We start from the raw sequence: 48211 nt of genomic DNA on the forward strand, positions 1-48211 counted from the left end.
GGGCTCCACGGCCATGATGTCGGGCGCGGGATCGCCATGCCCTGCGGACCAGTCGTCGACCTTGGGCAATCCCCGCCCGTCGATGGCACGCAGGATCTGGGTGGCGATGGCTGGCGCTACCCAATCCCGCGCGGCGAGCGCATGACGCGGACCGATGGCGAGCCGCTGCATCAATATGCGGCCCGCGGCTTTGGTGGCGTCCTCCAATATCTCCAGATGCGGCCAGGGCGCCTCCGGGTTTACATGGTCCGGCGTCACGGGCGACACCCCGCCCCAATCATTGACGCCGGCCCGGATCAGCGGCGCCAGATCGACGCGATCGTGGAGATTGGGCGGTGCCTGGATCGTCATCTCAGGCCCCAGGATGATCCGCGCGGCGGCGATGCCCCAAAGATGATCGTCAAGCGACGGTTCGGCATGATCCGCCATCCGCGTTCCCGGCTTTGCGCGGAAATTCTGGATGATGACTTCCTGAACATGGCCGTAGCGGCGATGCAGATCGCGAATGGCGACCAGCGCTTCCACCTGCTCATCGCGGGTTTCGCCTATGCCGATCAGCAGGCCGGTCGTGAACGGCACGCGCGCGCGGCCAGCTTCCTCGATGGCTGCCAATCGCTGGACCGGTTCCTTGTCGGGCGAACCGAAATGCGGGCCGCCGCGCGCGCACAGCCGATCGGAACTGCTTTCCAGCATGATGCCCATGGAAGCGGAATGCGGCCTCAACAGCGCATAATCGGCGCTGTCCATCAGACCGGGATTGAGATGAGGCAGCAAGCCCGTCTCGCGGAACACCAGTTCCGCCATTTCGGTAAGATAGGACAATGTCGAGTCATGCCCCAATCGCGCGAGAGCCTCGCGTGCGGCGGCATAGCGGGCTTCCGGCCGATCGCCGAGCGTGAAAAGGGCTTCCCGGCATCCGGCCGCCGCGCCCGCGCGGGCAATGGCCAGAACCTCATCTCTGCTGAGATAGGCATCACCGGCGCGGGTCGGCGTGGTGGCGAAGGTGCAATAATGGCAGACGTCGCGGCACAATTTGGTGAGGGGGATGAAGACCTTGCGCGAATAGGTCACGCGACGGCCATGCGCCGCGACCGTCATCGCCTCCGCTGCCTCCATCATGTCCGCAAGGGACGGGGATCGCAGCACCGCCGCAATCCCGGCCGCTTCGTCTTCGCTCAGATGCAGTAGATCCAGTGTCACATCGCACTCCTCGCCTGGGCAAGCCCGCGAATGGTTTCCAGCGGCGCCGCATGTCCGGGCAAGGCCGCGATGAAGGTCGAGACGCCCATCGCCTCAAGTTGCCGCAGCATGTCCGTGGCCGCGTCGACGGGTCCTGCCAACGTATCGAAATCCGCCAGAAACCCGGTCAGTCCCAATTCTTCCATCAAGGCCACATTCCTGCCGCCAACGACCACATGTTCGGTCGGGTCATAGCGCGCGTGCAATTGATCGATCTTGCCGCGAAACTGCGTCGGGACCCGCGCCAGGGTTTCGGGCGTGCGGAAGGCCATGCCGTTGACGACGATGAACGCCTTGAGATCGTCAATGGCTTGGTCGCGGCTGGGACGGATCGAGGCGAAGGAAACGACCCAGATATCGATCGACAGGGGATCGCGGCCCGCCGCCTGCGCCGCTGCCCGGACCGTATCGATCCGGTCCTTCAGCGCGTCGAGATGGCGTTCCCCCGCGAACAAGATGACGCCATTGGCTTGCTCGCCCGCCAGAGCCAGCGCTTTGGGACCGAAGGCGGAATAATAGATCGGAATCGGCCGGGCAAAACGGAGCGGCTTGATCTCCGCCCCGTTCAGCTCCGCCGGCCGTCCGGCAAACAGGTCCCGAAGCGCCGCCAGTTCCGCCCGGATTTCCTTTTGCGTGGCGGGCGGCCGCCCGATGGCCAGAACCGTGCTGCCGCCCGTCGCCAGGCCCAGTGCCACGCGCCCGCCGGAAAGATCGTCGATCGTGCTGAGCGCGGAAGCCGTTACCAGCGGATGCCGCATGAAGGGCGATGTGACAAGCGGCGCCAAAGTCGCTTTCGGGGCGTCCAGTGCAGCGAGGGTAAGCGACACATAGAGTTCGTGCCAACCCGCCGGCGAATCGCCCACGGTGATCAGATCGAAACCCAGATCGGCGGCAAGACGGACTTCTTCGCGAAATCTGTCCAGCCTGTCCCCCCACATGCTGCATATGCCGAGCTTCATGGCCATCCTCTCGGGAACTTCCTACGCCCTGCCGCCTCGGCGCAAACCTGTCCTTGTAGAGGGGGGAGGCGGACGGATCGCTCACCCTCCCCCCTCATAGGCGTTTCAGAACGTATATTTGGCCGTGACGCCCCAGGTCCGCGGATCGCCCGCATAGACCGAACTGGTGGGAAAGGACGGCAGAAGAACGCTGGAGGCCGAGAAATATTTCTCGTTGAAGAGGTTCTTCACATAGACGCCCAGATCAAGGCCCGTGCCCCCGATCCCGCGCCAGTCCAGCCGTGCATTGGCCAACTGGTAACCCGGCAGCTTTTCGCCGTTCTGACCGCCGAAATCGTCGGTCATGAACAGGTCGGCGTTGAGCACGACATCGCCGTCAGCCGGACGGATCGGCAGGGTCCAACTGACGCTGGCCGTGCCGGAAAAGCTGGGCGAATATTTGTTGATCTGGCCCTCGCCCAGCACGATCGTCGAAGGCAGCCCCGCTGGAACGGTCAGGCTTTCCACCTTCACATTGGTATAGGCGGCGTTGAAACCGACGGTGAGGCTCCGCACGGGGCTGATCGATGCTTCCAGTTCCACGCCCCAAATCCGCAGATCCGCGACATTGGCGGCCAATGACCCGTTGGTCGGCGAATCCGGGGTGCCATTCGGAACGGTCGTCTGCGTGTTCAGGAACTGAAGGGCATTTTTATATTTGCTGTAATAGGCGGCGATATTGAGCCGCCCGCGTGCCGATCCGACATGATAATCATATTTGGAACCGATCTCGACGTCGGTGATCTTTTCCTCTCCCGTTTTCTGGAAAGGACGAAGATCCGCGCACACGCCTCCGGTCGCGACGCAGGCCGGGTTTGTGCCGCCCGTGGTAAAGGGCGTTTCGAACAGCGGCGTGTTCACATTGGCGCCCCGATAGCCGCGCCGCGACACGATATAGAGCAGCCAGTCCGGCGTCGCCTTGTAATCGAGCCCGATGGTCCAGCTCGGCTCCTGCCCCTTGTTGGATACCGTGCCGACGCCGTCGGCCAGACCTAGGGCGGCGGTGTTGAGGCAAGTGGCTTCATCGACATAATTCGTGCTGATGGTGCCACCGCAGGCCGATACCTTGTCCCAGCTGTAACGCGCGCCCAGATTGAGCTTCAGCTTGTCGGTAAATTCATAACCGATCTGGCCATAGACCGCCCAGTTCTTGTTGCGAACATGCGCCGTCACCGCCGGAGCAGGGACGCCACCAACGGAAAATGCCGTGAACTGCGACCCGCTGGGACCGTCCGGCTTGTCATTATTGTAAAATGCGCCAACGATGAAATTGAACGAACCAAAGTCGCCCAGCAACTGGGTTTCATTCGTCAGATACTGCCGATCCAGCACGGATGACGCTGTGAACAGGGTGAACGGCACGGCCGAAGGCGCGGGAGACGGTAGACCCGTGGGTATCTGCAGCAGCGGCAGGCCGCCGGTGTTGATCAGCTGATAACTGTAATTCTTGCGATAGCCGAAAATGTTGCGCAGCGTCAGATCGCCAAAGCTGAAAGACGTATCATTGGTGATAGACGTGGTCTTGCGATAGGCCGCACCGCCGTTGATGCCGCCATCGAACGATCCGCGACGATTGGCCTTCTGCGCCTGCAGCGCCGCCTGCACCTGCGGCTCGACTACCCCCAGCCCCAGCGCGGCGAAGGGGTAATTCTCACGCAGCAGATAAAGGCCGCCGGCCAGTTCATCGCCCTTGAAATATTCATAGATGGTCGTGCTCTTGAGGCCCTCGACCGGCTCGACCAGCAGCGACAGGCGGAAGGCGTCCTGATGGATATTGTCGAAGCCCGGGCCACCGTCGAAGGCGATCGTGCGCGGGTCCTGCCGGCGGATCTGGCCCGCCGCGCGGAAGGCGATCTTATCCTCGATGATCGGGATATTCACCGCGCCTTCCAGCTCGCGATAATCGAAGCGGCCGTAAGTGCCCTCCACATAGCCTTCGAACGCGTAACTCGGCTTCTGACTGCCGATCACGACCGCCCCGCCCAACGTGTTACGGCCGAACAGCGTCCCCTGCGGCCCCTTGAGCACCTGAATGCTGCCGATATCATAGGTCGGCACGTTCGACCCGACGGACGGCAAGGGGGTGTCGTTGAGATAGATGACGACGCCCGGCGTCACTTCGCCCAGCGGCAACTGGCCAATGCCCCGCAGGGTCAGGGCGACGTTATCTTTGCCCCCTTCGGATGAGAAGGTGAAACCCGGCGCGATCGTCTTCACGTCGCTGACCGTCTGAACGGTGCTGCGTTCCAGCGCCTCCGAAGAGAAGGCGGAAATGGAGACGGACACATCTTGCAGCCGCTCTTCCCGGCGACGGGCTGTGACAACTATGTCACCCGCATTCGCGCTTTCCGCCTGCGGTTCGGCCGAGGTTACGGGCTGAGCCCATGAGGGGAAAACAACAGCCGCGGCGCTCGCAACCAATGCCAATTTCAGAGCAGCCAATCGCATAAAAATCCTCTCCTTGAACCAGTTATCGCTGCCACCTGCGCGCGGCGCAAGCGTGATGACCTGCGGCAAATTCAGCGTTCAGCCTCATTAACCACCTATCGCCGGATAGGATTTGCGCCAATCCAGAACAAACGGCTCAGATGTTGTATTTGCGCCGCACCGATGCGCTATGCATGGCTGCGATGGCAGATCAGGACCAGGCTGCGATCAGGTCGGCGACCGGCACGGCCGAAGGCTCGCAGATGCCGCCCGCATTGAGAGACAATCTCGGCGCGGGCGCTGGCTGGGCCATGCCGTTGCGCCGGACAAAAGTCCCACGCGCCGCATTATGCGCATGCCGGGGCGCTTCCTCCATCGACAGGACGGGCGTGACGCAGGCATCGCCGGCCGCAAACAGGGCAGCCCATTCGTCGCGGCTTTTCGTCAGGAACACCGTGGCAAAGTCCGCCTGCATCGCGGGCCAGCCTTCCCGATCATTCTGGTCATAGTGCCGATCGGAAAGACCCAGTCCTTCCACCATCTGGGCAAAGAATTTCGGTTCCAGACATCCCACCGCGACATGCCGCCCATCGGCACATTCATAACAGCGATAAAAGGGTGCCGCGCCGTCCAGCAGATTGGAGCCGGGCGCATCTTCCCACAAACCCTTGGGCTGCCACGCATAGAAAAGGCTCATCAACGACGCGACGCCGTCGGTGATGCAGGCATCGACGACCTGCCCCTGCCCCGTCCGTTGCGCCGCAAGCAGCGCGCTCAACAGGCCGAAGATCAGGAACATCGCACCGCCGCCATAATCGCCCACCAGATTGAGCGGCACCGGCGGCGTCCCCTGCCGCTCACCCATGGCGTGGAGAGCGCCGGTGATCGACAGATAATTGATGTCATGGCCCGCCCGCAGCGCGAGCGGCCCGGATTGCCCCCAACCCGTCATCCGTCCGAACACGAACCGCGGATTGCGCGCCAGGCAGACATCGGGACCGACCCCAAGGCGTTCCATGACGCCGGGCCTGTATCCCTCGATCAACCCGTCCGCCCGCTCGATCAATGCCAGCAGCTGTTCGCGATCCGCGGCCCGCTTGAGATCGAGATAGGCCACCGCCCGGCTGCGATGCAGGATATCGCCCCCCACATCGTCCCAATCCCCCACCCCCGCCGATGGCGGCCGGGCTATGCGGACGATCTCGGCGCCCATATCGGCCAACAGCATCGCCGCGAGCGGCACGGGGCCGATCGCGTCGATCTCCAGCAGGCGAATACCGGCCAGCGGCCCGCTTTTTTCCGCCATCAGATATTCGTCCGGTCCGCGCCCTTGAGGTCGAGCATGGCGCGCGCCTCATCAGGCGTGGCGATTTCAAGACCCATGCCTTCGACGATCTGCCGTGCGGTCTTCACCTGCTCCGCGTTGGTTTCAGCGAGCCGGCCCGGACCGCCCCACAGCGAATCCTCCAGACCGATGCGAACATTGCCGCCCATGGATGCCGCCATGGCGATAATGCTCATCTGGCGCGCGCCAGCCCCCAGCACGGACCATTCATATTGGTCGCCGAACAGCCGGTCGGCCGTCCGCTTCATGTGCATGATATCGTCGGGATGGCTGCCGATGCCGCCCAATATGCCGAAGCAGGTCTGGATGAACAGCGGCGCCTTTACGAGACCGCGGTCGAGAAAATATTTCAGATTGTAAAGATGACTGGTGTCATAGCATTCGAATTCGAAACGCGTACCTAGCGGCGACAAAGTTTCCAGCAAATGTTCGATGTCTGCATAGGTGTTCTTGAACACCAGATCGCGCGACGCTTCGAGCGCTGCCGGTTCCCAGTCATGCTTGAACGATTTGTAGCGATCCAGCATCGGGAACAGACCAAAGCCCATCGTGCCCATATTGAGGCTGGCAACTTCAGGAGCGAAAGTCTGGGCGGGACGAATACGTTCCTGCACCGTCATGGAGGGGTGCCCCCCCGTGGTCAGGTTCAGCACCGCGTCCGTGCGCTGCTTGATGACCTTGAGGAAAGGTTCGAACAGATCGGGATTCTGGTCCGGCCGCCCATCGACAGGATTGCGCGCATGCAAATGGATGATGGCCGCGCCCGCCTCCGCCGCGCCGACCGCCGATTCCGCAATCTCCTCCGCAGTCACGGGCAAATAGGGCGACATGGAGGGCGTGTGGATTGCGCCTGTAATCGCGCAGCTGATGATGACCTTGCGTTTTGCCATGATATTTCCTTTCGCGCAGATTGCGCGGTTCGCAGGTTGCGCGAACGGCGCAATCTATCCTTCGATAGGAAGCCGCGCGCGCTTCAGGGCAAAATACCCAGTTGCCGCGCCCTCAGAACCGCCTGCGGCCGGCGCCGCACGCCCAGCTTGTCATATATTTGCTGCATATACCATTTGACCGTGCCTTCGGTCAGACCCAGGCGGTCGCCGATTTCCCGGTTCCGCAAACCTCCGCTCACCATCGTCAAAATGTCAACCTCGCGGTTGGCGAGGCGCCCGGTCAGACCGAAATCATCATCCTCGTCCTCATCCGCTTCGATCTGCGGTCCTCTGCGCAATAGCGACACGAGGCGAACGGCGAAGCGATCGGCGGGCGTTTCCAGTTCCGGACCCTGCGAATAGGCTTCGATGATGAGAGACGCGATCACCTCGCCCTCATCGATGAAGACCCGCACCCATCCGGCAGGTTCGGCCATTTCGACGGCGGCGCGAACAGCCCTTCGCGCTTCGGACCGATTGCCCTGAAGCACGGCGATTTCCGCCAACAGCAATTCGAAGATCACGGCCGAGCGCACCGCCCCCGCGCGCTTGACGAATTCCAGCCAGCGATGGGCGACCTTGCGCGCCCGTCCAAGCCGGTGACGTTGCATCTCGATCCGGAGCCAGGCGATCGCGATGCTTTCGTTGCGCCGCGTCGGGTGCAAGGTCGGAATGGGTTCGCCGTCCAGCTGCGGATCGCCCGCCAGAAAATGCTGCTCGGCCTCCTCAATCTGCCCAGCCTTGATCAGCAGCCGCACTTCCTCTGCCACGATGAAGGAGCGCAGGCGATCAAGTCCACATTCGATCGCCACGAGATGGGCGTCGTTGAGCGTCGAAAGCGCTCCGGGCAAATCGCCCCGTGCCGCCCACAAACGCGCGCTGACCAGATAGCCGGACGCCATCTGATCGGAAAATCCCCATTGCCGTACGACCGGCAGATACTGCTCCGCCAGATCCGCCGCCAGTTCAAGATCGCCTGCATCGTAAAGCAACTCGGCCAACGGCAAGGCAGGAAGCGCAGCCAGGCCGGAACCCGGACCGTGGATCTCAACGGCTAGCGCAAAGGCTTCTTCCAGAAACCGTTGGGCAAAGGGGGTCTTGCCCTGCGCCATCATGGTGGGCGCGACCGAGGCCTTCAGCGCGATGGACGCAAAAGCCGATCCGGGGCGCGAGAGGGCGCGGCTGGTTTCCGCCTCCAGCTTGAGCATGTCCTGAAAATGATAAAGTTCCCGCCGCGCCGACATGAGCTGCGCCAGCAAGGTGCAGCTGAGGTAGGCGTGACTGTCGGCCAGTTCGGCGAGCAGCGGCTCGGAGTCCGCCTCGACCCTGACCATGTCGTCGCGCGCCGCCGCCAGCATCACGAAGCGATGGCGGATCAGCAGGTCAAGCTGCTCGATTTCATGTGCGGGCAGGGACTGCGCCTCGCGCCGGGCTTCACAGGCCTGCCTCGCGGCGGAAATCAGTCTGTCCGCCGAAGAAAATGCCAGTTGTCGGATACGTCTCCACGCCAGCGCCAGCAGCAGGTTGGGACGTTCGGCCAGGATCGGCCAGGGCAGTTCCGCGCCCAGTTCGTCGATGCGATACAGATATCCCGAATAAGTCAGTCCTTCGGCCAGACGATCCAGCTGGTCGGCGAGAAACGCCTTATCGCCGCTCAGCCGCGCATGTTCGATCGCCGTGATAAGCTGTCCATTTTCCGCGAAATGGTCGCTCGCCCGTCGATGCATGACGGCGGCACGGCCAGGCGCGCGTTCCATCAGCCTGCCGAGGACCATTTCACGAAACAGCCGGTGATAGGAATAGCGGCTATGTTCCTGATCGATGGCATGCAGAAACAGACCTTCGCGGAAGACATGATCCAGCATCGCGCGGGCATTTTCATCCTCCGTTACCGCCGCGCAGGCCGACGGGGTCAGTTCGTCGAGTATCGAAGTGTCGACCAGAAAGCGGCGGACATCGTCCGGCTGCAAGCTCAACACCTCATCATGAAAATATTCGGCGAATTCCGGCCGAAGGCCAGTCAATCGAAGATTTCCAGCGCCTTCGCCGGCACGGCGATAGAGGTCGCATGCGATGACGATGCCGGAAACCCAGCCCTGCGTATCCCCCACTATGTCCTGTAGATCGCGCGAATCCACCGGCGTTCCGATCGACCGGGTGACCAGCTCGGTCGCCTCGGTCAAAGTGAAGGACAGGTCAGCGACCCCCACTTCGACCAGAAATCCGAGCGCGCGCATGCGCGCCAGCGACAGTCCGACCGTCCCACGCGCGGCAATGATGATGGTGAGCGCATCCCGCGCGCTGGACGACAATTGCGCCACAAATTCAAGGATCGGTTTGGCCAGCAACTGCGCGTCATCAATGATGATGACGGGTCGCACATCCCCCATCATCGCGATGATGGACAGCCAGCTTTCATCGGATGCGTTACTTTTCAGGTCTTCCCACGGCAGGCCCGCGACGATCCCGGCGGCCTTCAATGCCTGGAGAAACGACTGCTTGCTTCCTAATCCCGCCCGCGCCGCCAGCCAGAGAACGGGACGCCCCCGGGCCTTGAGTTCATCCGCCCAGAACAGCATGGCCGTTGTCTTCCCGCTTCCGGCGGGGGCGGACACCGCCGTCATGCGCGACTGAGCCACTTTGTCGGTCAACGCCACCAGCGCGGCGCGCCGGATTGGGCTATGCGTCGACCGGGGCGGCAAGATGGTTGTCGGCACAACGGTCATGCTGTTCTCTCCTGAGCACGCGCCTTCGCACGATTCGTTTTATTGTGTGAAATATATTCTGAGCGATGAATCTATAAACGCAATCCCTTTTTCCTATCCACAGATAGGTTCCCAATCAGCCGGAAAAATGTCCAGCTTCGGAACGGAAAAGCCGGGGCCGTCACGCAAGGGTTGTTACCACGCAGCTTGCGGCGCCAGGCAGGATATTAGGAAAGGTTGACCATGAAGGCCCTTTATCTCGAACGGACCGACGGCCCTGAATCCGTTGCGGTGGCGGAAGTCGAAACGCCGGTGCCCGGTCCGGGAGAGGTGCGCGTCGCACTGCGGGCGGCGTCGATCAACCATCGCGAACTGTTCATCACGCACGGCCAATATCCCGGCATGACCGTGCCGATCACGCTGGGCTGCGATGGCGCGGGCGTCGTCGACATGATCGGTGAGGGCGTGACCGGCGTCAGCGAAGGCGATGAGGTCGTTCTGTATCCCGCGCGCAACTGGGGGCCGAACCGCCATGCCCCGGCCGCCGATTTCGGCCTGCTCGGCATGCCCTTTGCCGGCACGATCGCGGAATATATCTGCGTGCCGGTCGACAATCTGGCGCCCAAGCCCGCCTTCATGAGCTTCGAGGAAGCCGGGGCCATGCCCTTGACGGCGCTGACCTCCTGGCGCGCGCTGATGTTCAAGGGCCGGCTGGAGGCAGGGGAAACCCTGCTCATCAGCGGCGTGGGCGGCGGCGTTGCGACATTCGGCCTTGCCTTCGCCGTCGCCAAGGGCGCCAATGTCTATGTCACCGGCGAAAATCAGGACGTGATCGATCGGGCCGTTGCGATGGGGGCCAAGGGCGGCCTGCTCTACACCGATCCCGACTGGCGCAAGCAGGTCGGCAAGCTGACCGGCGGCATTGATGTGGTGCTGGACGGCGCGCCCTCGCCCAGCTTCGCCAATTATGTCCGCGCCATCAATCCGGGCGCGCGCATCGTCATCTATGGTTCGACCGCCGGCAATGAGATCAAGTTCAACGCCACCGACATCTTCCTGAAAAGCGCCAGCATCGTCGGCAGTCAGGTCGGCGACCCGCAGGACTTCAAGGACATGCTGGCCTTTGCCGGGAGCCATGAAATCAAGCCGGTGATCGAGGCGACCTATCCGCTCGCGCAGGCGAAGGAAGCGCTTTTGCACCTGCGCGACCAGCATAAGTTCGGCAAAGTCGTGGTGACGATGTGAGCGATCTGTTCAGCCTGAGCGGCAAGAAAGCGCTGGTCACCGGCGGCGCGCAGGGGCTGGGCCGCATGATCGCCGAAGGTCTGCTGCGGGCCGGGGCGACGGTCGCGATCACATCGCGCAAGGCCGACATTTGCGAAGAGGCCGCCCGGGAAATGGCGGCGCTGGGACCGTGCATCCCCCTCCCCGCCGACCTGTCGACACCCGAGGCGGCGGTCGATCTCGTCGCCCGTTATCGCGATGCGGTCGGCGCGTGCCACATATTAGTCAATAATGCGGGCAAGACCTGGGGCGGGCCGATCGACAGCTTCCCCGACAAGGCCTGGCCCGGCGTGATGGCCGTGAATGTCCAGACGCCCTTCACCATGATCCGGGAACTGCTGCCGGAACTCGGCGCTGCCGGGGCGCCGGGCGATCCGGCGCGGGTGATCAACATCGGTTCGGTCGCAGGCATGAAGCCCGAGCGGCTCAGCGCGTACAGCTATGCCGCGAGCAAGGCCGCGGTCCATATGATGACACGCGATCTGGCCGGCGATCTGGCGGAACGCAACATCACCGTCAATGCGGTCATTCCCGGCTTCTTCCCGACCAAGATGACGGCGCATCTGCGGGATGAGGACCATGTCGACCCTGCCCTGCTGGCGCATATTCCGCTCAAACGTCTGGGTTCGCCGGACGATATTGCCGGCATCGTCATTTTCCTGTGTTCGCGCGCGGGCGCCTATGTCACCGGCGCCCAGATTCCGGTCGACGGCGGGGTGGTCGGCTGCGGTTGAAAGGAACCAAAGATCACGACCACCCTCGCGGTCGGTAAAGAAGGGTATTTGCCATGACGATCGACCTCCCCGTGCTGGCGGATCGCCTCGCGATCGAGGAATGCATCTACCGCTACGCCCATCTGGTCGATTCGATGCAATATCATCGCATCGCGGAAGAAATATTCACGCAGGACGGCTCGATCGACTTCGGCAGCGCGCGATCCGTGGGGCGAGAAGCCATCCATGCCCAGTGCATGGGCTATCAGGGCGCACTGATGGGCTGTTCGCATAATATCACCAATCTGGTGATCGAACTGCAGGGCGACCAAGCGCGCGCGGCCAGCCGCGTCATGGCCTGGCAGTGGTTCGCGATCCCCGGCGCCGATCCCCTGCGCCCGACAGACCTTCTGGCGGTGGGCGGCTATGAGGACAGGCTGCGGCGCACGGCCGAGGGATGGCGGATATATGAGCGACGGGGCATCAATTTTGGCACCGGCATCGGGGCGGGATCAGTGCCCGATCCGATGCGTCCCATCTTCGAAGGCATGCAGGGCCGAACGCCGAGTTGGCCCGCCTGAACAAGGGCGGGCGCAAGGGCCCGCCCCGCTTCCACTCAGAGTTTCCAGCCCCCGCCCGCGACAATCACCTCGCCCGTGATATAATCCGCTTCGGGCAGGCACAGCAGGTAAACGGCCCCGGCCGCTTCTTCCGGTGTTCCGGCACGGCCCAGCGGGATGCCCTTTTCCATGGCTTCCAATATTTCGTCGCTGACGCCGGCCTTGATGTCCCGGCCCTTGACGTTGATGGTCGAGCTGCCCGCCTCGCCGGCGGTCATGCGGGTCATGATGGCGCCGAAAGCCACGGCATTGACGGTGACATTGTACCGCCCCCATTCCTTCATCACCGTCTTGGTGAGGCCGACAATCCCCGCCTTGCCCGCCGCATAGCCCGACTGCCCGGCATTGCCGCCAAGCCCGGCGACAGAGGATATATTGATGACCGTCCGGCGCTTGGCCCGGCCGTGCTCCGCAATCTCGTTCTTCGCCGCGGCGGCGATCACCGGCTGCGCGGCGCGCAAAATGCGGAATGGGGCATTGAGATGCACGTCGAGCATGGCCATCCACTGCTCGTCGCTCGTCTTCTGAAGCACGGAATCCCACGCATATCCCGCATTGTTCACGATGATGTCGATCGTTCCGAAATGCGCGATCGCCGTTCCAACAAATTTGTCGCCGAAATCGGCTTCCGTCACATCGCCCACGCACACCACGGTGCGGACCCCCAGGCTTTCGATTTCGCTTGCCGTTGCCTTCGCCACATCCTCGTCCAGGTCGTTCACCACGACATGAGCCCCGGCGCTTGCAAGTTTCAGCGCAATGGCCTTGCCAATGCCACGCCCAGAGCCGGAAACCAGTGCAATCTTACCGTCCAATATCTTCACTTCAATGCGTCCCGTTCTTCCTTGAAACCACCGATGCGCGCATGTCCGCCATCGATCACAATCCTGTTCCTGTCGGGCACGCTCGCCCGGAACGATATTTCGTCGCCGTGGCGCCAGACCTCCGTCCGGACCGTTTCCCCCGGCCAGACCGGCGCGGTAAACCGGACCCGCATTTCGGTCAATGAAGCCGGATCGCCGTCACAGCACAGATGGGTCAATGCGCGGCCGACCAGCCCCATGGTGGCAAGCCCATGCAATATCGGCCGATCGAAACCGGCCGCCTGCGCCGTGCCCTGATCAATATGCAGAGGATTGCGATCGCCGGTCAGGCGATACAGCATTGCCTGATTGGACGCCGTCGGCAGGTCGAGGAACGCGTCCGCTGGCCGCTCCGGCATGATGACCGGCTCCGACCCGTCAAGATCGCGCGCGCCGCCAAAACCACCTGCATCCCGCAAGACCCACACTTCCTCCATTTCGGCGATCAGCCGGTCGGTGGGCGTGGTGAGCACGCGTTTCGCCCGCACAAGCGCGGGCTTGCCCACCCCCTTGTCTGCGAGACCGATAATCTCGATCCGGCCATTGACCAGTTGCCCCAGTTCGAGTGGACGAAACAGTTTCAGCGTCTGCTCGCCATGCAGAATGCGCGGCCAGTCCCAGCCAAGTTCCGGCGCCATGGGCCAGAATCCGGGTGTCCCCAGAACCAGCGCCATGGTCGGCAACACGGCCAGATCACGCTCGAAGATCAGATGCTGCTCGGCTATGGCTCCGAGCCCCGCGCCGACCCCCAGCGCATAGAGGATCGCCCCGCGCGGATCGCAGACATCCTGTGCTTCGGGCACCCGGAAACGGCGCAATTGTTCGACGTTCAGCATCCGACTTATCCCCGGTTCAGCCGTCAGGACAGCTTGCGCTCGTCAAGCCCCAGCCCACGACCGATGATTTCGCGCATGATTTCCGAAGTGCCGGCAAAAATGCGACTGATGCGTGCGTCGGTATACATGCGGGAAATGCGATATTCCTCCATATAGCCCGCGCCGCCGTGCAGCTGAACACACTCGTCCATCACCCGGCCTTCCAGTTCGCTCGCCAGCAGCTTGGCCGAAGATGCGTCCTCCGCCGTCAGCTCCCCGGCATTGAGCAGCAGCACACACTGGTCGACATAGGTCTGGATTGCGTCCAGTTCGGCCCGCATCGTCGCCATCTTGAACCGGTTGTTCTGGAAGGCGCCGATCGGCTTTCCGAACGCCTTGCGCTCCTTTATATAGTCGAGCGTGATGTCGAAGGCGGTCTGCGCTGTCGCCATGAATCCGATCGCGGCGACCAGCCGTTCCTGCGCAAGGAAGCGCGCCAGATATTTGAAGCCCTGCGTCGGATCGCCCAGCACATTCTCCTTGGGCACCTTGACGTCGTTGAAGAAAAGCTCCGCGGTGTCCTGCGCCTTCATGCCCATTTTGGCGAGCTTGCGGCCGCGCTCGAACCCTTCCATGCCGCGCTCGACGACGAAGAGGCCGAGGCCGTGACGGCTGTTCGGGTCGGTCCGCGCGGCCACAATCACCAGATCGCTGAGGATGCCGTTGGAGATATAGGTCTTCGCGCCATTGAGCAGCCAATGATGGCCCTTGTCGATCGCGCTCGAACGCATGCCGGCAAGATCGCTGCCGGTCGAAGGCTCGGTCATCGCGACGGCGAGGATCTTCTCGCCGCTGACGATGCCGGGCATCCAGCGGTCCTTCTGCTCCTCGGTACCGAGCTTGGCGATATAGGGCGCGACCAGATCATTATGGAGATTGATGTAGAAGCCTATGTCGCCATGGCGCATATTCTCCTCGATGATGATCTGTTCGAAGCGGAAATCGTCGATCCCCGCCCCGCCATATTTTTCATCCGCCCAGGTGCAGAGCAGGCCCTGCTCGCCGGCCTTCAGGAACAGTTCCCGGTCGACCATGCCCTGTTCACGGAAGCGTTCGGCATGGGCGCCGACTTCGGCGCTCATGAACTTGATGACGCTGTCACGGAACTGCTCATGTTCCGGCTCGAAAATCAGGCGTCTCATGCCGGGATCGGCTCCTTGGCCGTCGCGCCCTTGGCGGACGCATAAAAGGGTTCGGCTTTCGCCGCCTTGTCGCGCAGCCATGCCGACGGCAGGAAGCGGGGGCCATAAAGCTGGGCGAGACGGTCGGCTTCCTTGACGAAGGCTTCGATCCCCACCGTGTCGATGTAGCTGATCGTGCCGCCGGTCCAGCTCGGGAAACCCCAACCATAAATGGCGCCCAGATCAGCGTCCTGCGGCGTCTCCAGTACATTTTCCTCAAGACAGCGCGCCGTTTCCATTGCCTGGGCATAGAGATAGCGTGTCTTGAGTTCCTCGATATCCCAGCCGTCCTTGGCCGGGAAATGTTCGGCCAGCCCCTTCCAGAGATGCTTCTTGCCGCCCTCGGGATAGTCGTAGAAGGCACCGCCGGTCTTGCGCCCCGACCGACCGATTTCGTCCTTCATACGGCGCATCACGGGGACGCCCGCCGGCGGCGTATATTTGTCGCCTTCCTCGGCAATGGCCTGATCCACGATCTTGAGCGGCAGATCGAGCGTGAGTTCGTCCAGCAGCGCCAGCGGGCCGACCGGCATTCCGACCGCCTTGGCGGCATTCTCGATCACCGCCGGCGGCACGCCCTCCGCCAGCATGGCAGCGCCTTCGTGGATCAGCATCTGGAAGACGCGGCTCGTGTAGAAGCCGCGGCTGTCATTAACGACGATCGGCGTCTTGCGCAGCTGCGCGATGAAGTCGAGGCCCTTGGCCAGCGTTTCCTTGCTGGTCTGCTTGCCCATGATGACCTCGACCAGACCCATGCGGTCGACCGGCGAGAAGAAGTGCAGACCGATGAACTGGTCCGGGCTGCGCGACGCCTGGGCGAGCTGCGAGATCGGCAGGGTCGAGGTGTTCGAGGCGAAAATAGCCTGCGTCGGCAGCACCGCTTCAGCCTTCTTCGTGGTTTCGGCCTTGATCGCCGTATCCTCGAACACGGCTTCGACCACCATGTCACAGCCATCGAGCAGCGCGAAGTCGTCGGTCGGGGTGATGCGGGCGAGAACGGCGTCCGCCTTGTCCTGCGTCAGCTTGCCCTTTTCGACCAGCTTGCCCAGCACCTTGGCCGAATAATCCTTGCCCTTCTGCGCCGTCGGGACGTCGCGGTCGATCAGCACAACCTCGATGCCCGCATTGGCAGACACGAACGCGATGCCCGCCCCCATCATGCCCGCGCCCAGCACGCCAATCTTCCTGGCTTCGAACTTGGGGAAGCCTTCAGGGCGACGCGCGCCCTTTTCGGCCGCCTGCTTCGAAATGAAAGTGGTGCGGATGATGTTGCGTGCGACCGGATCGGTCAGCAGCTTGGCGAAATATTTGCCTTCGACCGCGAGCGCCTTGTCGAAGGGCAGTTGCATGCCGTGGAACACCGAGTTCAGGATCGCGGCGGGCGCAGGCTGGTTGTAGCCGACCTTAGCGAGACCTCCCGTGTACATCATGTAGGCGGCCGAATCCTCGGGCACAGTTAGGCCCTTTTTCTGCGGCGGCGTCCAACCCTTTACGTCCCAGGGCTTGACCGGATCCGGGCTGGTGGCGAGCCAGCTCTTGGCCGTGTCGATCAGCCTGTCGGCGGGGACAATCTCATCCACGATCTTGAGCTTGAGCGCTTCCTGCGGACCGACCGAGCGCCCCGACAGCAGCAGGTCGAGCGCGGTCTTCATGCCCGCGATGATGCCGAGCCGCACCGTACCGCCCGATCCGGGCAGCAGGCCGACATTGACTTCGGGCAGGCCGACCTGCGCCTTGGCATCATCCACCAGGATGCGGCGGTGGCAAGCCAACGCCAGCTCGAACCCACCGCCCAGCGCCAGGCCGTTGATCGCCGCCACCCAGGGCTTGCCTGATTGCTCGATGGCGCGGTGCATGTCGGTCGCGCGCTTTGAAAAGGCATAGGCTTCCTGCGGCGTCAGCGTGCCGAACCCGTTCACCAGTTGCTTGAGGTCCGCACCGGCCATGAACGTCTTCTTGCCGGACGTCAGGATGACGCCCTTGATGCTGTCGTCCTCGGCAATCTGCTTGGTCGCCGCTTCCATGTCGGCGATGAAAGCATCGTTGACGACGTTCATCGAGCCTTCGGCGTCGAGGGTCAGGATCGCAAAGCCGTCCTCGGCCTTTTCCAGTCGCATAGTCTTCATGGGATGTCCCGCTCTATAGTTTGGTGTGCGCGCTCAGACGCGCTCGATGATGGCAGCCGTGCCGAGGCCGTTGGCCGCGCACAGGGTGATGAGGCCGGTTTCCGCGTTCCGCCGCTCCAGCTCGTCCAGCACGGTGCCCAGAATCATGGCGCCGGTCGCGCCCAGCGGATGGCCCATCGCGATTGCACCGCCATTGACGTTGATCTTGTCGTCGGGGACGTTCAGTTCCCGCTGGAAGCGCATGACGACACTGGCGAAGGCTTCATTCAGCTCCCACAGGTCGATGTCCTTCTCGGTCATGCCGGCCGCCTTGAGCGCCTTGCGCGACACCGCCCCCGGCGCCGTCAGCATGATCGTCGGCTCCGACCCGATATTGGCGTAGGAACGGATGCGACCACGCGGCTTGAGCCCAGCCTTTTCCCCAAATTCCTTCGACCCGACGAGAACCAGGCCCGCGCCGTCGACGATGCCCGAGCTGTTGCCGCCATGGTGGACATAGTTCAGATCTTCGATTTCGGGATATTTGGCCTTCGCCACCGCCTCGAACCCGGCCTTGCCGAACCCTTCGAAGGCGGGCTTGAGCTTGGCAAGGCTTTCCACCGTGGTGCCGGGGCGCATATGCTCGTCATGGTCGAGCACGACTTCGCCCAGCACATCCTTGACCGGCACGATCGAGTTTTTGAAAAAGCCGTTTTCCCACGCATGGGCGGCCTTGCGCTGGCTCTCGACGGCGAAATTGTCGACATCCTCGCGCGTGTAGCCATCGAGCGTCGCGATCAGGTCCGCGCCGATGCCCTGGGGCGCATAATAATTGCTGAAGGCAACCGACGGATCGGACGTCCACGCTCCCGAGTCATAGCCCATGACAGTGCGGCTCATCGACTCGACGCCGCCGCCGATACCCGCCTGGATCATGCCGGAATGCACCTGCGCCGCGATCAGGCTGACCGCATCGAGACCGGTTGCACAGAAGCGATGGATCTGCTGCCCCGCGACGGTCTGGGCATAGCCTGCCTGCAACACCGCCGCGCGGGCCAGCACCCCGCCCTGCTCGCCGACCGGCTGGGCCATGCCGATGATCACATCGTCGAGCAGCCCGGTGTCGAGATCGTTGCGGCTCTGAAGCGCCTTCAACAGCTGCGTCGCCATTTCGACCGAGGTGATCTCATGCAGCGCGCCATCAGGGCGGCCCTTGCCGCGGGGCGTCCGTACATGATCGTAGACATAGGCTTCCATCGTGAATTCCCGACCAGTGATGCAAAAATCTCTGCACCTGCTCTTGGAGCCGGAAGACAAAGCTGCACCTATCCAACGAAAGGCGCAGACAGGAGCGATGGCTGCAATCTGATCGTCATCGACAGCTGACCGGCATTTTTAGGAGCGGACATCCGTGGTCACACAAGGCGAAGATTGCGCCCCATTCCGTATCTCTGCAACCACCCTGGGCGATCTGCTTCTCAAAGGATGGGACAAGGCGCCCGACAAGGAAGCATTGGTTTTTCCGGGGGAACGCAAGACATATGACGATGTCGTACAAAGCGTCCTAAGACGCGCGCGCGGGCTGAAGGCGCTCGGCATCCAGCGCGGCGACCATGTCGGCATCCTGCTGCCGTCGAGCATCGAATTTGTCGAAACGCTGTTCGCCAATGCGATGTGCGGCGCCGTCTCCGTGCTGATGAACGCGCGCTACAAGGCGCCCGAAATGGCCTATGTCGCGGAAAATGCCGATCTGGCCGCGATCATCACCAATGACATGGTCAGCGAGCATATCGATTTCGGCCACCGGCTGGTGGAGGCCTTCCCCGACCTGCCCGATGCCACCGACCCTGCCGCCCTGACGCTCGCCGGCGCGCCTCTGCTCAGGCGGATCGTCATGCTGGGCGGGCGTTCGGTCCCCGGCTTCATCGATCAGGCAACCTTCGACGCGGCGGTGCAACAGGTGGACGAGGCCGATATCCACGCCTCCCGCCTGACCGTCAGAGTCCGCGATACCGCGATGATCCTTTATACGTCGGGCACCTCGGCCAATCCCAAGGGGTGCCTGCTCAGCCACGAGGCCGTCACCCGGGAGGCATCGAATCTCGCCCGCTATCGCTGGTCCTTCCAGCCCGACGAGCGCGCCTGGTCGCCGCTGCCGCTGTTCCATATCGCCGCGATGCTGTGCATGCTCGGCGCGATCGACGTGGGGGGCACGTTCATCGGCCAGCCGCATTTCGATGCCGGAGAGAGTCTCAGGCAGATCGAGGAAGAAGGCGTGACGATGATGTTCCTGCCCTTCGTCACCTTCCATCAGGCCATGATCACCCATCCCGATTGGACCAGGACCGACATGTCGTCGGTGCGCCTGCAAAACAGCTGCTTCGCCTTCATGCCGGATCGCGTGGGTCAGGCCTATCGGGAGAAGGCGCCCAACATGCTTCAGGTCGGGACCATGGGCATGACCGAGGCGGCCGGCATCGTCACCACCGGCGGCTATACGATGGACCCGGAAATGGGCTTCAGGAAGCTCGGCTTCCCCCTGGCCGGTATAGAGATGAAGATCGTCGATCCCGAGACCGGCGAGGAAAAGGGCGTGGACGAGCGCGGCGAAATTCTCATTCGCGGCTACAATCTGTTCGACGGCTATTACAAGGATCCTGAAAAGACGGCGCAGGCGCTGGACGCCGACGGCTGGTATCACAGCGCCGACATCGGCTCGATCGACGAACATGGCCATGTCATGTTCCACGGCCGGTTCAAGGATATGTTGAAAGTGGGCGGGGAAAATGTTGCCGCGGCCGAAGTCGAGGCGGTGCTGGCGACCCATCCGGCGGTCCGTCTGGCGCAGGTGGTCGGGCTGCCGGACGAGCGGCTGGCGGAAATCCCCGCCGCCTATGTCGAACGCGAAGGCGATGTCGAAGTCGAGGCGGAGGAACTCATCACCTATACCCGCCAGCGCCTCGCTTCCTTCAAGGTCCCGCGCCATATACGTTTCATCGACGAATGGCCGATGTCGGCATCGAAGATCCAAAAGTTCAAACTGCGCGGTGCGTTGATGGACGAACTGGGCCTGAAGGACTGAAACACTGCGCATCGACGCCATGGATCTATGTAGGGAGAGTGACATGCGGGTGATCATTACGGGTGCTGCAAGCGGCATCGGCAGGGCCTGCGCCGAACTGCTGGCGGCCGGGTCCGTGATACCGGGCGAACATCAGATGCTGCTCGCGGATCGCGATGCGGCCAATCTGCAGGTCGTGGCCGATGCGGTCGGCCCCGCCGCTGCGACCTGCGTGGTCGATCTCGCCGAACCGGATTGCGGCGACAGGATCGTGGCTGCCGCGCTCACCCATATGGACGGGATCGACGCCGTCATCAGCAATGCTGGCGTCATCATGGGCGGCGCACTGGCCGAACTGCCGATCAGCGATTTCGACCGCATCTTCGCCATCAACACCCGCTCGTCCTGGCTGCTGGGAAAGGCTGCCCATCCGCATCTCAAAGAAAGCAGGGGCGCCTTCGTCGCGACTGCATCCATGTCGGCCACCCAGCCCACGCCCGCGCTCGGCTTCTATTCCTCCAGCAAAGCCGCGCTGCTGATGATGATCCGTCAGCTCAGCATCGAATGGGGTCCGGACGGCATCCGGTGCAATACGGTGTCGCCCGGCCCCACTTACACGCCGATGACCGCTGCGGGATATAAGGACCAGTCGCGGCGCGACCAGCGGGAAGCCAATATCCCCCTGCGCAAATTAGGCGTGGCCGAGGATGTCGCTCAGGCGATCCTGTTTCTGATCGGCCCTCATGCTGGCCATATCAGCGGCGTCGACCTGCTGGTCGATGGCGGCATGAGCAATATGCTGATGCCTGCCAGCGGCGGTGGGACCGGTCAGAACAGGCAGAGCTGAAATGGGATCAAAGGGCCTGATCCGCGACGACAGCCAGTTCGGCATGGGTTCCGCTCTGGCCATTTTGCGGGTCGATAAGCATCCGCGCGGTAGCCATCAGATGGTCCGTCAGCAGCGCCACGGCGCGGTCGGCGTCCCGCGCAAGCGCCGCGTCGACGATCTGCGCATGTTCGTGAACCAGGTCCCGGTCACGATGGGCCAGAGGCACGGTGAGATAGCGGTAACGTTCCGACTGGGCATAGAGCCAGTCGCGCATTTTGAGCAGCCATGGACTGTCGCACGCAGCGACCAGGGCGTGGTGAAAGGCCGCATGCGCGTCGGCATAATCTTCGTTCAGACGGGCCGCCTCCTGCGGGTCGCGCGTCGGGGTCTTGCTCAGCCTATGGGCCGCGCTGACGATGGAAGTTTCCCAGTCCAGGCCACCTTTCTCGATGGCGCGCCTGAGGCATTGTCCCTCAATGTCGCTGCGGACCCTGACCAGATCGGTCAGATCGCTGATCGATATCGGCGTCACCCGGAATCCCCGGGCATCGTCCTGCGTCACAAAGCCTTCGGACGTCAGCCGGGACAGGGCTTCACGAACAGCCCCAAGGCTGAAGCCCTGGGTTTCGGTGATATCCTTGATGTTGATCTTCGCGCCGGGCACCAGCCGGCAGGTCAGAAGATCGTCGCGCAACTGCCGGTAGGCGCGTTCGGTCAGGCTCAGCTTCTTCGTCATCGAATGAACTATATCAGCTTCGCTACCTGTGGCAATTCGATTGAATGTATTTTGTAACTTGAAATATATTTCACCATGACCCATGCCATCGGCTCAGCGGTTTGAAAAAGATTCTCAGGAGGTTTGAATATGCGGTTGGCCAAGGTGACAAGGAATGGCGCGGTGGGTCTGGCAGTGGACACGGGCGCGGGCGTCAAGGCGCTGTTCGGTGACGCTGCGCTCTATGATCTGGACGCGCTGATCGCCAGCGGCGGCAGTGCCCTGACGGACGCTGGCGCCAAAGTCAGCGGCGAGGGCGAAGATGTGAAGGTGGAAGACCTCATCTTCCTACCGCCGCTGGTCAAGGCGCCGAAAATTCTCTGCCTGGGTCTCAATTACAAGGATCACGCGGCCGAAGGCGGCTTTGACGTGCCGGAATTTCCGACCGTGTTTGGCCGATTCAATTCGAGCCTCATCGGACATGGCGCGCCGATCATCAAGCCGGCCTGCTCCGATCAGCTCGATTATGAAGCGGAAATGGTCGCGGTCGTCGGCAAGGGCGGGAAGAATATCAGCAAGGACGACGCGCTGTCGCATATCGTCGCCTATTCGGTGTTCAACGACGGTTCTGTCCGCGACTATCAGCTCAAGACGCCGCAGTGGACGGTCGGCAAGAATTTCGACGATACCGGCGCCTTCGGCCCCTGGCTGGTCACGGCCGATGAACTGCCGGCGGGCGGCGCCGGTCTCAAGATCGAAACCCGCCTGAACGGTCAGGTGGTGCAGAGCGCGAACACCTCCGACATGGTGTTCGACGTGGTCGACACGGTCGCCCTGCTCTCCACCTGCTTCACGCTGGAGGCGGGCGACGTTCTGGTGATGGGAACGCCGTCGGGCATCGGTCTTGCCCGCAATCCTCCGCTGTTCATGAAGGATGGCGATGTGTGCGAAGTGGAAATCGAGAAGATCGGCCTGCTTGTGAACCCCATCAAAGCAGCCTGAACGAAAGGCCGGGTGCCGTCCCATGTCGGCGCCCGGCCAGCCAAGGAGGGAAGGATGAACCAGAAAAGCCCGTCGGGACGCCGCGCCAATGTTTTGGGCGTCCATTCCATCGATCATTTCGCGGTCGAAGTGCCCGATCTGGAGGCAGCGCGGACATTCTACACGCTCTTCGGGCTTGAAGTCCGGGACAGAAATGGCACGCTGGAATTATATGCAGCCGGCAATCCGCATCGTTGGGGCGTGCTGAGCCAGAGCGGCGACACCAAGCGCCTGCGCTATCTGAGCTTCGGCATCTATCCCGATGAGATGGAAGCGTTCGCCGCCCATCTCGACAGTTGCGGCGTCACCCGCATCGACGCGCCCAAAGGCGCCGAAACCGGCGGCATCTGGTTCGCGGGCTTTGATGGCCTGCCCACCAATGTCCGCGCCGCCGACAAGGCGACGCCATCGGAAAAAAGCCATTTCACCTTCACCAGCGCGGCGCCCGGCCAATCCGGCGCCATTCCCAACAGCAAGGCGCCGAAGGTCCACCCCCGCCGCCTTTCGCATTTCGCGATCTTCACGACCGACGTGAATGCCGCGATCGATTTCTATGAAAAAACGCTGGGCCTGCGCCTGTCGGACAAGAGCGAACCGGCCGTCGCCTTCCTGCATGGCGTCCATGGCAGCGACCATCACCTGCTTGCCCTCGTCCTTTCCGATCGGCGGGGCATGCATCACAATAGCTGGGACGTCGGGTCTGTGATGGAAGTGGGGTTGGGCGGCGCGACCATGGCGCGGGCGGGCTATGGTCCCAATTGGGGCGTCGGCCAGCATGTGCTGGGCGCCAATTATTTCTATTATGTGCGCGATCCGTGGGGCAGTTTCAGCGAATATTCGGCCGATATCGATTTCATCCCGCATGATGTCGACTGGCCGGCCGCCAATCATGCGCCGGAGGATAGCATGTTCCTGTGGGGGCCGGACCCATTCCCCGAATTCATCCAGAACACAGAACCGGCGGAGGCCTGATCGTCATGACCACATTCCTACTTCTCCATGGCGGCGGCATGGGCGGCTGGACATGGAAATATGTCCGCGAACTGCTGGAGGCCAGGGGACACAAGGTCTACACCCCGACATTCACCGGCTTTGGCGAGCGCGAACATCTGATCGGCCGCGATGTCGGCAATGCGACCCATGTGCGCGACATCGTCAATGTCTTCAAATATGAGGATCTGCGCGACGTTGTGCTGGTGGCGCACAGCTATGCCGGAACCGTCGCGCCCGGCGTCATTGCCGAGGTGGGCGACCGCATCGCCAGGATCATCTATCTCGACGCCATCGTGCCCCGGTCGGGGGAACGGATCGCGTCCCTCATGGGCTATGTTCCCGAAGATCAGCTCGCCGCGCTGGATGCGATGCTCGAAGCGGGCGAAGGCCCGATCGGTTCGGGCGTGCATGACATGCAGCGCGCGGCCGCCAAGGACCATCCGCATCTCATGGACCCGGCGCGGGAGAAATGGCTGCTCGACAATCTGTCGGACCAGCCGATGAAGGCAACCGCCTGTGTCATCCCCGTGGGTGCCGAGACGATCACCCAGCCCGTCGACTATATCGCGGCGGCCGTCACGGTGATGACCGCCATGCACGACCGGGCGCGCGAACTGGGCTGGACCATCCATGACCATCCAGGCGATCACGCCCTGCTGGTGGGCGATCCGGAGGGTACGACCGACCTCATTCTGAAGATTGCCGCCGCGGGAGCAAAAGCATGAATGCGGCCGAACTGTTCTCGGTAAAGGACCGCGTCGCCATCGTCACGGGCGGGTCGACCGGCATCGGCCGCCATATCGCAACCGGCTTTGCCGCTGCGGGCGCCAAGGTCTATATCTGCGCCCGGACGGAGGCCAAGGTGATGGCGGCCGCGGCGGAGATTGCGGCCACGACGGGCGGCCACTGCACCGGCCTCGTCGCCGACCTGTCGACGCTCGTCGGGATAGAGGCTCTGGTCGCGGCGGTGTCCGCGCGGGAGCAGGCCGTACACGCCCTCGTGAACAATGCAGGGACCATGGCGGACGCGCCCATCGACGAATATGGCGAGGGCGAATGGGACCCGGTCATCGACCTGAACCTGAAGGCACCCTTCTTCACCCTCCAGAAATTCCTGCCCCTGCTCCGCGCGGGCGGCACGGCGGACCGCCCCGCATCGATCATCAACATCGGGTCGGTCGGCGCGCTCAAGGTGGGGCCCAAGGAAAATTACGCCTATCAGGCCTCGAAAAGTGCCATCCACTGGATGGCCAAGAGCCTCGCCAAGCGGCTTGGCCGCGACAATATCACCGCCAATGTGATCGCGCCCGGATTCTTCGAATCCGAGATGACGGTCATCACCTCCGACGAGATGCGCAGGATGGTGGAATCGATGGTCCCCCGCGGCCGCGTCGGCACGCCGGAGGATCTGGCGGGGGCAGCCATCTATCTCGCCTCGCGCGCGGGCGCCTATGTCACCGGATCGGTCATTCCGGTCGAGGGAGGATTGTCGATCTGATATGACCCAGCTTCATGTCGTCGCCATTGGCGGCACCATGCGCGCCTATTCCTCCACCGAGCGGGCGCTTCGCAAGGCGCTTGCCATCGCAGAGGAACGCGGCGCGCGCACGACGCTGCTGGCCGGGGAGGATATCGACTTCCCGTCTTACGCGCCTGAAAATCCGGACCGTTCGGATGCGGCGCGACGCTATGTCGACGTCCTGCGGTCGGCGGATGCCGTCATCATCGGCTCACCGGGTTATCATGGCGCGATCTCCGGCTTCGTGAAGAATGCGCTCGATTATGTCGAGGATATGAGCCGCGACGAGCGCTGCTATTTCGACGGCCTTCCCGTAGGCTGCGTGGCAACGGCGGCCGGCTGGCAGGCAGCGGTCGCCACGCTCCAGCAACTGCGGGTGATCACCCACGCGCTTAGGGGCTGGCCGACGCCGCTGGGCATCGCCATCAATACCATCGGCGGTGAAGGCGACCCGATCGAAAACGCGCCTATCCCCGATCAGTTGGGGATGATGGTGGGCCAGCTGTTCAGTTTCTGCCGACGGCCCGCCCTATAGTTGGATAGGTTCGCAACGCGTCCGACAGGCGCTTAGTCGTAGGGCCACTAACGGGAACGACGATGGATTTTTCACTCACCGAGGAACAGCAGGCGTTCAGGGACATTGTCCGCCGCTGGGTCGATGCGGAAGCGCCCAAGGACTGGATGCGCGCGCTGGAAGCCGACGAAGAAAATTATCCCTACGCGCTGTGGGACAAGATCGCCGAGCAGGGATTTTTCGGGATAGGCATTCCGGAGGAATATGACGGGCTGGGCGGCGACGTCATGATGCAGATGATCTTCGCCCGCGAATTTGCGCGAACGGCCGGTGGCCTGCTGTGGGTCTGGGGCCTCACCTCCTTCGGCGGCGCGAAGACGATCGGCGCGGTCGGCACGGAGGAGCAGAAAAATCGCTGGCTGCGTCCCATGGCACAGGGCAAGCTGCGCGTCTCGCTGTCGATGACCGAGCCCGATGGCGGCACCGATGTTCTGGGCGCGATGAAAACCCATGCCGAAAAGGTCGAGGGCGGCTGGAAGCTGAACGGCGCCAAGATGTGGACGACCGGCGCCAAGGCCGCCGACAGGCTGCTCGTCCTCGCCCGCACCGACAAAAATGTCGAGAAGAAGCATCATGGCCTTACCATGTTCTTCGTCGACGCCAAATCGCCCGGCATCACCGCCTCGCTCCTGCCCAAGCTCGGCATGCGCGCCATGGGCTCGTGCGAGGTCCATTATGAGGATGTCTTCGTCCCCGACGAGGACGTGCTGGGTGAACCCGGGCAGGCCTGGTACGCGATGCTGCCCACGCTCAACAATGAGCGGATCATGGTCGGCGCGCAGTGTCTGGGCGCGATCGACGGGGTACTGGAAGACGCGCTGGAATATATGCTGCAACGCAAGGCGTTCGGCGGCATTATCGGCCGCTTCCAGATTTTGCAGCATTATGTCGCGGACATCGCGACCTGGCAGAAGCTCACCGAATTGCTGCTCTACAATGTCGCCTGGATGCAGAGCAACGGCATGCCATGCGGAACCGAGGCGAACATGCTCAAGATGGTCGCCACGGAAAATGCCGTGAAGGCTGCGGACCTCGGCATCCAGATATTGGGCGGCATGGGTTATTCGGCGGAAACCGACATGCAGCGTTACTGGCGCGATCACCGCATCCTGCGGATGACCCCGATCAGCAACGAAATGGTGCGCAACACGATTGCCGAAAGCCTCGGCCTGCCGCGTTCTTTCTAAGGGACCCGCCATGAGCGATCTTGACGATCTTCCACCCGCACCCGACGCCGCCGGCACATCGCTGGACGGCACCAGGGTCTTTACCATCACGGCTGAGGAAAATGCCGCCCTGTGCCGCTCGACCGGGATCGAGCCGGCCGGGGACGGAAGCGCGCATCCGATCTATTATTATATCGCCACCCAGGTCGCGATGGGCAAGACGGTGGCCGGCGTGTGCGAAGCGTGCGAATTCGATGTCGAGGATGGCCCGATGATGGGCAGCAGCGGCGTGCGGTTCTATGCGCCGCTGAAGGTCGGCGAAAGCTACAGAGTGACGGGAGAGATTCTCAGCCTCGTCCGTAAGCGCAGCCGCAAGCTCGGCGTCATGGATGTGATGACCTATCGCCTGCGCCTGCACCTGCTCGATGGAACGCAGGTGCTGGAAACCGATAATGTGTGGGTTCTGCCCCGCAAGGAGTTCGCCGCATGAGCTACGCCATCGGAGATGCGCTGCCGCCCTTCACGATCGAGAGCGTCAGCCCGCAAGCCATGAAGCAGTGGGCCGTGTTTCTCGCCGATCCCAACCCCATCCATCTCGATGTCGAGGTGGTGAAGGCGAAGGGGCTGGGTGACCGGGTCATCAACCAGGGTCCGATCAACGTCGCCTATATGATGAACATGCTGATGCGCGCCTTCCCCGGCGGACGGATCAAGGCGATGGATTCGCGCTTTCTGGACAATGTCTATGGCGGCGACCGGGCGGTGGTGACGGGCAGGGTCGCGGCGATCGAAGGCAATGTCGTCACCTGCGAATTCTCGCTGGATGTGGATGGCCGGGGCACGGTCAATTCCGGCACGGCCACGGTGGAATTATAAGAGATGAGGAGAAAGTAAATGCCTAGCGGACCTTTTGCCCATGTATGCATGGTCGTCAGCAATCTGGAAAAGGCGATCGAAGACTGGACCAAAATCCTGCGCGTGCTCGATCCGGCATCGCTGGAAGAACGTCTTGTCAAATATGATGAATTTTCCAGCGGTGCCGATGCGGGCATGAAGTGGGCGACGTTCGTCAACAATGGCGGCACGGAAATCCAGTTCATTCAGCCGGCCCCCGGCACGCCCATGGGCGATCGCCTCGAAAAGGTCGGCGAGCATGTCCATCATCTTTGCTATGCCACCGACGACGTGCCGGGCGCGATGGAGAAATTGCGCGCCGAAGGGCTGCACCTGCCCGGCGGCGGTCAGACCTTCAACGATCCGGACATGACATGGCAGAAGTGGAGCTGGGTCGGCCATAAGAGTACCCATGGCTGCCTGATCGAGGTCGCCTCGCCCTATGAGAGCCGCAACGACGGCAAGTGGCACCACGCGCCGGGCAAATTCGCCTATAAGGGCCCCGGCGAACACCCGTCTTTCGCGGAAATGGTGCCGCCGGTGGCCGCCGGGTAAATGCATGGCTCCGGCATGACGCCCCCCACACAGATAAGCCTGCCGGGTGACGGGCTGGAGATGGTCGCGGACGCCTATGGCGACCCGGCCGCTCCGCCTGTCTGCTTCTTCCATGGCGGCGGCCAAAGCCGTCGTTCCTGGGCGGGTTCGGCCCGGCGAGTGGCGCAAGCCGGCTATTATGGCCTGACCTTCGATCTGCGGGGCCATGGCGACAGTGGCTGGGCCAGCGACGGCGACTATCTGCTGGAAGCTTATGGCCGCGATGTCGAAGCCATCATCCATGCCCTCGGCAGGCCGATCGCCCTGGTGGGGGCTTCGCGCGGCGGGCAATCGGCGCTGGTGGGCGGGTCGCGCCACGCCGATCTGGTGCGCCTCATCATGCTGGCCGACGTCGCGCCCTATATGGTCGATACGGGGGTGGAGGACATTCGCGGCTTCTTCCGCGCCAGCGATTCCGGTTTCGCGTCGCTGGAGGAAGCGGCCGATGCGCTGCACGCCCATCTTGGCCAGCCCCGCCTGCCAGACGTTTCCGGCCTCGCCAAATCGATGCGCGAGGAAGATGGACGCCTGTTCTGGCACTGGGACCCGCGCACGACGGCGCCGGAATTTCTTCATCCCCCCTCGGAAGGGGAAGCGCTCATTGCCGCGGCCCGGCGCGTAAAATCACCGCTTGTCCTTGTGAAGGCGGAACTGAGCGAGATCGTTTCGGACGAGAGCGTCAGGCAGTTTCGGGCACTGGCCCCGCAACTGGAGATCGAGATCGCCCATGGTGTCGGCCACATGTTCACCGGCGACCGCAATGATGCCTTTGCCGATCGCCTGCTCCACCATCTGGCTCATCATTTGCCGTTATGATGAAGGGCGCGGCCTTCGTCGTCGGTGGCACCGGCGGCCTTGGCAGCGCGATCTGCCGACGGCTGTCGACCGAATGGGATCATCTAACCATCGGCTACCGGTCCAGCCGTGAAAAGGCGCTGGCGGTCGCGGCGTCTCTGCCCAATAGTTCTTGTGAGACGCTGTCCGTTACCTGCGATCTTTCCGATCGCGCCTCGATAGAGACCGGCATTCGCGAGACGGTCGAGCAATTCGGCGCCATCGGCACGATGGTCTTCGCCAGCGGGGTCGAAATAGCCCAGCCCTTCGTCAGCCAGATCAGCGAAGACCAATGGCGCGAAGTCATCGAGATCGAACTGGTCGGCTTCACCCGCATCGTATCCGCCACGCTTCCTCATTTCCGCGCTCAAGGCTTCGGCAATTTCGTTACCGTCGTTTCGGTCGCGAACTACTGCTTCCCACCCGGCGACGCCCTCTCCTCCGTACCCAAGGCGGGGATGGAAGCCCTGGGCCGCGCGATCGCCAAGGAGGAAGGCCGCTACGGCATCAGGGCGAATATGGTCGCTCCGGGAATCATCGATGCCGGCTTGGGCGCCGACTTCCTGAGATCGCTTTATTCGCCTGAAATCTGGGAAGCACAGCGCAAACGCATTGCCCTGCAACGCTTCGGCAGCGGCGAGGATATCGCCGAAGCCGTGGCCTTTCTGGCCTCGGAAAGGGCGCAATATATGACCGGCCAGACCTTGATCGTCGATGGGGGCTTCAGCCTCTAAAAGTCGGCGGTAAGGGTTCCGCTCAGCCCAGCAGGCGCTGCGCCGCCACGCCATCGCCCCAATTATGGATGCGCTCCCAGAAGCGGACGCGGGTGGGCGCGAAATTGTGCATATGCGCCATGCGGGGACACACGAAGAGTTGAATGTCTTCCGCGCTCTTATAGGCTCTGGGTTCGGCTAAAGGGTCTGGCACGACATCGCGTTCGCCCATGGCGATCAGCACAGGCACGCGTATGGCGGCCGCTTCCAGCGCCACCGCGCCCGGCGCGACCATATATACACCGCATGGGGGCGTGGTCGCCGAACGCCATTCGGGCAGCGGATCGACCAGCCCTGCGGACGCCATCATGTCGAGCGTGACGATGTCCGCAGGTTCATCATCATGGTGAAAAGACCATTGAAAGGGATGCTCACCTGCCCGTGCCGCCGCCTGAAGCGCCTCGGCGTCGCCCAGCGTCACGCCCGGCGCTTGCGCCAGCGCGGCCGCGTTCAGGACATGCGGCGCGTCGAGCGATGAGCGGCGCGAAATCCAGGGCCATGCGGCCGGAGGCTGTCCCGGCCGGGTCGGCACGACGGTATGGATGCCGCTATAGCCCAGCACGCCGATGCCGTGAAATGTGTCGTGATTGCCCTGCGCCACGATGGTGAAGCATCCGCCCATCGATTGGCCTATGCCAAGGCATGTGGCATCGACGACCGGGGGCAGCCCATCGACGAGGGTGCCCGCTTCCAGCCGTCTCATGACCTGCCGCACCATGGCGTCGTTGGCCGCCGAGACATTATCGAGATTGAGGGCATTGCCTTCGGCGATGGTCGACTCGCCAAATCCCAGATGGTCGCAGGTGACGAAAATCCATCCGCGGTCGCAATGGAAACCCGCCTGTCCGCCGCCGGACCCATCCGGCATGTCGAAACTGAAATAGCGTCGGCAATAGCCCCCGCCGGGGAAGGCGAAGCAAACGGTCATGCGGTTGGTCAGTGTCGCAAGGTCCGGCAGATGGACCGTGACCGCCATGTGCGCCGCCATGCCGAGGTCCACTGCATCGCTGACATCGATCCTGAGGTCGACAGACCGCTTCATGCCCTTATCTTCCCTTTCCGGCCGAATTCCAGACCAGCCCCCTTCATCGATCCGGCGCGCCCTCGCCGCGCCGGATCGGCCTGTTGGTCACTTATAGGGATCGACGGGCTGGGGAACGTCGATGACTTCCAGATCCTTCAGCATCGTCAGCACGTCGGAGATCGAATAGATGTGATCGATCTTGTCGCCGCGGAATCGCAGCCACGAGAACCACAGCACGTTCAACTCGTTCCCGGTCGGCTGGACACCCATATAGGGACCGCCGGTATGCTTGCCATGATGGTGACACAGGACGCAGATCTCGTCCTCGCCGCGGCCCCAGGCCTTCAGCGTGCGATAGATGCTGGGCGGAAAAGTCGTGTAGAGGCCCTGCGGCGAGGTCTTCCAGACATGATAGGTTCCCAGGTCAGGCCGGTTGGGATTGTCATAGGTCATGCTGTCGGTGTTGAAAAACTGGTCCATGCCGTCCCAGTCGCCGCGGTTGATGACCTCGTGCAGGTCCATCCAGTGATTGACCATGTACGCCTGCCGCTCGGTCAGCCCGGCGGTGATTTCTGCCCGCTTCTCCTTCGACAGGACGAAATCGGCTTCCGTGAACGGGGCGAGGCCCATAATAGTCTCCTTGATTAAAAAACGGTCCACGGGATCGATCCCGGGAGTGACGTTTCATTCCCCTTAGCCGCCGCGCTCGGCACCTACCCAATGGAAGGCGGCGCGCCTTCCGCACTGTGTCAGCAGCCATTCTATAGAATGAAGGAGGAGAGGCCATGACACTGACCCTGCAGGAAATGTCGGACAGGTTCGAGATTCAGGATCTGATCGTGGGCTATTGCTACGCGGTGGATACACGCGACTGGGACGCACTGGACCGCTATTTCACCGAAGACGCCGTGATCGACTATTCGGAAATGGTGGGCGTCGTCGGGGGCCTTGCGGAGATAAAGTCCTTCCTGGCGGAAAGTCTGACGCTGATCCTCGCCTTTCAGCATGCCGTGTCCACCACCCAATATCAGATCGCGGGCGACCGGGCGAAGACCAAAACCGCCTGCTATAATCCGATGACGGTCAGCAACGGCGAAACGGCCGATACGCTGGTCTTCGGCCTCTGGTACCATCATGATTTCGTCCGCACCGGGCAAGGCTGGAAGATCAGCCGACTCTATGAGCAGAAGTGCTACCGGATCAATGTACCGGACTGGCTTGCGGCACAATTGCCTGCCTGATTCTCCCCTCACAGCTTTTGCCGGATTCCAAGGGGGGAGCCTGATGCGCCGCTTTCTGAACATGATTTTCATCCTGTCGATGCTTCTTGCCGGCCTGTCGCTGCTGTGGCTGGGGGGACGGCTCGCCCTGCTCGGCGGGTCAAGCTGGTATTGTGTGTCCGGCCTCATGATGGTGAGTGCGGCCTGTCTCGGCTGGCGCCGTTCGCCCCTCTCGGTCACCCTCTATTGGGCCTTTCTCGCGGCCAATCTCTGCTGGTCGCTTTGGGAGGTCGGACTGGACGGCTGGGCTCTTGCGCCCCGGCTGGCCATGCCGGTCGCCATGGGCCTCTACATGTTCACCCCCTATTACCGGCGGCATGTCGGCCTTGACCGCCCCCTGCCCGGCGCACGCATGCTGTGGCCCGGTCTTCTGCTGCTCCTCGTCGGCGCGATCGGCGCCGCCTTCTGGGCGGATCGTTCGCCGCCGGCGGGCAGCGCTCTGTGGGGCGCGGGACCGGCCCGCGCCGCCGATGGCGACTGGGTGGCCTATGGCAACGACCGGGGCGGATCGCGCTATTCGCCGCTGGCGCAGATCACGCCCGCCAATGTCGGCCATCTGGAAAGGGCATGGACGTACCACACCGGCAAACTCACCGATGGCAAGCAAGGCACGGCCTTTCAGGTCAATCCGCTCAAGGTGGGCAATCGCCTGTTCCTGTGTGCGGGCAATAATGATGTGATCGCGCTCGATCCGGAAACGGGGCGACAATTATGGCGGCACCGGCCCAAGACCGATCTCGCGGGTGTCTATGGCCTCGTCTGCCGCGGCGTCACCTATTATCGCATCCCGCAGGCCCATGGCTATTGCGCCGAGCGCATCTACACCGCGACGCTCGACGCCCGGCTGATCGCGCTCGATGCGGTGACCGGCGGACTTTGCCCCGGATTCGGACAGGGCGGTCAGGTGGATCTGAAGGCGGGACTGGGAACGGTCGACAAGGGCTATTATTTCGTCACCTCGCCCCCCGCCCTCGTGCGCGGCCGCCTCGTTCTGGGCGGCTGGGTGATGGATGGTCAGAAAATCAGGGAGCCTTCCGGCGTCATCCGGGCGTTCGATGCCGTCACGGGCGCTTTTTCCTGGGCCTTCGACATCGGTCGCCCCGACGATCACGGGCTGCCGCCGCGCGGCGGCGTCTTTACGCCGGGCACGCCCAATAGCTGGGCGCCCATGAGCTCGGACGAAGCGCTGGGCCTCGTCTATGTGCCGACAGGGAATGCAACGCCCGATTATTTCGGCGGGCATCGCACCGTCAATGATGACCTCTATTCCAGTGCCGTGCTGGCGCTGGACGCGGAGAGCGGGGCGGTGCGCTGGTCCTTCCAGACGACCCATCATGACCTGTGGGACTATGATGTGCCCGCCCAGCCCACGCTGGTCGATCTTCCCGGCGGCGTGCGCGGCCTGCTCCAGCCGACCAAGCGCGGGGAGATATTCTTCCTCGACCGGGCGACCGGCAAGCCGCTGTTGCCGGTCGAGGAACGCCCAGTCCCGCAGGGCGCCGTTCCCGGCGAACGCCTGTCGAAGACCCAGCCCTATTCGGTCGGCATGCCCAGTTTCGGCGGGCCGCGTCCGGCGGAAAAGAGCATGTGGGGTCTGACGCCGATCGATCAGGCGATGTGCCGCATCCGCTTCCGCCAGGCCCGCTTCGACGGGGACATGACCCCGCTGTCGACTGAGCATCCCACCCTCACCTGGCCCGGCTATCTCGGCGGGATCGACTGGGGTGGGGTATCGGTCGATCCCCGGCGCGGGTTGATGATCGTGAACAACAACCAGGTCGGCAATTACAATCGCCTGATCCCCAGAGCCGTCGCGGACCGACAGGGCATCAAGCCGATGAACGCCGCCCATATGAGCGATGTCGGTGGGCCGGTCGCCCAGATGGGCGTGGCCTATGCCGCCCATATCGCGCCCTTCCTCTCCCCGCTCGCCATTCCGTGCCAGCAGCCCCCCTATGGCCGCATCAACGCGGTGGACCTCAAGACCGGAAAACTGGTCTGGAGCAGGATATTCGGCACCTCGCGCGACAGCGGCCCGCTGGCCCTGCCAACGTTCGTGCCGATTCCCATGGGCGTGCCCAATATCGGCGGGTCGGTGGCTACCGCGAGCGGCGTCACCTTCATCGGCGCGACGCAGGAGCATATGTTCCGCGCCTATGAGACGACGACCGGCCGGCTGCTCTGGAAGGCGCGACTGCCCGCCGGCGGCAATGCCTCTCCCACCACCTACTGGTCGAACGCGAGCGGACGCCAGTTCGTGGTGATCGCGGCGGGCGGACATGGCGCAATGCTGTCAGGTGCGGGCGACGCGTTGATCGCCTACGCACTGCCCAACCGGAAATAGAGGCGGCCGCCCGTTGGTGGCTGGGCCTGCCGAGGCTATAAATCGCCGGAAGATGACAGTCGATCCTATCCTTTGGCGGGCAAGTTTAGCCGGCGCCTCTTTATGTTTTCAGCCGAAACTAGGGGAGGATGAACATGCCCGCACATGGCAGTCTGGTGAGACGCTTGCCCGTCGGCGCCGATGATGAACGTGCGATCGAACATGTGTTGCTGCGCTACGCCACCGGCATCGACACGCGTGACTGGCCGCTGTTCCGGACCTGCTTCGCGCAGGATTGCGAGGCCGATTACGGCAGTTTCGGGCATTGGCGCGGCCCGCGCGAAATCGCCGAATATATGGCCGACGCCCACCGCCATATGGGGCCGACGCTGCACCGGATCACCAATATCGTGATAGAGAAGCGCAACGATGAGGTGCACGCGCGCAGCTATGTCGATGCGCTCCTGCCGGAGGCGACCCAAGGCGGCGTGACCCATCGCGCGGCGGGCTATTATGAGGATTGCCTGGTCCGCACCTCGGACGGATGGAAGATTTCCCGCCGGAAATTCACCATGGTCAAAGCGGGGCTGGATGGCTGATCTCAACCGCCAGGTCCTGTTGACCTCCCGCCCGTCGGGAATCGCGCAGGCGGAAAATTTCGCGATCCGGCAGGCGCCGGTCGAACCGCCTGCGCCGGGTCAGATTCTGGTGCGCAATCACTATCTTTCGATCGAACCGGCGATGCGCGGCTGGATCGCCGATGCGGGCAACTATGCCGCGCCCGTCGCCATCGGTTCGGTCATGCGCAGCCTTGCCGTGGGCGAGGTCGTGGCCTCCGCGCATCCCGACTATGCGGTGGGAGAGCATGTGTCCGGCTGGTTCGGCTGGCAGGACTATGCCTGCCTCGCAGCCGATCAGGTCGTCCAGCGCACCACCGCGCCGGAGATGCGGGCATCGCTCGGCATTCTGGGCATCAACGGCATGACGGCCTATCTGGCCCTTACCCTGATCGGCCAGCCGCGCGCGGGTGAGACCATCGCGGTATCCACGGCGGCCGGCGCGGTCGGTTCGGCCGTCGGCCAGATCGCCCGCATCCTTGGCTGCCGCACGATCGGCATCGCGGGCGGGCCGGTCAAGGCGCGACGCTGCGTGGATGAGTATGGCTATGACTGCGCCATCGATTATCGCGCCGGGAACATAAGCGCGGCGATCGCCGAGCATGCGCCCAAGGGTATCGACATTTATTTCGACAATGTCGCCGGGGCGATCAGCGACTCGGTTCTGCCGCATCTGGCACAGCGCGGGCGCGTCATTGTGTGCGGAACGGCATCGATCGACCGCTGGGAGCCATGGCCCACCGGGCCGCGCGTCGAACGCCATCTTCTGGTCAAACGCGCCCGTATGGAAGGCTTCGTCATCTTCGACCATGCCGATCGCTATGCCGAAGCGACAGCGCAATTGCGGACATGGATCGCGCAGGGCCGGCTCACATGGCGCGAGGATATATTGGACGGCATAGAATCCTGCCCCGACGCGCTCGCTGGTCTCTATCGCGGCGAAAATGACGGCAAGAGGCTGATCCGTCTTATCTGATCTGAAAAGAGGAAGTCACGTCATGGATCATCTGGAAGGGCAGATTGCCATCGTCACCGGCGCATCGTCGGGCATCGGCGCGGCCAGCGCCCGCACGCTTGCGGCAGCGGGCGCGACCCTGGTGCTGGTCGCCCGCCGCGCCGACCGCCTCACCGAACTGGCAGAGGAACTGGGCCGCGGCAGCACGGCCTTTGCCGCCGACATGGCGGACCCGGACGCGCCGCAAAGGCTGCACGATTTCGTCCTCGACCGCTTCGATCGGGCCGACATATTGGTCAACAATGCCGCCATGTTGCACGCCGCGCCGATCGACGCGTTCGACCTCGATCAGTTGCGCCCGATGATCGCGATCAACTATGAAGCGGTGGTGCGCGCCAGCACCCTTTTCGCGCGGACGATGAAGGCGGCCGGCAGGGGCCAGATCATCAACATATCCAGCATCGGCGCGAACATCACCGCCCCCGGTGTGGGTGTCTATGGCGGCCTCAAGCGCGCGCTGGAGGCGTTTACCGACTGCCTGCGGGTCGAACTCGCCGGGTCGGGCGTCAAGGTCGGCATTGTCGCGCCCGGCACGACCAGCACCGAGATTTTCGAGGATATGAAGGCCAGGGGGCAACCGTCCTGGGACAGCTTCATCCCGCCGATGCTGCCCAGCGACATCGCCGACGCCGTCGCGGTCATCGCGCAGCAGTCCGAACGCACCAACATCGCCCGCATCCAGGTCTATGCCGCAGCGGACAGCCATTGACGCCCCGGCCGGAGCCGGAGTGTCCGGCGATCAGTCCAGCGTGGCGTAGGCGTCCAGCCGGAACGGATTGACGTCGCCGCCATTGCGCATCTTGGCCACCCATTGGGCATCCATCAGCAGCGCGCGGCCGACCGCGATCAGGTCGAATTCGCCGCGCACCATCCTGTCGGCCACCAGCGCCAGATTGTCGGTCATGACGGTCGGCTGCGCGAAGGAGGATTGCAAATCCTTGCTAAGGCCCACCCCGCCGACCGCGATGGTCGGTTTACCGGTCAGTTTCCTGACCCAACCCGCCAGCCCCATGTCGGAGCCTTCGAAGGCCGGTGCCGTGAAGATGCGCGTGCTCGCGTCGAATATGTCGACCCCCGCCTCGACCAGGGGAGCCAGCATCGCTTCCAGCTCGCCGGGCGTTTCTGCATTGCGTGCCTCATAATCCTGAAGCTTCCACTGGGAGAAGCGGAAAATGACCGGAAAATCGGGCGCGGTCGCGGCCCGGATCGCCCGCACCAGCTCGACCGCGAAGCGCGCGCGCTCGGCAATCCCGCCGCCCCAGCGATCTTCCCGCATATTGGTATGACGCCACAGGAAACTGTCGATCAGATAGCCATGCGCCCCATGCAGGGCCACGCCGTCGAAACCCACCGCCTTCGCATTGGCCGCGCTGCGGGCGAAGGCGGCGATCAGGTCGCCGATTTCGCTGTCGGTCAGCGGCGCGGTGGGTGCCCGCACCTGTTCCAGATAATCGGGCGGCACGATCGCTTTGTCGGTCGGGCCCCAGATGCCGGACGGACGGGCTGATGGCGCATCGGGATGATAGCCCGTGCCCGGCACGCGAATGACGCCCTGATGCCATAGCTGGGGGATGATGAGGCCGCCAGCGTCATGCACGCCGGCCACGATGTCGCGCCAGCGCGCCAGCGCTTCCTCGCCATGCAGGACGGGCGAAGCGCCGCCGCCCATGGTTTCGCGTCCCACTGCGGCGGGATGGTCGACCCCCACCCCTTCGGTGATGATCAGCCCCACATCGGCTTCGGCCCGCCGCCGATAATAGCCGGCCACCCCTTCCGAGGGGATGCCGCCCGGCGAGAAATTCCGCGTCATCGGCGCCATCACGAACCGATTGCGCAGGTGGAGCGAGCCGATCGTGAACGGTGTATATAAAATCTCGGCCTGCCCCATCAACGCGATCCTCTCATCTGCCTGTCAAACGACCGTGCCGCAGGGAACGAGCGCCAAAAACCTATCGAGCGACAGGATATCCGCCCCCCCGGACCCGCGCATGGTCACGCCGACTTCAGACTTCTTCGATGGCAAGGGCGGACTGCGGACAGGCTTCGGCCCCTTCCCGGGCCAGTTCCTCCAGTCCTTCGGGGACGATCTCGTCGTCCACATACACGATACCATTGGCATCGAGCTTGTAAATTTGGGGGCATATCTCGGCGCAAACGCCATAGCCACAACAGGCCGCCTTATCGATCACAACTTTCAGTTTCTGGCTCATCCAGCCTCTCCTTCCTCTTTAAGCGACATTACACCTTGAACAGATTTAGTTCAATATGTATAACACGACTCAATCAAGGAAATCCTCCAGGAGAGCAAGATGCTGCACAATGCCGGGCTGACGCTGAGCGACGGAACGACGCTTGACGACCTCATCGACCGCGACATGAACGAAGTGTCGTTGCGGGTGATGAACGACAAGGAACTCTATGAGCTGGAGATGGAGCGCATCTTCGCGCGCACCTGGCTGCTCCTTGGCCATGAGTCGGAAATTCCCAAGGCGGGCGACTATGTCATGCGCGACATGGCGGAAGATAATGTGATCGTCTCGCGCGACCGCAGCGGCGAAATCCACGTCATGCTGAACGTCTGCCCCCATCGCGGCATGAAGGTCTGCACGGCGGAAGCGGGTAATGCCCACGCCCATCGCTGCATCTATCATGGCTGGGCCTTCCGCGCGGACGGCAGCTTCATCGGCGCGCCGATCGAAAAGGAGCAGATGCACGGCAACAAGCGTTCGAAGGACGAGCTGGGCCTCAAAAAGGCCCGCGTCCATCTCTATGGCGGCCTGATCTTCGCCACCTGGAACAAAGATCTGTCGTTCGAGGATTATCTGGGCGACGCCAAATTCTACCTCGATCAGCTTTTCTGCCGCACCGACAATGGCCTTGAGATGCTTGGCCCCCCCCAGCGCTTCGTGCTGCCGTGCAACTGGAAGATCCCCGGCGAACAATCCGGCTCGGACGGCTTCCACACCCTGACGCTGCACCGTTCGCTGATGGAAGGCGGGATCATGGGCGGCACCGCGGAGTCGATCTACGACACCGCGCCGGGCATGTATGGCGTCGACCTTTCTGTGCCGCAGGGCCACACGCTGCGTTGCCTGGAAGCGGCGCAGACCTTCAAGATGTTCGCAGACGTCAGCTTCGAGGGAAAAACCACGGAAGAACGGCTGCATCTGCTGCCGCCGCCCGGCATCACCAAGGAATTGATCCCTCAGCTGTTCGAGAATCTGTCGGAAGATCAGGTCAAGCAGCTGGCGAACATCCCGCCCCAGGTCGGCGGCATGTTCCCCAACATACTGATCGCCTTCATCTTCGCGCCCCGCACGGATGGCGGCGCTTCGGGCGCCCTGTCGCTGCACACCTATGTCCCCAAGGGGCCGGACAAGGTGGAGTTCGTGAACTTCATCTTCGCGGAAAAGGACGCGCCGGAAGATGTGAAGCGCGACATGCTCCAGAACGCCATCTGGTCGACCGGCACGTCGGGTACGATCGAGCAGGACGACGCCGACACCTGGCCGCAGATCATGCGCAATTCGCGTGGCCATATGAGCAAGACCATCACGCTCAAATATCAGGCGCTGCACGGCCATGAGCGTCCCGAAGGCTGGGTCGGCGGCGGCGATCTCTATCCCGGCTTCACCAAGGACGACACGCAATGGGCCTGGTGGATGGCCTATTATAATCTGATGGCCGAAGCCTGAGCCGCGGCGACGAGAGAGGACAGATATCATGGTGAACTACGCGACCGCCGCCATCGACAAGACCAGCGTCCTGCGCGGTCTTGTCTCCACCAAGCGAGTGCCGCTCGGGTCGGAAGTCTATAACCGCCTGCTCGAAACCCTCTATGACGAAGCCGCCGCGCTCGACGAACGCCGGTTCGACGACTGGGTGGCTTATCTGGAACAGGATTTGAGCTACACCGCTCCCCTCCGCCTCACCCGCAACGGTCCGAACAAGGACCGGGACGTGGTGCGCACGATGAAGCATTTCGACGAGAATTACGGCTCGATCCTGATGCGGACCGGCCGTCTGGCGAAGAGCGCCTGGGCCGAAGATCCGCCGTCGCGCACGCGCCGCTTCGTCACCAATGTCCGCATCGCCGAAAGCGAAACGGCCGGCGAATATGAGGTTGTGAGCTACCTCTATGTCGAGCGCAGCCGCATGGACAATCCGGAGAATGAGACGATCAGCGCCGAACGCCGCGACATCTGGCGGCTGGTCGACGGCGCGTACAAGCTGGCGAGCCGGGAAATCATCGTCGACCAGTCGACGCTCGGCATGTCCAACTTCGCCATCTTCCTCTGACCGGAGCGGCTTCGGTGACGGAAACCCCGCATATCGTGGTCGTCGGCAGCGGCCTTGCCGGCTATGGCGTCCTGCGTGAGCTTCGCAAGCTTGCGCCGGACGCCCGGCTGACGCTGGTCACGCAGGATGACGGGCATTTCTATTCCAAGCCCGCTTTGTCGACCGCGCTCGCCAAGGGCAAGGTTGCCGATACGCTGATCACCACGCCGGCGGAAAAGATGGTCGCGCAGCTGAAGCTCGATCTGCGGGCCGGCCGTATCGTCGAAGCGATCGACCGGCAGGACAAGGCCGTTCTGACCACCGGCGGGCCGATCTTCTACGACCGGCTGGTGCTGGCGATGGGCGCCGATCCGGTCCGGCCGCCGATCGACGGGGACGCCGCGCACCGCGCGCTCGCGGTCAACAATCTCGACAATTATCGCGACTTTCGGGAGGCCTTGCCAGATGGCGCCCGCGTGCTCGTCATGGGCGGGGGCCTTGTCGGCACCGAATTTGCCAACGACCTTTCCGCAAGCGGCTATCAGCCGGTGGTCGTCGACATGCTCGGCCATCCCCTGGCCCAGCTCGTGCCGCCGGGCGTCGGTCAGATGATCCGCGACGCGCTGTCCGAAAAGGGCGTGGAATGGCATCTAGGCCGCAAGGTTCTGGCCATCCATAAGGGCGAAAGCGGAATCAGGGCCGAACTGGACGACGGCTTGGTGATCGAGGCGGCGGCGGTTCTTTCCGCCGTCGGGCTGCGTCCGCATATCCAGCTCGCACAGGAGGCGGGGCTGGAGGTCGCGCGCGGCATCAAGGTCGATCAGACGGGCTGCACCAGCGATCCCGCCATCTATGCGATCGGCGATTGCGCCGAATATCCGCAGGGACTGGCGGCCTATGTGACCCCGATCATGGCCGCCGCCCGCGCCATCGCGCCCAGCGCGCTCGGCACGCCGACGGATATCCGCTTCCCGCCGCTGTCCGTACAGGTCAAGACCACCGCCTATCCCGTCGTCCTGCTGCCCGCGCCCATGGGCGTGGAAGGACAGTGGCAGGAAATCGCCAATGACGAGCGCGGCATCAAATATCATTATCACGACGCGGACGGGGCGATCCGCGGCTATGTTTTCACAAAAGACTATTGCCAGGAACGCATGGACATGGACCGTGCCCTGAGCGAGCAGATGACAGGAGCGGTAGCGTGACGGGATTGGTGAAGGACAAGGTCGCAATCGTCACCGGCGGCGCCAAGGGGCTGGGCTACGGCATTTCCCGCTGCCTTGCAGAGGCAGGCGCGCATCTGCTGATCACCGGCCGGGACGGGGCCGCCGCTGAAACCGTCGCGGCGGAAATCACGCAAAGCTTCGGCGTCCGCGCCGTCGGCATGTCGGCCGACATGGGCGTCAAGACCGAAGTGGAGGCGATGATCGATCGCGCCGTCAGCGAATTTGGCGGGCTGGACATATTGGTCAACAATGCGTCGCAGCTTTCGCCCAATGTGCTGCTGGAGCAGAAAACGGACGAGATGCTTCAGCGGACACTGGAGATCGGCACCTGGGGGAGCTGGTGGGCCATGCGCGCCGCCTTCCCGCATATGAAGGCGCGCGGCGGCGGCTCGATCATCAATTTCTATTCGATCGACGCCCAGACCGGCGCATGGCTTCACGCCGACTATAATATGAACAAGGGCGCGATTCTGGGGCTTACCCGGACCGCGGCGGTCGAATGGGGCCGGTTCAACATCCGCACCAACGCCATCGCGCCGACCGGCATGGGGCAGGTGTTTGCGGACCTAGCCGAAAACGTCCCCGGCTTTCTTGAGATGGCGACCGCCAGCAACCCGCTCAAGCGCGCGGGCGACCCGGAAAAGGATATCGGCCCGGTCGTCCTGTTCCTCGCGTCGGAAATGTCGCGCTTTGTGAATGGCGAGTTGATCAATGTGGATGGCGGTCAGCATCTGCCGGGCTATGTGAGCGTTCCGCACAATCTGGCAGAGATGGAAGCCCAGACATGAAACTGATGCCGCACGCCGACTGGAACGAAATCGTCGCCACCGATCAATCGGGCAGCGTCCAGAAGATCATGGACGGCACGTTGCGCGCGATCAACTCTATTGGCGCGCGCCGCCTGTCGATGAGCGACATCAGCGAGAGCAGCGGCGTCTCGCGCGGCACGCTCTACCGCTATTTCGCCTCCAAGGAGGAAGTGCTGGCGGCCTTCAGCGAATATATCTGCAGCAGCTTCGAAAAGGGCATTGTGGAATCGGGCGAAAGCATTGTTGAGCCGATCGAGCGCTTCCGCGCGGTGATGCGTTTTTACGGCCGCTTCACGATCGAACGCTCGCCCGAAGGCATTTTCGAGGTCGAACCGGCCTTCCATCTCAATTTCCTGCGCAGCCATTTCGGTCGCCATAAGGCCGCGGTCCAGCGTGCGCTGGATCCGGTACTCGACTATTTCGACATGCTCATCGACAGCCGGATCAACCGGGACGCGTTCTGCGACACGATGGTCCGCCTGCAACTGAGCACTCTCATCATTCCCGCCACTCCGGAGTGGCTGGCGATCTGGAACAGCGCGCCCGATCGGTTGTGCGAATGGGCATTGCAGATCGCCGGGCACCATAGCGAACATAAGAAAGGATGAACTGATGGCTACTGCCCCCAAGGTGGATAATGAAATCCAGTGCGGCTTTGCCGAAAAGGCTGTCGCTGACGCGATGGTGGAAAAAGCGCGCGGCTTTCGCGCCTTCCTGCAAAGCGAGGCGCCCGAGGGCGAGAAGCGGCGCAATCCTACCCCCGCCGTGGACAAGATGCTGAAGGAAGAAGGATTCCTGCGTATGCTCCTGCCGCAGCGGCTGGGCGGCATGGGCCTCTCCCCCACGGATTTCTGCCGGGTGCAGATGGAAATCGCCAAGGGCGATCCCGCTATCAGCTGGGTGATCCAGATCGTCAACGGAACGAGCTGGATCACCAGCCTCGCGCCCGATGGCGTGCAGGACGCGGTGTTCGGCGGCAGTCCGCAGTCGGTCTGCGGCGCCTACAACCCTCCCGGCAAGGCGCGCAAGGTCGACGGCGGCTGGATCATCAACGGCAAATGGCCCTATATGTCCGGTTCGCGGCAGTCGAACTGGGCGCAGCAGGGCGTGGTGCTGGAAGGATATGACGGTCCCGTCGTTCCCGGCATCAGCATGTGCTATCTGCCGATGGACAGCATGACCATCGAAGACACATGGTTCGTTTCCGGCATGCAGGGCACCGGGTCCGACACGGCGGTCGCCAAGGATGTTTTCATTCCCGACGCCCAGATGGTGCTCATGGATGAGCGCGCCGGACAGATCGACCGGACGAAGCGCCATTTCGGCGCCCCCTCCGATCTGCTGCCCGCCGTGCCCGTCGTCCGCACCACCGGCATCGCCCAGCTGATCGGCGCGGTTGAGGCCATGCTGGAAATCGTCACCGCCGAGGCCCCCAAGAAGCCGGTGCTGACGACCATCATCGGCCCGCGCACCAGTTCGGGCGCCTATATGCGCGATCTGGGCGAAGCGGCAGCGATGATCGATACCGCCAAGCTGATCCTGTTCGACCTGACCGCCAAGCTGGACCGCGTCGGTCTGGGCGAGGAATTCACCCTTGCGGAGAAGGCGAGGCAGCGTGCAGGCGGCGCGCAGATGATCGAACTGGTTCATGGCGCCAGCGAATCGCTGATGTTCCAGGCCGGGTCCTCTGGCTTTGCGCTGGACAAGCCGATCAACCGCTACTGGCGCGACATTTCGATGGCGCTGCGGCATATCCAGAATATCCCGACCATCGGCTATGAAATCTATGGCCGCAACCTGACCGGCGCCGATCCGATCTCGCCGCCGGGCGCCTATTGAGGTCGATAAGCCATCGAAAGGAGGGTTGCCCGGTCGAAAGAATGGGCAACCCTCCTTCCTCCGCGGCCCGGCCGCATCCATCACGACCATAGGGGAACGCCATGCGGACCGCCCTGATCGACAGCGATGGCGGCTTCGCGCTGGCCGATCATCCCGAGCCAGCCGCCCAGCCCGGCTGTCGCGTCATAGAGGTTGCGGCGGCCGGAATCGGCCCCACCGACCTCATGCGCGCGAAGGGCTTTTTCGGCCCCGTCAGCGCGCCCTATGTGCCGGGCGGCGAGGGTGTCGGGCGCCTGGATGACGGCAGGCGCGTCTATTTCGGCCATAGCAGAGCGCCCTTCGGTGCCATCGCGGAACGCACGCTCGTGGCCGAAGAGGAAATCTGGCCTGCCCCCGACGGCCTTTCGGACGACCAGTTGATCGCCCTCGCCATCTCCGGCACCGGCTCACTGATCCCGCTGGAAGAGGCGCGGATAGCCAGAGGCGAGTCCGTCCTCATTCTCGGCGCGACCGGCCCGGTCGGGCAGATCGGCGCGCAGGTCGCGCGGCTGCTGGGCGCGGGCCGCGTCGTGGCGGCGGCGCGCAGCCGCGAACGGCTGGAGGCCATGCAGGCCGCCGGTCATGCCGATGCGATCGCCCTATTGGGCGAAGGCGATGATGACGCAGCGCTGAAGGCGGTTTCGCAAGGCGGCTATGATGTCGTGCTCGACATCATCTACGGTCCGCCCGCCGAAGCGGCGATGCGCGCCACCCGGCCCGGCGCGCGCATGATGAGCATCGGCGTGCAGGCCGGGCCAACGGTCACGCTGTCCCTGCGCGATCTCGTCTTCCGCAGCCATATCGGCGTCGGCACCGGGCAACGGCCGGCCAGCGAGCGCCGCGCCGCCTATGACCGGCTGATCGACATGGCAATGACCCAGGGCCTGACCGTCGACACATGCCGCTATGCCTTTGCGGATGCGGCCGACGCGTGGGCGGCGCAGGCCGGCAGTCCCCATGGCAAGATCGTCATCACCCGCTGATCGCATGGGAAGCCCCGCTTATATCGACCCCACCGTCCGCATCTTCGGCGATGTGCGGCTGGGCGACGATTGCAGCCTCTGGCCCTATGCCGTCGTCCGTTCCGAACGAGCGCATGTATCGATCGGGCGCTGCGCCAGCGTGCAGGACCATGCGATGGTCCATATCGGATGGGATGATCCCACGATCATCGGCGACTATTGCACTATCGGTCATGGCGCAGTGGTCCATGGCTGCATCATCGAACCCGCCTGCCTGATCGGCATAGGCGCGACCATCATGGAACGGTGCGTCATAGGGCGCGGCTCGATCATTGCCGGACACAGCTTCCTGCCGCCCGACAGCGTGATCCCGCCGCATTCGCTCGTCATGGGTACGCCCGGCCGCGTGGTGCGCCGCATCGACAAGCTGCGCGCGAACATCGTCGACGCGCTGCTCTATCGGGACAATGGGCGCGCCTATGCCACAGGCGGCCATCGCATCTGGGAAAATGCCGACATGGCGAAGCTGGGTGAAGAGGCCGACGCAATCCTTGCGCAGGACGCTGCGGGCTGGAATGACCGGGGCATCGCCCAATCCAACGCAAAATAAGAGAGCGATCATGCCCGACACGCCCGTCTTGACCGAAGATGCCATGCTGGACCTGCTGTTCCGCGACGCCCGCACCCATAATCAATGGAGCGACCGGCCCGTCACCGCTGAGACTGTCCGAACCCTTTACGACCTTGCCAAATGGGGACCGACGACCGCGAACAGCAACCCCGGCCGCTTCGTCTTCCTGCGCTCCGCCGCCGCCAAGGCTCGCCTGAAACCCCATCTGAGCGCGGGCAATGTCGACAAGGTGATGCAGGCGCCCTGCACCGTGATTATCGCGGGCGACACCCGATTTTACGAATTTTACGGCAAGCTTTTCCCGTCGCGTGACATGCGCAGCACGTTCGAGGGCAAGGACGCGCTGATCGCGGACACGGTGGCGCGTTCCTCGACGCTTCAGGGCGCTTATCTCATCATGGCGGCACGGGCGCTCGGGCTCGATTGCGGCCCGATGTCGGGCTTCGATCAGGCGGGCACCGACGCGGAATTTTTCCCGGACGGCCGGTGGAAAAGCAATTTCCTGTGCAATATCGGCTATGGCGATCCGGCAGGACTCTATTCCCGCAACCCCCGGCTTGATTTCGAAGAGGCCTGCCTCGACCTATGATGCGGGGTGAGGCGTCCGCCACAAGGCGAACGCCCTCCCATTTTTCAGCTTGCGGGCGTCCACACCAGCGGCAGTGCGACCGGCTGGATCATCCCCAGATGGCATTCCACCTGATGGCCGGGTGCGATGCGGAAGTCGGGAATGCGCGAGAGAAATTCCTCCATCGCGATCCGCAGCTCGCGCCGCGCCAGATGCATGCCCACACAGGTATGGATGCCGAAACCGAAACCGACATGACGCGGCCGCCGGTCGAGCCGGACCTCGGCAGGCGCGTCGAACTCGGCCGGATCGCGGCCGGCGAGCGTGGTGGACATCGCCACCTTGTCGCCGGGCATGAAGCGGATGCCCGCCACTTCCGTCTCCTTCTTGCATGTTCTGAAGGTGGTGACCGCACCATAGGCCCGCATCAGCTCGTCTATGGCGTGCGGGATTTCCGACGGATTGGAGCGCAGATAGGCCTGATCCTCCGCATGGCTGCCCAGATGCCGGAATTGCAGGCCCATATTGGTCGAAACCGTATCCAGCCCGCCAATGAACAGATTGAACATGAAGCCCAGCAGTTCATCGTCGGTCAGCGCCCGGCCATCGATCCGCCCCTGCACACCGAAGGTGATGAGGTCATTGCGTGGGTTGGCTCGCCTGTCCTCTATCTCCCCACCCAGATAGGCAAGCACGCTGCGCGTCGCCTCGGCAATCTTGGACAGGTCGTGATTGTGGAGCAGGTTCATTTCCCACTCCATGAACTCGCTCACCCGGTCGTGCGGCAGGCCCATCAGTTCCATGAACACCTTGATCGGAAATTCAAAGGCGAATTCGCTCATGAATTCGCACTGGCCGCGTAGGGCGAAGGCGTCGATATATTCCACCGCATAGTGCCGGATCTTGTCTTCCAGCGCCGCCATCGCCTTGGGCGTGAAGGCAGGATTGACCATCTGGCGAAAGGGGCCATGGGCGGGCGGATCGAGCTCCGCTGGGGAATTGATCCAGTTGCCCCCCACCAGCTTGGAGAAAGGCGAAAAGTCGGTCGAGGAAAAATGATCGGTGTCGAGATAAATTTCGCGCAGATGCGCCATGCGCCGCGGCACCCAGGCGCCGGTTCCGCCGGGATAGGCGTGGGCGGCATAGATGATGTCAGGCCCCTCATGCACCTGCATCGCCAGATCGTCGAACGGGTCCTTTGCCGTCGTCATGCCGAAGATGAAGGGAAAATCCTTGCTCACCAGCTCGGGCGGCACATGATCGGGAATCGGCTGCTCCGGAAACATCATCGCACTTACTCTCCTTATATTTTTTGCCGGGAAT

47 protein-coding genes (1 of these 47 cut by a window edge) are annotated in these 48211 nt (G+C 63.2%); 30 read left to right on the top strand and 17 right to left on the bottom strand.

Features of this window, described 5'->3' with window-relative positions:
* The 6 genes from cofH to VVT58_RS20245 all read right to left on the bottom strand — a co-directional run.
* A protein-coding gene (gene cofH, locus VVT58_RS20220) for a 5-amino-6-(D-ribitylamino)uracil--L-tyrosine 4-hydroxyphenyl transferase CofH (protein WP_102999856.1) crosses the window boundary here: on the bottom strand, positions 1 to 1200 show its 5' portion. 1140 nt of this gene lie to the left of the window's left edge; only the first 1200 of its 2340 coding nucleotides appear in the window; its start codon is at positions 1198 to 1200; its stop codon lies off the left edge, out of view.
* Positions 1197 to 2198, bottom strand: a complete 1002-nt coding sequence (locus VVT58_RS20225) for an LLM class flavin-dependent oxidoreductase (protein ID WP_352000108.1) — start codon at positions 2196 to 2198, stop codon at positions 1197 to 1199. Before VVT58_RS20225 ends, cofH begins: the two co-directional genes overlap by 4 nt.
* A gap of 105 nt (positions 2199 to 2303) precedes the next feature.
* Complete coding sequence (locus VVT58_RS20230) at positions 2304 to 4523, bottom strand: TonB-dependent receptor domain-containing protein (protein ID WP_352000110.1); 2220 nt, start codon at positions 4521 to 4523, stop codon at positions 2304 to 2306.
* Between the two features lie 352 nt (positions 4524 to 4875).
* A complete protein-coding gene (locus VVT58_RS20235; protein WP_327754009.1) occupies positions 4876 to 5970 on the bottom strand; it encodes a CaiB/BaiF CoA-transferase family protein in 1095 nt (364 codons plus the stop codon).
* On the bottom strand, positions 5970 to 6899 hold the full coding sequence (locus tag VVT58_RS20240; protein ID WP_102999853.1) for a 3-keto-5-aminohexanoate cleavage protein: 930 nt from the start codon (positions 6897 to 6899) through the stop codon (positions 5970 to 5972). The genes VVT58_RS20235 and VVT58_RS20240 overlap by 1 nt, the downstream gene beginning before the upstream one ends.
* Positions 6900 to 6982: 83 nt before the next feature.
* Entirely contained in the window at positions 6983 to 9664 is a 2682-nt protein-coding gene (locus tag VVT58_RS20245) for a LuxR C-terminal-related transcriptional regulator (RefSeq protein ID WP_226869701.1), read from the bottom strand.
* Positions 9665 to 9886: 222 nt separating this feature from the next.
* Between VVT58_RS20245 and VVT58_RS20250 the strand changes: the two genes are divergently transcribed.
* From VVT58_RS20250 to VVT58_RS20260, 3 genes are read left to right on the top strand one after another with little or no spacing between them, the layout of a single operon-like run.
* Entirely contained in the window at positions 9887 to 10888 is a 1002-nt protein-coding gene (locus tag VVT58_RS20250; RefSeq protein WP_327754010.1) for a zinc-binding dehydrogenase, read from the top strand.
* The gene (locus VVT58_RS20255) at positions 10885 to 11661 is read left to right on the top strand and encodes an SDR family oxidoreductase (RefSeq protein ID WP_102999851.1); all 777 of its coding nucleotides are present in this window, start codon (positions 10885 to 10887) and stop codon (positions 11659 to 11661) included. The genes VVT58_RS20250 and VVT58_RS20255 overlap by 4 nt, the downstream gene beginning before the upstream one ends.
* A 53-nt stretch (positions 11662 to 11714) precedes the next feature.
* Complete coding sequence (locus tag VVT58_RS20260; RefSeq protein WP_102999850.1) at positions 11715 to 12221, top strand: nuclear transport factor 2 family protein; 507 nt, start codon at positions 11715 to 11717, stop codon at positions 12219 to 12221.
* Between the two features lie 35 nt (positions 12222 to 12256).
* Here VVT58_RS20260 and VVT58_RS20265 read toward each other — a convergent pair whose 3' ends face one another.
* Genes VVT58_RS20265 through VVT58_RS20285 form a run of 5 tightly spaced genes read right to left on the bottom strand, consistent with a single transcriptional unit; the run spans position 12257 to position 18541 of the window.
* Positions 12257 to 13084: an SDR family NAD(P)-dependent oxidoreductase gene (locus VVT58_RS20265; RefSeq protein WP_066562988.1), complete on the bottom strand. Its 828-nt coding sequence runs from the start codon at positions 13082 to 13084 to the stop codon at positions 12257 to 12259.
* A complete protein-coding gene (locus VVT58_RS20270; RefSeq protein WP_102999849.1) occupies positions 13081 to 13959 on the bottom strand; it encodes a MaoC family dehydratase in 879 nt (292 codons plus the stop codon). The genes VVT58_RS20265 and VVT58_RS20270 overlap by 4 nt, the downstream gene beginning before the upstream one ends.
* 23 nt (positions 13960 to 13982) lie before the next feature.
* A complete protein-coding gene (locus VVT58_RS20275; protein WP_102999848.1) occupies positions 13983 to 15140 on the bottom strand; it encodes an acyl-CoA dehydrogenase family protein in 1158 nt (385 codons plus the stop codon).
* Positions 15137 to 17296 (bottom strand): 3-hydroxyacyl-CoA dehydrogenase NAD-binding domain-containing protein, encoded by a 2160-nt coding sequence (locus VVT58_RS20280; RefSeq protein ID WP_102999847.1) that lies wholly within the window; start codon positions 17294 to 17296, stop codon positions 15137 to 15139. Before VVT58_RS20280 ends, VVT58_RS20275 begins: the two co-directional genes overlap by 4 nt.
* Before the next feature lie 42 nt (positions 17297 to 17338).
* A complete protein-coding gene (locus VVT58_RS20285) occupies positions 17339 to 18541 on the bottom strand; it encodes an acetyl-CoA C-acetyltransferase (protein ID WP_066562992.1) in 1203 nt (400 codons plus the stop codon).
* 154 nt (positions 18542 to 18695) lie between these two features.
* Between VVT58_RS20285 and VVT58_RS20290 the strand changes: the two genes are divergently transcribed.
* A complete protein-coding gene (locus VVT58_RS20290) occupies positions 18696 to 20366 on the top strand; it encodes a class I adenylate-forming enzyme family protein (protein WP_066562994.1) in 1671 nt (556 codons plus the stop codon).
* Between the two features lie 43 nt (positions 20367 to 20409).
* Complete coding sequence (locus VVT58_RS20295) at positions 20410 to 21192, top strand: SDR family NAD(P)-dependent oxidoreductase (protein WP_102999846.1); 783 nt, start codon at positions 20410 to 20412, stop codon at positions 21190 to 21192.
* A 7-nt stretch (positions 21193 to 21199) separates the two neighbouring features.
* Here the strand turns inward: VVT58_RS20295 and VVT58_RS20300 are convergent, their stop codons facing one another.
* Complete coding sequence (locus tag VVT58_RS20300) at positions 21200 to 21910, bottom strand: GntR family transcriptional regulator (RefSeq protein ID WP_102999845.1); 711 nt, start codon at positions 21908 to 21910, stop codon at positions 21200 to 21202.
* A 129-nt stretch (positions 21911 to 22039) separates the two neighbouring features.
* Here VVT58_RS20300 and VVT58_RS20305 point away from each other — a divergent pair, with 129 nt between their 5' ends.
* From VVT58_RS20305 to VVT58_RS20355, 11 genes are all read left to right on the top strand, one after another.
* Positions 22040 to 22891 (top strand): fumarylacetoacetate hydrolase family protein, encoded by an 852-nt coding sequence (locus VVT58_RS20305; protein WP_066562999.1) that lies wholly within the window; start codon positions 22040 to 22042, stop codon positions 22889 to 22891.
* Between the two features lie 54 nt (positions 22892 to 22945).
* Entirely contained in the window at positions 22946 to 23902 is a 957-nt protein-coding gene (locus tag VVT58_RS20310; RefSeq protein WP_066563000.1) for a VOC family protein, read from the top strand.
* A gap of 5 nt (positions 23903 to 23907) precedes the next feature.
* Complete coding sequence (locus VVT58_RS20315) at positions 23908 to 24648, top strand: alpha/beta fold hydrolase (protein ID WP_102999844.1); 741 nt, start codon at positions 23908 to 23910, stop codon at positions 24646 to 24648.
* Entirely contained in the window at positions 24645 to 25421 is a 777-nt protein-coding gene (locus tag VVT58_RS20320; RefSeq protein ID WP_066563001.1) for an SDR family oxidoreductase, read from the top strand. The genes VVT58_RS20315 and VVT58_RS20320 overlap by 4 nt, the downstream gene beginning before the upstream one ends.
* A 1-nt stretch (position 25422) precedes the next feature.
* Complete coding sequence (locus VVT58_RS20325) at positions 25423 to 25977, top strand: NADPH-dependent FMN reductase (protein ID WP_066563003.1); 555 nt, start codon at positions 25423 to 25425, stop codon at positions 25975 to 25977.
* Between the two features lie 62 nt (positions 25978 to 26039).
* Entirely contained in the window at positions 26040 to 27203 is a 1164-nt protein-coding gene (locus tag VVT58_RS20330) for an acyl-CoA dehydrogenase family protein (RefSeq protein WP_066563004.1), read from the top strand.
* Between the two features lie 10 nt (positions 27204 to 27213).
* Complete coding sequence (locus VVT58_RS20335) at positions 27214 to 27672, top strand: hypothetical protein (RefSeq protein ID WP_102999843.1); 459 nt, start codon at positions 27214 to 27216, stop codon at positions 27670 to 27672.
* Entirely contained in the window at positions 27669 to 28058 is a 390-nt protein-coding gene (locus VVT58_RS20340) for a MaoC family dehydratase (RefSeq protein ID WP_066563007.1), read from the top strand. The genes VVT58_RS20335 and VVT58_RS20340 overlap by 4 nt, the downstream gene beginning before the upstream one ends.
* Before the next feature lie 18 nt (positions 28059 to 28076).
* Complete coding sequence (locus VVT58_RS20345) at positions 28077 to 28631, top strand: VOC family protein (RefSeq protein ID WP_226869702.1); 555 nt, start codon at positions 28077 to 28079, stop codon at positions 28629 to 28631.
* A 15-nt stretch (positions 28632 to 28646) separates the two neighbouring features.
* Positions 28647 to 29486: an alpha/beta fold hydrolase gene (locus tag VVT58_RS20350; protein WP_226869703.1), complete on the top strand. Its 840-nt coding sequence runs from the start codon at positions 28647 to 28649 to the stop codon at positions 29484 to 29486.
* Positions 29483 to 30238 (top strand): SDR family NAD(P)-dependent oxidoreductase, encoded by a 756-nt coding sequence (locus VVT58_RS20355; protein ID WP_066563013.1) that lies wholly within the window; start codon positions 29483 to 29485, stop codon positions 30236 to 30238. Before VVT58_RS20350 ends, VVT58_RS20355 begins: the two co-directional genes overlap by 4 nt.
* 22 nt (positions 30239 to 30260) lie before the next feature.
* On the opposite strand, the gene VVT58_RS20360 is transcribed toward VVT58_RS20355, so the two are convergent.
* Entirely contained in the window at positions 30261 to 31319 is a 1059-nt protein-coding gene (locus VVT58_RS20360) for a hypothetical protein (protein WP_066563014.1), read from the bottom strand.
* Between the two features lie 87 nt (positions 31320 to 31406).
* Complete coding sequence (locus VVT58_RS20365) at positions 31407 to 31931, bottom strand: ester cyclase (protein ID WP_066563017.1); 525 nt, start codon at positions 31929 to 31931, stop codon at positions 31407 to 31409.
* Positions 31932 to 32086: 155 nt separating this feature from the next.
* On the opposite strand from VVT58_RS20365, the gene VVT58_RS20370 reads away from it, so the two are divergent.
* From VVT58_RS20370 to VVT58_RS20390, 5 genes are all read left to right on the top strand, one after another.
* A complete protein-coding gene (locus VVT58_RS20370) occupies positions 32087 to 32542 on the top strand; it encodes a nuclear transport factor 2 family protein (RefSeq protein ID WP_066563020.1) in 456 nt (151 codons plus the stop codon).
* Positions 32543 to 32585: 43 nt separating this feature from the next.
* Positions 32586 to 34925 (top strand): membrane-bound PQQ-dependent dehydrogenase, glucose/quinate/shikimate family, encoded by a 2340-nt coding sequence (locus VVT58_RS20375; protein WP_327754012.1) that lies wholly within the window; start codon positions 32586 to 32588, stop codon positions 34923 to 34925.
* Positions 34926 to 35059: 134 nt separating this feature from the next.
* Positions 35060 to 35503, top strand: a complete 444-nt coding sequence (locus VVT58_RS20380) for a nuclear transport factor 2 family protein (RefSeq protein WP_172451733.1) — start codon at positions 35060 to 35062, stop codon at positions 35501 to 35503.
* Positions 35496 to 36497: an NADP-dependent oxidoreductase gene (locus tag VVT58_RS20385; RefSeq protein ID WP_066563024.1), complete on the top strand. Its 1002-nt coding sequence runs from the start codon at positions 35496 to 35498 to the stop codon at positions 36495 to 36497. The genes VVT58_RS20380 and VVT58_RS20385 overlap by 8 nt, the downstream gene beginning before the upstream one ends.
* A 22-nt stretch (positions 36498 to 36519) precedes the next feature.
* Positions 36520 to 37245 (top strand): SDR family oxidoreductase, encoded by a 726-nt coding sequence (locus VVT58_RS20390; protein WP_066563026.1) that lies wholly within the window; start codon positions 36520 to 36522, stop codon positions 37243 to 37245.
* A 30-nt stretch (positions 37246 to 37275) separates the two neighbouring features.
* On the opposite strand, the gene VVT58_RS20395 is transcribed toward VVT58_RS20390, so the two are convergent.
* Positions 37276 to 38424: an NADH:flavin oxidoreductase gene (locus VVT58_RS20395; protein ID WP_082749139.1), complete on the bottom strand. Its 1149-nt coding sequence runs from the start codon at positions 38422 to 38424 to the stop codon at positions 37276 to 37278.
* Between the two features lie 115 nt (positions 38425 to 38539).
* On the bottom strand, positions 38540 to 38746 hold the full coding sequence (locus tag VVT58_RS20400) for a ferredoxin (protein WP_066563029.1): 207 nt from the start codon (positions 38744 to 38746) through the stop codon (positions 38540 to 38542).
* Positions 38747 to 38845: 99 nt separating this feature from the next.
* Here VVT58_RS20400 and VVT58_RS20405 point away from each other — a divergent pair, with 99 nt between their 5' ends.
* From VVT58_RS20405 to VVT58_RS20445, 9 genes are all read left to right on the top strand, one after another.
* Positions 38846 to 40231, top strand: coding sequence for an aromatic ring-hydroxylating dioxygenase subunit alpha (locus VVT58_RS20405; RefSeq protein WP_066563031.1), 1386 nt, complete (start codon positions 38846 to 38848; stop codon positions 40229 to 40231).
* Positions 40232 to 40259: 28 nt separating this feature from the next.
* Complete coding sequence (locus VVT58_RS20410) at positions 40260 to 40835, top strand: 3-phenylpropionate/cinnamic acid dioxygenase subunit beta (RefSeq protein WP_066563033.1); 576 nt, start codon at positions 40260 to 40262, stop codon at positions 40833 to 40835.
* A 14-nt stretch (positions 40836 to 40849) separates the two neighbouring features.
* The gene (locus VVT58_RS20415; RefSeq protein WP_066563038.1) at positions 40850 to 42019 is read left to right on the top strand and encodes an NAD(P)/FAD-dependent oxidoreductase; all 1170 of its coding nucleotides are present in this window, start codon (positions 40850 to 40852) and stop codon (positions 42017 to 42019) included.
* Positions 42016 to 42828 (top strand): SDR family NAD(P)-dependent oxidoreductase, encoded by an 813-nt coding sequence (locus VVT58_RS20420; protein WP_066563040.1) that lies wholly within the window; start codon positions 42016 to 42018, stop codon positions 42826 to 42828. Before VVT58_RS20415 ends, VVT58_RS20420 begins: the two co-directional genes overlap by 4 nt.
* Entirely contained in the window at positions 42825 to 43457 is a 633-nt protein-coding gene (locus VVT58_RS20425; protein WP_066563041.1) for a TetR/AcrR family transcriptional regulator, read from the top strand. Before VVT58_RS20420 ends, VVT58_RS20425 begins: the two co-directional genes overlap by 4 nt.
* Positions 43458 to 43461: 4 nt before the next feature.
* Complete coding sequence (locus tag VVT58_RS20430) at positions 43462 to 44688, top strand: acyl-CoA dehydrogenase family protein (protein ID WP_206377303.1); 1227 nt, start codon at positions 43462 to 43464, stop codon at positions 44686 to 44688.
* Between the two features lie 101 nt (positions 44689 to 44789).
* Positions 44790 to 45710 (top strand): zinc-binding dehydrogenase, encoded by a 921-nt coding sequence (locus VVT58_RS20435; RefSeq protein ID WP_066563045.1) that lies wholly within the window; start codon positions 44790 to 44792, stop codon positions 45708 to 45710.
* Between the two features lie 4 nt (positions 45711 to 45714).
* Positions 45715 to 46299 carry a gamma carbonic anhydrase family protein gene (locus VVT58_RS20440; protein ID WP_066563047.1) on the top strand — a complete coding sequence of 195 codons (585 nt, stop codon included), beginning with the start codon at positions 45715 to 45717 and terminating at the stop codon, positions 46297 to 46299.
* Positions 46300 to 46309: 10 nt separating this feature from the next.
* Positions 46310 to 46909 carry a malonic semialdehyde reductase gene (locus VVT58_RS20445; protein WP_066563049.1) on the top strand — a complete coding sequence of 200 codons (600 nt, stop codon included), beginning with the start codon at positions 46310 to 46312 and terminating at the stop codon, positions 46907 to 46909.
* Between the two features lie 44 nt (positions 46910 to 46953).
* On the opposite strand, the gene VVT58_RS20450 is transcribed toward VVT58_RS20445, so the two are convergent.
* The gene (locus tag VVT58_RS20450) at positions 46954 to 48177 is read right to left on the bottom strand and encodes a cytochrome P450 (RefSeq protein ID WP_066563051.1); all 1224 of its coding nucleotides are present in this window, start codon (positions 48175 to 48177) and stop codon (positions 46954 to 46956) included.
* Positions 48178 to 48211: the final 34 nt, after the last annotated feature.

The organism is Sphingobium sp. SJ10-10 (assembly GCF_036038995.2).
Classification (GTDB): Bacteria; Pseudomonadota; Alphaproteobacteria; order Sphingomonadales; family Sphingomonadaceae; genus Sphingobium.

What these genes read in the sequence shown, in the direction of transcription:
- VVT58_RS20225 (WP_352000108.1), bottom strand. Translation starts at nt 2,198, where the DNA reads ATGAAGCTCGGCATATGCAGCATGTGGGGGGACAGGCTGGACAGATTT.
- VVT58_RS20235 (WP_327754009.1), bottom strand. Translation starts at nt 5,970, where the DNA reads ATGGCGGAAAAAAGCGGGCCGCTGGCCGGTATTCGCCTGCTGGAGATC.
- VVT58_RS20240 (WP_102999853.1), bottom strand. Translation starts at nt 6,899, where the DNA reads ATGGCAAAACGCAAGGTCATCATCAGCTGCGCGATTACAGGCGCAATC.
- VVT58_RS20245 (WP_226869701.1), bottom strand. Translation starts at nt 9,664, where the DNA reads ATGACCGTTGTGCCGACAACCATCTTGCCGCCCCGGTCGACGCATAGC.
- VVT58_RS20250 (WP_327754010.1), top strand. Translation starts at nt 9,887, where the DNA reads ATGAAGGCCCTTTATCTCGAACGGACCGACGGCCCTGAATCCGTTGCG.
- VVT58_RS20260 (WP_102999850.1), top strand. Translation starts at nt 11,715, where the DNA reads ATGACGATCGACCTCCCCGTGCTGGCGGATCGCCTCGCGATCGAGGAA.
- VVT58_RS20270 (WP_102999849.1), bottom strand. Translation starts at nt 13,959, where the DNA reads ATGCTGAACGTCGAACAATTGCGCCGTTTCCGGGTGCCCGAAGCACAG.
- VVT58_RS20275 (WP_102999848.1), bottom strand. Translation starts at nt 15,140, where the DNA reads ATGAGACGCCTGATTTTCGAGCCGGAACATGAGCAGTTCCGTGACAGC.
- VVT58_RS20280 (WP_102999847.1), bottom strand. Translation starts at nt 17,296, where the DNA reads ATGCGACTGGAAAAGGCCGAGGACGGCTTTGCGATCCTGACCCTCGAC.
- VVT58_RS20285 (WP_066562992.1), bottom strand. Translation starts at nt 18,541, where the DNA reads ATGGAAGCCTATGTCTACGATCATGTACGGACGCCCCGCGGCAAGGGC.
- VVT58_RS20295 (WP_102999846.1), top strand. Translation starts at nt 20,410, where the DNA reads ATGCGGGTGATCATTACGGGTGCTGCAAGCGGCATCGGCAGGGCCTGC.
- VVT58_RS20300 (WP_102999845.1), bottom strand. Translation starts at nt 21,910, where the DNA reads ATGACGAAGAAGCTGAGCCTGACCGAACGCGCCTACCGGCAGTTGCGC.
- VVT58_RS20305 (WP_066562999.1), top strand. Translation starts at nt 22,040, where the DNA reads ATGCGGTTGGCCAAGGTGACAAGGAATGGCGCGGTGGGTCTGGCAGTG.
- VVT58_RS20310 (WP_066563000.1), top strand. Translation starts at nt 22,946, where the DNA reads ATGAACCAGAAAAGCCCGTCGGGACGCCGCGCCAATGTTTTGGGCGTC.
- VVT58_RS20315 (WP_102999844.1), top strand. Translation starts at nt 23,908, where the DNA reads ATGACCACATTCCTACTTCTCCATGGCGGCGGCATGGGCGGCTGGACA.
- VVT58_RS20320 (WP_066563001.1), top strand. Translation starts at nt 24,645, where the DNA reads ATGAATGCGGCCGAACTGTTCTCGGTAAAGGACCGCGTCGCCATCGTC.
- VVT58_RS20325 (WP_066563003.1), top strand. Translation starts at nt 25,423, where the DNA reads ATGACCCAGCTTCATGTCGTCGCCATTGGCGGCACCATGCGCGCCTAT.
- VVT58_RS20330 (WP_066563004.1), top strand. Translation starts at nt 26,040, where the DNA reads ATGGATTTTTCACTCACCGAGGAACAGCAGGCGTTCAGGGACATTGTC.
- VVT58_RS20335 (WP_102999843.1), top strand. Translation starts at nt 27,214, where the DNA reads ATGAGCGATCTTGACGATCTTCCACCCGCACCCGACGCCGCCGGCACA.
- VVT58_RS20340 (WP_066563007.1), top strand. Translation starts at nt 27,669, where the DNA reads ATGAGCTACGCCATCGGAGATGCGCTGCCGCCCTTCACGATCGAGAGC.
- VVT58_RS20345 (WP_226869702.1), top strand. Translation starts at nt 28,077, where the DNA reads ATGCCTAGCGGACCTTTTGCCCATGTATGCATGGTCGTCAGCAATCTG.
- VVT58_RS20350 (WP_226869703.1), top strand. Translation starts at nt 28,647, where the DNA reads ATGACGCCCCCCACACAGATAAGCCTGCCGGGTGACGGGCTGGAGATG.
- VVT58_RS20355 (WP_066563013.1), top strand. Translation starts at nt 29,483, where the DNA reads ATGATGAAGGGCGCGGCCTTCGTCGTCGGTGGCACCGGCGGCCTTGGC.
- VVT58_RS20360 (WP_066563014.1), bottom strand. Translation starts at nt 31,319, where the DNA reads ATGAAGCGGTCTGTCGACCTCAGGATCGATGTCAGCGATGCAGTGGAC.
- VVT58_RS20365 (WP_066563017.1), bottom strand. Translation starts at nt 31,931, where the DNA reads ATGGGCCTCGCCCCGTTCACGGAAGCCGATTTCGTCCTGTCGAAGGAG.
- VVT58_RS20370 (WP_066563020.1), top strand. Translation starts at nt 32,087, where the DNA reads ATGACACTGACCCTGCAGGAAATGTCGGACAGGTTCGAGATTCAGGAT.
- VVT58_RS20375 (WP_327754012.1), top strand. Translation starts at nt 32,586, where the DNA reads ATGCGCCGCTTTCTGAACATGATTTTCATCCTGTCGATGCTTCTTGCC.
- VVT58_RS20380 (WP_172451733.1), top strand. Translation starts at nt 35,060, where the DNA reads ATGCCCGCACATGGCAGTCTGGTGAGACGCTTGCCCGTCGGCGCCGAT.
- VVT58_RS20385 (WP_066563024.1), top strand. Translation starts at nt 35,496, where the DNA reads ATGGCTGATCTCAACCGCCAGGTCCTGTTGACCTCCCGCCCGTCGGGA.
- VVT58_RS20390 (WP_066563026.1), top strand. Translation starts at nt 36,520, where the DNA reads ATGGATCATCTGGAAGGGCAGATTGCCATCGTCACCGGCGCATCGTCG.
- VVT58_RS20395 (WP_082749139.1), bottom strand. Translation starts at nt 38,424, where the DNA reads ATGGGGCAGGCCGAGATTTTATATACACCGTTCACGATCGGCTCGCTC.
- VVT58_RS20400 (WP_066563029.1), bottom strand. Translation starts at nt 38,746, where the DNA reads ATGAGCCAGAAACTGAAAGTTGTGATCGATAAGGCGGCCTGTTGTGGC.
- VVT58_RS20405 (WP_066563031.1), top strand. Translation starts at nt 38,846, where the DNA reads ATGCTGCACAATGCCGGGCTGACGCTGAGCGACGGAACGACGCTTGAC.
- VVT58_RS20410 (WP_066563033.1), top strand. Translation starts at nt 40,260, where the DNA reads ATGGTGAACTACGCGACCGCCGCCATCGACAAGACCAGCGTCCTGCGC.
- VVT58_RS20425 (WP_066563041.1), top strand. Translation starts at nt 42,825, where the DNA reads ATGAAACTGATGCCGCACGCCGACTGGAACGAAATCGTCGCCACCGAT.
- VVT58_RS20430 (WP_206377303.1), top strand. Translation starts at nt 43,462, where the DNA reads ATGGCTACTGCCCCCAAGGTGGATAATGAAATCCAGTGCGGCTTTGCC.
- VVT58_RS20435 (WP_066563045.1), top strand. Translation starts at nt 44,790, where the DNA reads ATGCGGACCGCCCTGATCGACAGCGATGGCGGCTTCGCGCTGGCCGAT.
- VVT58_RS20440 (WP_066563047.1), top strand. Translation starts at nt 45,715, where the DNA reads ATGGGAAGCCCCGCTTATATCGACCCCACCGTCCGCATCTTCGGCGAT.
- VVT58_RS20445 (WP_066563049.1), top strand. Translation starts at nt 46,310, where the DNA reads ATGCCCGACACGCCCGTCTTGACCGAAGATGCCATGCTGGACCTGCTG.
- VVT58_RS20450 (WP_066563051.1), bottom strand. Translation starts at nt 48,177, where the DNA reads ATGATGTTTCCGGAGCAGCCGATTCCCGATCATGTGCCGCCCGAGCTG.